This is a genomic window from Micromonospora sp. KC606 (assembly GCF_004348675.1).
Classification (GTDB): domain Bacteria; phylum Actinomycetota; class Actinomycetes; order Mycobacteriales; family Micromonosporaceae; genus Micromonospora.
Genome location: NZ_SMKN01000012.1, coordinates 1 through 57,671, shown reverse-complemented (window position 1 = coordinate 57,671; position 57,671 = coordinate 1). Strand labels below are relative to the sequence as shown.

Genomic DNA, 57,671 nt, shown 5'->3' with positions numbered 1-57,671 from the left:
AAAGTCGCCAACGGGTGTTACCGCAGGAGCGCGGTGGGCACCGTGAGGTCCGCCGAGGCGTAGAGGTTCGTGATGGCGTCCGGATCATCGGTGGCGCAGACTGCGGCGATCGCGTCGATGAGTTCGTCGTACTCGGGGCCCGTGTCGCCCTTGTAGGAGGCCGCCATCCGTCCCCACTCGTCCCACGGCAGCATCTCGACCTTGTTCAGCGCGGCAAGATCCCTGATCGCGTTTCCCCGGATCTCGGCCGGCCCCCAGTTCTCGGTGCCGTACACGCCGAAGGTCGCCGCGTCGATGTGCCCCTGCCGGAAGGCCGCCCACGCCTCACCTCCGGTGAGGAACTCGTCGGCGGCGAGGTCTTCGGGTTTCGCAACGAGGGAGCCGCCCAGGATCTCGGAATCGATCCGCACCCAGCGGCCGTCCCGGCGGTACTCGGTGATCCAGTGGTCCACGCCCTGGCCCGGCTGGAAGTACGTGGCGAAGCCGCAGCGGGCTCGGGCCGCGATCCCGCGGTAACGCAGCAAGGCACAGCTGAGCACGGCGAAGTGCCGGCAGGTGCCGATCACCCGCCGGGCGGGGTCGCGCGCGACGGTCAGCGGAGCCGCCTCGAGGGCCAGCAGGGCGCTGATCAGAGCGTTGACGGGACGGAGCTGGTTCTCGGCGAACCGCTCGTCGGGCACGCTCAGGCCCTTCGCGTCAGCCGGCTGAACGACGAGATCGTGAACAAGTCGGCAGATCTCCACGGCCTCACGCGGGAGAGTCGCCAGCGCAGGCTCATGGACCGCGTCGATCCTCGTCAGTGGACCTGCCACCGCGAAATCGATCCTCCTTGTCATGCCAGGCATCGTAGGCGCCGCCACCCCGACCAGCTGCCCCTCCACGACCAGCAGAAGAGCTGTTCCGCGGTGACCGAACCGGCCCGCACGACATCCCGCATTTGCCGCTACCAAAGGCACGGCGCTCCAAGCAGGGCTGACCGCCCGGCTGGTCCTGCCGGCTGGGCCTGCCAGACTTCCGACCTTCTAGTCTACGAGGCTGCTTGGTAACAGCGCTCGCGTTCCTGCTCCCACAGTTCGTCGTCGCTCAGCGAGGCATACTCGGGCCGCATCCTTCGGGCCAAGCCGTAAAAGCCCGAACTCGGTCGGCCGTTGCTGCGGGAGACGACCAGTGCACTCCACAGCGGCTCACCCTTGTCGAACGCCCGACAGGAGACCTTGTCGAGCGGCTGGCTCAGGAAGTCCGGCCTGGTGTCCACCCGCTTCGCGAGAGGGCCATAGCCGATCAGTCCCTTCGCTGTAGCGACGCCGAAAAGGATGTCCGCGATACGGTCGACCCGGTCGACCTCGAACGTCTCAGGCATCCGGTCACGGTAGAGCAGGTCTGGCCCGTGATGCTTCAGCTTATCCGTCACATTTGTGGCCATCCAGGTTCTTCAAAAGCGTCCTCATCTGCTGCGGTCCTCGCTGCCAGCGCCGCGGTGACATGCCGTAGTCGCGGGGCGAGTCGTCCGGTGGGGCCAGTTCAGACCGTCATGCTGCTACTCCGGCGATCTCTGGTGGGGCCAGCTCGCGCTGTCCGGGTGGGGCCCACGAGACCGTCAGAACCGCCTCGTCGAAGCTTGCTCTGCCGCCTCAGCCGCAGGTGGCTAGGGCCACGGCCGCGAGCGTGGTGGTGCGCTGACACCGGTAAACCCGTTTTTGTGTGCTCTGGCGAACGCCTGCCCGACTCACCGCCACTCACAGGGGCTCACAGGGCCGCCCGTCCGACCGCTCGCCCGGGTGTCCTTCTCATCGTCTTCAAGCTGCGCCGGCCGTCTGTGAGCGGGGCGGCCGTGAGATCGCCGGCAGGTCTCTCAGTCAAGGGGCTTTACCCTGGTGGGCGTCGCTCGCGCGCCCAGCCGACCACAGCATCGGAGCCACCGGGTTCGCCGAGCCCGCGACCGAGCTGCCTCACAGGGCCAGCCGCGGCGGCGTCGCCGACAGGATCTACGGTCGGGCCGCCGCGCAGGAGGACTGCAAAAGGCCTGGACCCTGGGCGTCGACGCTCAGCAGATCAGGAAGAACCGCCGACCTACCGCCCTTGTCCACCGCCCTGATCCGCTGCGCCGTACGCCTCCGACCAGAGCAGACCGCCTGGGGCACCGAGCGCGGCCACCCGACTGTCACCGTGTCATCGGCTGTCGTCTATGACATGGGTGATGTCATCGTGTCCGTGGCGCAGGGACGCGCTGGTGTCATGGCGCTCACCCTGACCGTCCTCCAGCGGCTGAGCGCAAGAGTGACTCACGGCGTGACCGACATGGCCTACCCATGACCGACGTCCCGCCGCCGCCACCGCTGTCGGCGCTCCCACCCCCGCCTGGTCGGGCCGCGCGCGACGCGTCCCGACCCGTGTCAAAGCGCTGGTCAGTGACCCGCACGGACAGGATGTCAACGAGATGAATCGATGTCACAATGACGCGGCACAGCTGGCGCATTGCCATGCGCGACGACCCCGGCCCGGAGACCGCGGCGACGCGGTCATCGTGACCGGCGGGCGGCGTCGCCATGACCAAATTACATCGATAGATGCCACTGACATTGTCATTGCGACGCGGCGCCGCCGGACACGTTGACACGGCCGTCGACGCCCGGCCGATGACGCGACCACCGTGACCGCCGGCAGTGACACCGTGTCCGGATGCATCGACAGGCGTCGTTGGTATTGACATCACTCGTGGCACCGCCGGCCACGGTGAGAGATCCTTCAACGCCGCCTCGACGCCACCGCCAGACGACTGCCCGGTCATTACCGGCGCCCCGTTACGGGCCGCCGAGCGTTGCCGGCCAGGTCGTCTGGTCGCCGGTCGGGATCTGCCGGTAGGCCGGGCGATGGGGCCAGCCGCGCCACCACTGTTGCATCGTTCCGGCTCCCGGCCTGTCCCGTGCTGGCCGAACTGATTCGATGGCGGAGCGCTGGACAGGCCAGGTCAGTCACACCAGGCACGATCCAGCCGTCGCAGTGCCAGGGAACTGATCCGAGAGGCTCCCTGCGGCAGCAACGGAGCGACGACGTGCACTGGCAATCGGATCACTTTCGTTGGCGTGAGATCCCGTTGGCTGGCATGGGACACGGCCGCCGTGAGCGGCTGTGTGTCGGTGTGAGCGGCTGTGAGTCGGTGTGAGCGGCCCGACGACTCCCGGAGGAGTCTCCAAAGTGCAGGCCGTCGGCTGCCGCGACAGGGTGGAACTTCGCCTGGCCTGCCGCTCACAGTCCTGCTCAGGGCGCATTCGCCGTCACCGGGTGACCGGTTGACGCGGCGGTTCGAGCGCGACAGCGCCTGCCGCGATGACGGGGCACCTGGCGGTGGCATTCCGGCGTTGACCTGCGCTGTGAGCGGGTTGTGAGCCGGTCGTGGCGTAATCGGCATTCCCAGCGTCGCCGCGACACGGCGGCGACGCTCGATGGCCTCCATGACCTAGGAGTGTTGATCATGAGTGTGTCCGACACGATCTGGCCCGCCTCGCCCCTGGACGCCGTCGAGGTCGCGTTCACGGCTCTGAGCGGCGACCCGGTGCCCCTGTCCCTCGACCTCGACATGTTCGGTCCGGATGACGGCCTGCCGACGGGTGTCCTGGCGCTGCCGGCGCTACGGGAGTGGCTGCTGGCTAACCCACGCGCCTACACCGCCCGCGACGCGGTGTGGCGGGAGCTGATCCGTCGCGCCCGCCTGGACGGTCCGCGGTGGGTCATCGCCGCGGTCGGCATGGCGATGCCGGCGCTGCGCCGCTACGCCAGGCAGTTGTCCGACGGCTACCGCGGCGAACCCGACGACATCAGCGCGGAGGTCCTCGCAGGATTCCTGGCGGCACTGCGTGACCACGTGGACGTGGGCCGCCGCGCGCCGTACGCGTCGTTGTGCCGGGCCGGGTGGCGCGCCGGTCACGCGTTGCGTCAGCAGGCCGGCGAGTTCATCCCGGTCGAGGACGTGGAGCACGTCACGGGACCGCGGACACCGCAGGTGCCCTACGGGCATCCGGACGTACTGGTACGCCGCGCGGTGCGCCTAGGGATCCTCGACGCCGACGACGAGCAGCCCTACATCGACGTGCGGCTGGGCCGGCGGGCCATGGAACCCATCGCCGCCCGGATGGGCATCAGCACTGACGCCCTGCGCATGCGGCTGGGCCGCATCGACACCCGCCTCGCCGAAGCCCTCGCCAACGGCATGCTGACCGACGCGGCATCCCCACAGGCCGCCTCGGCGTTGGCGGCGCGAGCCGCACGCCGCGCCAGCCTGCGCGCCGCCAGCCGCCATCGCAGCCCCACCACCACCACGTCGACGGCAGCGGCGTAGGTCCGCTGTCCCCGGAGCCACGTCTCGCGGGGCCGTCACCCCTCCTCAGCTAAAGCTGCTGGGCTGGATCACCTCGACTGAGAAAACCGCCCGCTGTGAGTGGTTGTGAGCGGTTGTGAGTTGGGCAGGCGTTCGCCAGAGCACACAAACGGCGGTTTCCTGATGACGGCGCCAGAGCGGGGCTGCGCTCCGATTCAGGCCGTGCCGCATGCCTCAGCCGTCGATCCGGCCGCGCGGACCGGCCGGTGCCGCCCCCTGGCGGCGAGCTCGGGCACGGAATCGGCGAGCCGGCGCCGCCCTGTCATCCGCCGCGACGCACTGGCCGCGGCGGCGTGGTCCGCCCGTGTGTGCCGCACCGACGCGGCCCGCACGGCAGTCATCCACCCCAGCCATCCCCCCGAGGGATGGCGCCATCTTGGAGGTACCGGTCATGGCGACCATCTACCATCCCCAGTTCACTGTCCCGTCCACCCGCCCGATCCCGGTGGAGCTGCTCCTGGCCGAGAGCGGCCGCATGCGCCTGCCCGACTGGTGGGCCGTCGAGATGCTCGCCGAGCACCGCGTCCTGACCACCGCGCAGCTCACCGCACTCGGCTTCGCCACCACCACGGCGTCGGCCACCCGACGTCTGACGATCCTCGCCCGCCGCGGCTGGATCGACCGCCTCTGGAACACCGGCACGGCGGCCACCGCCGACACCTCGTGGTGCCTCGGCCCGATCGGCGCCCAACTCACCCCACTCGACGAAGACCACGATGTCACACCGGCGCAGGTGTACCGAACCCGCGACCGGCTCCGCGAACATGCAGAGCTGCCCGGCCTGCTGCAGGCCAATGACTTCTTCGTCGACCTGGCCACCCAAGCGCTCACCGAGCCCGGCAGTGACCTACGTACCTGGTGGTCACCGCGCACCTGTCGGTACGTCACCGGAGCGCGGCATGCCGCCTGGCACGGCGAGTACATCCACGACCGTAACCGCCACGCGTTCTGGTACCAGCCCGACCTCGGCGAGATCCGTCCCGCCGACCTCGCCGACCGCGTCCACGCCTACCGACCGCTGGCCGAACAAACCGGCCTGGCGACCCTGCTGTTCCACGCCGCCGACCCGCAGCGAGAGCAGGAACTGCGCCGCTACCTCGAGCGCCGCAACACGCGGCACCTCACCGTCGTCACCAGCAACCCCGAGCACGGCCACCCGGCCGACCCGGTCTGGCAGCCGATCGGCGAGACACACCGCCTCGCCCTGACCGACCTTCCCCACACCCCCGAGCAGTGGCCGCCCGACACCGTGACCTTCAAGGAGGTACGGCCCCGAGCGCCACACCCCATCTCCGACCCGGAACGCCCCTACGAGGAATCCGTCGCCAACGGCGAGTACCACTACCCGCCGCGCCCCTGACCAACCGAGCGCTGCTCCTCGACCAGCCCACCCGGGCCGGTCGAGGAGCAGACCGGGGCGACCCAACGAAGCGCTTACCCGGTCACTGTCAGAGGGCCAATCGGAGGTTGCCGTTCGCTTCGAACCCGAACGGCAACCCCTACGGCTCTCACACCGCAGGTCGCAGCCGCTGTAACCAACTTCGATCGCGGCGACTGACACCGCCCGTGTCACCGGACGTTCGCCACACGCGCGAGACCAGGCAGGTTGGCATGTCCAACCAGGCCTCCGCACAGCGACCGCGGACCTCCGGTCCTCACACCCAGTCGCACCTCTGACCCTGGAGCAACAACAATGATCACCCCGCATCGCGAACCTCACCAGCCCGACTCACACCCAGCCTCACCGCAGCGTCACGCCGAACCCGTTGTGCCCGGCGCTTCAGCGGTCAGTGCCGATCTCCGTTCTACCGTCCGTCTTGATCCTGACCCCCAACCTGACCCCTCACGGCCGCTCACAGCCCAGGTCAGCCCCGCTGTCAGCAATCCGGGAACGCTCCAGACAGACCCTCCAGTCTGGGGTCTCTCCCCCAGGGCTGGTGCCCATGGGTAAACACCTACCCGCCGCGGACCCGCTGCTGCGCCTGCAGGCCAGCATCACCGCCCGCGATGACCGGCTCCTGGGCTGGCTCTACGACCACGGCGTGCTCACCACCGACCAGATCGCCGCCGCCCTGTTCCCATCCCTGGACTTCACCCAACGCCGCCTACGCCGCCTCACCGCCCTGCGAGCGGTCGACCGGTTCCGACCCAACAAAGCCGACGGAGGCTCCCACCCCTACCACTACGTCCTGGACCAACTCGGCTACGACCACGTCCACGCCCAACGCGGACTCCCACGAGGCCGCCGCGACCAAGCCCGCCGCCGCAAACACTCCCTCACCCGCCGGCCGGACCTGCCACACCTGCTCGGCGGCAACCAGGTCTTCATCGACCTCGCCGCCCACGCCCGCACCCACCCCGACACCGACCTCGTCCGCTGGCAGCCCGCGTCCGCCTACCACGAACCCGGCACCCTCTACCGCGAAGGCGGCGACCCGAACATCATCATCGCCGGAGCGACCGGCTTCCCCCGCCCCGACGGCGCCGGAATATGGACCGAGGACGGACGGTCCGTGCCGTTCTTCCTTGAGTACGACACCAGCGGGGAGAACCTGCAGGTCCTCATCGACAAAATCATCAAATACGAGCGGCTCTACCTCCTGAGCACTTGGGCGTGGCCGGTGCTGTTGCACCTTCCCTCCGCCCGCCGCGAGGCGAACCTGCACCACCGGATCGCCGGCACCGGCCCGGAGGCGGCCATCGCCACCACCACCGCCGAACTACGCACCGCCCTCGCCGCCAGCCCCGCCCACCAGATCTGGCAACTACCCGGCTGTTCCGGCCGTCACCGCCTCATCGACCTGCCCTACACCGACACCCACCACGACGACCACTACCCCACCGACCAGCCCACCCCGGGCGAGCCGGCCGCCTAATGAGGAGCAGCGGACACTGGCGCGTGCGGCGGCCTCCAGGCCGCACACGCCGCCGAACCCACCCCCCACCCGCCACTCGCCGGGCCGGTAACCGTCACCCGCCGTGCGGGCGCGCACGGGGTACCAGAGCGGACTACGCCTCGATCGGAGACGTTGATCGGCCTGAGTCGCGGTGCCAGGATTGCTCCTGGTCCTTATCCTCAGGCCGCTCGGGCCACGCCCGCCGCCGAATAGACCCACCGCCGCCAACCCTTGACCGGCAGCCTCGGCGCATCACACTGCGCCTGCTCCTCGCACCTCAAGGCCACGAGCGGACGAACGACTTGACCTTCAGGCGAAGGTGAGCGCCGATCGTGTCTGCCGCCCGCCACTCGTCCCGGCGACCGGCGAACACGACCGACAGAAGGAAACCCGCCGTGTCCCGTGAACGCCTCAGCCTGCTCGCCGCGATACCCGACGACGTGACCGACCCGCTCATGTGGCGGCTCGCCCTCGACGTCACCGCCGCCCACCATCCCGACCACAACGGCAACTGCCGCAACCTGCCGCCGGAGCGGGTCGAGCACCGCCCGGGCATCCGGTGCCTCGAGCACCTGGCGGGCCGCGACCACGTTCGCCGCGGCCCACCGGTGCCCGTCCATCTCCAACGTGCACACCTGCGCCAACCGACGTGCCAACGTGCTGGGCACGACTACCCGTACCGGATCTGCGAACAACAAGACGACCTCTTTCCCCGAGCCGCTGCTCCGGCCCCGGTGGTGGTTGGTGCATCCATCACCGCCCATCGCCACCGCCCGCCGGTAGCTGCTGTGCAGGGACCGCAACGCGTTTGCATAACCCGCACAACGCGACCCACCACCTCGCCATGACAGTCGGTTACCGTGACGAAGGTGGGTGCCAGCGAGCGCAGACCAGCACCAACCCACCCGATATGGCAGTCCCCGGAACTTCGCGCTGCCGTCGCCCGCGACGACGCCGGAGCCGTTATCCGGCTTGTGCGTCAAGCCGCCGGTCTGACCCAGAGCGAGCTCGGCACCTGTGCGGATACTCCGACTCGACGATCTCGCGCCTCGAACGCGCCCCACTGCACGACATCGACGTCCGCCGCCGACTGGCCCACGCCCTGTCCATCCCTGCGGTGATGCTCGGGCTCTCGGATGACGTCCGGCGACACGACGGTCGTGCCGCCCACACCTCGGCCGCGAGCAACTCCGAGGCCGATAGGCTCCGCCGTTCAGGCGACGGCGAAGGCGGCTGCTTCATGCGACGACGGATCTTTCGGGCAGGCGCAGCAGTGACTGCGGTCGCCGGCCTGACCGCTGGCTCCGGGCCGGCCCAGGCGACTAGTCTCGAAGCGCTGCTGCTCACCGGCGGCTCCATAGCTCCGCCGATGGCACCTGACGCGCTCACCACCGGACTCGCTGCGGCGAGCCGTGCCTACGCCGACAGCCGCTTTGCAGAACTCACCCGCGGGCTTCCCAGCCTGCTGTCCGGTCTACACATTGCCCGCGACCAAGCGGCCGGCCGCCAGCGCGAAGCGCTCGCCGGCCACCTCGCCCGGGCGTACGTGCTCGCCTCGTCGGTCAGCACGAAGCTCGGCGACGACGCCATCGCCTGGGTACTCGCCGACCGCGCCCTGACCGCCTCCCGGGAACCGGCAACGGGGTGGTGATGGCCGCCGCCACCCACACCGTCGCGATCGCCATGCGCCGCGAGGGCCACCACGACGGCGCCCTGCATCTGCTCACCACCACCGCCGAGGGCCTGGGCGCCGACTCCGGCGGAGCCGACGCGGCCCTCATCGCGGCGTACGGGAACCTGTTGTGCACCGCCGCGTACAGCAGCGCCCAAGCGGGCAACGCCCCGGCCGCCGCCGCATTCATCGACGAAGCCGCCGCAGCCGCCGGCCGGCTCGGCGGGACCACCGTGCCCGGCACCGTCGTGCCGCTGAGTCCGGCCACCGTTGCCAGTTACAAGATCGGCGTCTACACCGCACTCGGCGATACCGGCACCGTACTGCGTAGCGCCCAAACCGTACGACCGGCAGAGTTGCCCAGCACCGAACGGTACGGCCGCTTCTGCGTGGACACCGCCCGCGCTTGGACCCACCACGGCAAACCCGACCGCGTCGTTCAGGCCCTACTCTCCGCGGAACGGCACGCCCCCGAAGAGGTCAACCGCCCCTCGGTCCGCGACCTCGTGTCATCGCTGCTGTACGCCCCGACAGCAACCCCGGCAGGGCTTCGCGATCTCGCAACCCGCGTCGGCGCCACCACCTGACGGTCAGAACCTGCCTTAGCTCTTGAGCGCCACTGACAGGCCGAATCGACGGCAAGCCTTGCTGCTATCCCTCCCGACCGTCGGGAAGCAACTCGGCCGCCCTATGAGCCATGGTGGCAAAGATCCCGTCGACATCGGTCTCGCCTGGTGTCAGAAGGGGTAGCTCGACCGGCTTCGGCCCGCAACGAAATAACACCATCTCATGGAGGTTGCGGATACAAACCCACGAAAGGCGCATGGGTAGAATCCAGTCGAACAGTCCCCCGAAGTCGCCGCACAATTTCTTATCGCCTAGGTTACGTCTGTAGGTCTCAGTCGCCTCCATAGTCCCGTGAACTGGCTGCGAGAGTTTGCGATAGTACTGGTAGAAGGAGCCGATGCCTATTTCGACCATCATGTCCCGCATGCTTGGAAGCCGGCGCAAGGACGAATAACCAACTGGCAGGCGCGCCTCAACCCCTGTCCTAAAATCCTTAATAGCGCGGGCCTTTTGCAGGTGCTTATCGCGAATCGCGGTATCGCCGATCTCCTTAGTGGCCGACTCCTCAAACCGCTCCCATTCGTGCAAAAGTGCTAGCCAGCGCACCTCGCCCATGAAGCGATCTGCTGGATGGAGCAGCCAGATCGCGCGCACGGTGTGCTCCAGCGCCGCGCGGGCGCATTGCGTTGCCGCAGTAGCCAAACCCATATCGGTTCGCGCTATGAGGCACACGCCTTCAACTGATCGAACCGCAAGGCTTGCTAGATTCCACGCCTCTATCGGAGCCTCCCACTCCCCTGATGGGGTAGCGGAGATTCGCTTGCTAACGAAGGCCGAAGCACCCGCTTGGACAACTTCTGCGACGTCTAGCAGGGTGGGGTCGGGCATCTGAATCGGGGTCACGGCATTACTTTGAATGGTTGGGAACCCCGGGCGCAACCGAGAAATGCGGGCGTGAGAACGCGCCGCACGTCGGCGTGAGAGGCTGGCCCGCCGGCTGACGGACCATCACGGGCGCTGATGTCACCGACAAAGACCAGGTGAACGTCAGGGTTGTGGTGCGACCTGGCTCACCGCGCCACTGTACTGAGCCGTCCTACGGTCCGGCGGCCGTCAGCTGGTCAACGCGTGGTAGTTCAAAGGACAGGTACCACCGGTGATGCCTGCTACTGGCGTAGGGGCACTGGGGTCGACGCTCCGCCTAAGCGCAGTGATCGGTGGGCACCGTCGAGGAGTTCGGAGTAAGTGACCACCCTGATCCGGCTCAGGTGCGAATTGTAGGTGCGGATGGCCTCAGCAATCTCCTCGGCCGTGAGCTGCTCTCGGACAAACGCTGGGTCGCCGATGACCACGGTCATCGAGGCGCGGCGGCAGTCCACGCCGTACTCGTTGAGCAGCGCATGGCGTTGCTCATCCAGGCCGCGCAGGTAGTTCATTGCCTGCACGACAGCCTCGTGTACCGGTGCTCCGACGACGGGCCGGCCGCGGTGAACGACCACGAGTTTCGGGATGTTCGCCTGTTTGATCTCGACGCCGTGCAGGGTTCCGTCGCCGCGGATGAGCGGGATGTCCAGCTGGTCACTAAGCGACAGCGCTCGCCGGGCTGCGGCACCCATGTACTCGCCGCCGAAGACCCAGGTGTGTTGCTCGAGCAGTCGCTGGATGGCCGGTTCTCGGGTGTCCGGGTCGCGGATGAGACGGCGAAGGTCGCCCAGCGCAGCGGTCCGATGTCGGCGGATTACCAGATCGGCGAGTTCTGCGGCTTCGGCCAGCTCCGGCATCGCGCCGTCGGGCACCGCGCGCAGCCGGTCGGTGGCATGCTGGATCGCCTCGGCGTCTGACAGTTGAGCGGCCGGCGGCTGGGTGGACGGCCCGGCGTCGTTGACGGAGCGGGTTACAGCGAGCCGTAACGTCTGGCGCCGGCGCCGGGGTTGCTCTTCCGGCGCCAAGAATGGAGCGAGTTCGGTAGCTGGATGCACACGCAACAGCGGTGCCCGGAAACGCCGCTGCTCGTGGGCGGGTTGCCAGGTGCGGCGGCGTGGAGTCATTATCGGCGGAGGCGTCGCGACGTCGATCCAGCCTTCGACCGGGCGCTCCTGGTCAACAACCGCCTCGCCGAGATAGATGACCGGCTTCCTGCCGCTGCTGTGAAAGATCCGCAATGGGATTCCGGAGCGCAGGTGTCCCAGAACGAGCCGGTTCTCAGAGCTAACCGGCTCGGCGGTGGGGGCGGTGTTGGTAATCTCCTCCGGCTTTCCGACGAAGGTCAGCGCACCGTCATCGGCCCACCGAAAGGTGAACGGTGCACCATTGGAGCCTGCCCCGAGGAATACGAAGGTATTGGGTGTCGTGCCGCAGCGCACGATCGCGCCCTGACGCTGGCCGCCGTAGGTGTCGTGCACGTCCCTGCGGCTGACCACTGCGCCGGGCTCGAGATTCCAGGCGACCGGCCATTCGAGGCGACCAGGCGTTTCAACCGCTCGCATCAGCGTCTGCCATGCCTCGTCAGAGATCTCGAGTAGCGGCACCGGCCGGGACTGAGCCCTGCGTGCGTACCGAGCCTTCGCGCTGGCGGCGATGCCCGATAGCAACCGCAGCGGGGCGGGTGCGCTCAGGTAGGTCTCGTCGAACCGGACGGCGATTCTTCGCGGGTCGCACCGCAAATAGAAGCGCCCCTCATTGAAGGTGTGGTCGGCGACTACAGCCGTGGTGTGACCGTGCGCGACGACGCCGCCATGGCGGCCCACGCGGATCAGGGCGACGGCGTCGCCCTCTGCGACCTCGGCCACATGGTGGTCATCTCGGCCGGTGCAATGCGATGTCTCCCAATCGCCCGGGATCGGCCGTGGCGGTGCCTCGTAGGCCCTCGAACCATGGTCCACCGCCATCAACCAGTACGCCACCGATTCTCCTCGCCGTGTCGGCGCCAGAAGCCATCATCATCACCGCCGCGGTTGAAGCCGGCTGACGACAAGGCGTCACGATATCGGCAGGCTCTGACACTCTCGAGGGGCGGATGTAGCCAGCGTCGGTGAGCACTTCGGTCGCGGCGGCCTCTTCGCCAACCTGCACCCAATCTGCTCTCAGTTGCAAGGTCAGGCCAACCAACGGCTCCTTACCGCCTTGACCTGCGCACTTCGCTGCCAGACAACATGGGCTTATCGACTGCTCCGCAGAACCGCGGAGCATTCCGCGGGAAACAGGACGCCGAACTGACTCTGACCTGCGGAAACGTGGAGCCGCAGGTAGGAGTGGGTGCAGTTGAGGGTTTGGTGCCGTTGGACGCAGGTCAAGGCCGTTCAGGGCAACTCGCTGCTCCCGAACCGCTCCCCCTCCCCGGGTTCCGAACCGATCCGCTCGGCCGCCGCCAGACAGTCGGCACGGCGGAGCCACGCCGCGTATCGCTACAGCTCGAACCAATCTCCCGCGCAAGCAGGATCACCGGTGCGAACAAACTCCTCGACCACCTGCCAGGCGCGATCGATATCAAGCACGAAGTCGGTGGTTCCGTCCGCGGTCCGCCACCGCACGCCGACCCGCCGCCGACTCCGGCGGGTGGAAGCCGGCAATCAATCTTCAGCGAGTTCCTACCACCGACGACGAGCAACACCATCAGGTCGCCACGCTCGACAGGCGGCTGGCCGCCATCCGCGCTCACACGTACGCCGCAGGCGAGGCCCCACCGTCTGGGCCACGCCCTGCCGCCGAATAGGCCACACCGCTACGAACGCGTCGCCGGCAGCCTGAGCGCCATCACACTGCGCCGCATCCCCACACCTCACGGCCACGAGCGGACGGAGGACTTGACCTTCAGGCAAAGGTGAGCGTCGATCAGGTCCGCCGCCCGCCACTCGTTCCGGCGGACGGCGAACACGACCGACAGAAGGAGTCCCGCTATGTCCCGTGAACGCCTCAGCCTGACCGCCGCGATACCCGACGAAGTGATCAACCCACTCTTGTGGCGGCTCGCCCTCGACGTCACCGCCGCCCACCAACCCGATCGCGACGGCAACTGCCGCAACCTACAGTGCGTCAACTACCGCGGCATGTGTCCCGCCGCGCGCACCGCCCGCCACGCCATAAACCTCGCCCAACAGGCACGCCCGACCGCCACCCCACCCGCGCCGCAAGGCGCGCGGGGACGCGCCGCCGTGACCACCCACCGACCGGCAAGATTTCGCGGTGGTTCGCGACCACTGCACCCACACAGCCGGTAGCAGATCTCCCGCCACGGCAGGTGCCCCGACGACCCGGCCCGGCTGCCTACGCTGCGTAGAACCGACGACTGCCTCCGAACGGAGCGCCGCAGTGGCGCGCTGCACCAGCGACATGGATACGGGCTTGGACCATTCGCCATGGATGGCGGCCTCTCAAGGCTTGGCTTCAGGTCGCCGCCACGCACCTCTTCGTCCCGCTTCAGACTCGATGGCCATCGACTCGGCCCTGCCGCTGTCTACGCCGCACAGCTAGCAGCAGCCAGTCGTGATCAGGTCGGGTGGGCCATCACAGGCTGATTCTCGCCTAACAGGTGGTAGCGCCAGCGTCGCGGCGGACTACCACCGCCGCCGTCGTCTCGACGTCGCCAGCCGGCCACAAGCCCGAGCTGGTACCTCGAGTGGTGCGGTGCGGAGGGCGTGTTCGACAATCTCGGGTGGCGGAGGGCCCGCGACGGAACGTTGGGAGGCGTGGAGATCCAGAGTTCAGGTTCGATACCTGCCAGAGGTACATCGGTCAGCGTTGAGGACCGCGGCGCCCGACCCGGAGTAGGCCGCGGGTCAATCGACTGCTTTCAGTACTCAGAACACGAGGGCTGCCTGGCAGAAAAGGCGAACGGTGGCCGCCGGTGAGTGCCCCCCGTCGAGGTGTGCGATGACGAATTCCAGCGGTGGCAGCTCCCCGCCGAACGACGGCTCCCATACATGGGTGGCCACAGCCCAGGGATCTCACCTGCGAGGACGGCGCACACGCAACACAGTGCCCGAGATGGCGCTGCGCCGTGCCGTGCACGCCCTCGGTCTCCGATTCCGCCTCGGACGAACCCTGTTCAACCGCAGCCGACCGGACCTGGTGTTTCCCGGTCCACGCGTCGCGGTATTCGTCAACGGATGCTTCTGGCACGGGTGCCCGCAGCACGGACCGTCGCGATTCCGTGGCCCCAACGCGGACAGATGGGCAACGAAGATCGCGACGAACCAGGCTCGTGATCAACGGATTGACAACGAGCTGAGCGAGGCCGGTTGGCGCGTTGTCAGAGTGTGGGAATGTGAGGTGCGTCGAGAGGTCGGGGAGGCGGCAAGCCGGGTTGCCGTCGAGGTACGCGGCCCGTTGACCGCGGACATCACCCCCGCGCCCGGTTCGCCGGGCAGCCGCCGACGAGATCCCTGACTTCCGGGTGGTCTTGGCGTCGCCCCTCTTCGAACGTTGCGCAGCGTTGCCGTCAAGCGACGACCGGTCGTGAATGAGCGGGCTTCGTCGTACCTATGTTCTAGTGTCGCTGGCGTGTCGGGCGGAACGATACCTAGGCGTCTGGAACGCTAGACGCTCCTGTCGTCGGAGTGGGTGAGCCTCGGCGCCTCATCCAGATCCGCCCACCTGACGCGTGTGTCGGCGGTTCTTGAGGCAGAAGACTGATCGCTGGCCCACACGTGTGCGTCCCGCAGGATGGGGTGCGCAGGAGTATGACATCCTGGTCCCCGTCGTCGTTTTCGAACGGAGGAGTCGTCGTGAGCGCTCGGAACCTGTACAGCGTGGCGCCATCGGCCGCGCGGTTGACCGACTCGCTGCGCGACATCGGTTACGACTTCCCGACCGCAGTAGCCGACGTCGTGGACAACAGCGTCGCCGCCGGCGCGAGTCGGGTCGAGATCGAAGTTGTGTTCGACGGTTCCGACTCGTGGGTGATGATCGCGGACGACGGCGAGGGAATGAGCGCCAATGGTCTCTTGGAGGCACTGCGCTACGGCAGTCGGCGCGACTACGGCCGTGGAGACCTGGGTCGGTACGGGCTGGGGCTGAAAACCGCATCCTTGTCGCAGTGCCGGTCCCTGACGGTGGTCAGTCGCAGGAGGGCGGCCACGGCCCGCACCGTGTCGCGGATGATCGATCTCGATCTCATCGCCGAGATGGATGACTGGGTCGTCGCCGAACCGGCGAACGACGAGCAGGTCGTCAAGGCCTGCGAGACGGTGGCGGACACAGGGGGGACTGTGGTGCTCTGGCGCGGACTTGACCGGGTCCTGCCGGAGCGTAGGCCGGAGGGCGGTTGGGCGCGTCGCCGGTTGGAGGCGTTGGCGAGCAAGACTGCCGATCACCTGGGTACGGTTTTCCACCGCTTCCTCGAGGGCGAGGTCGGTGATGGCCTCGTGATCACCGTCAACGGCGAGAAGGTTCGGCCGTGGAATCCGTTCGCCCCGGACGAGCCGGCACGGGAGGTACTCCCTCCGCTGCGCTTCGAGGTCACCGTTGGTGAGGCTACCGGTACGGTAGGGCTGCAGCGGTACGTTCTGCCGTCTCGCGATCAGTTCACGTCGCAGGCGGAGTTCGAGCGGCTGTCGGGCCCGCTGAACTGGAACCGTCAGCAGGGTTTGTATGTCTATCGCGCCCAGCGGTTGGTCCAGTGGGGCGGCTGGAACGGGATGCGGGGCATTGACGAGCACACCAAGCTCGCGCGGGTGGCACTGGACTTCGACACGGACCTCGACGTGGTGTTCAACATCAACGTGGCGAAGATCAGGGTGGCGATGCCACCGCAGCTGCGTCAGCTGATCGAACGCCCGGTGCACGAGCTGTGTATGCGTGCGGACGACGCCTACCGCAAGAACTCGCGCAGTGCCTCTGAGGGCCCGAATGTGACCTCTGAGCAGTTGGCCGCCCTGTCTCGCGGCGAGGCGTCGGGGGCGACGCCGCCCATGCCGGTTGTCGGCTTGGCGTTGCGCGCCGCTGCTATGCGTGCCGGGGAGTACGCGGCCCTGCAGCGCATCGGTGAGACGTTGCGGGCAGAGGCCCCTGACGTCGCCGCCGCGCTCGGCTTCAGGGACTGACCGCCGTTTGTCGTCCGAGCCGACTGCCCCTTTTGGCTGCGTCGCTGCATGCCTCGTTCAGCGGGCAGCGGGGACAGGCGGGGGCGGTGGGGCGGCAGACGGAGGTGGCCAGCTCGATCAGGCCCATGTGCGCTCGCCGCGCGTCGGTGTCATCGCCGATCATCCGGGCGACGGCCAGACGCCCGGCGGTCATCCTGTGGCTGCGTTCGACGTGCTCCCCGGTGAACCGGGCGGCGACGCGGTGGGTGCCCTTGGTGATGAGCACGGGTTCCTCCGCGTCGTCCTCGTCTCGGGTCGGGATCGCGAGGACGGCAAGGTCGATGATCGAGGCATCGACCCCGCGGAGGGTGTGGATCTTGTCATCGTCGAGCAGGTCCGGTTGCGACGTCAGGGTGCGCGCCAGTTCGAGCAGCCGCTCGGCGCGGTGCTCGCGGTTGATCCACCGCCCGATCTCGAGAAGTTCGTCGCCGGCGTCAACGGTGTCCTGCGGCTGCGCCCACCGTTCGAGCAGTGACCAGAGGATTCGGACCTGCTCCGGTGCTGCCCGGTCGAGGAGCATCTCGGCGGAGATGACCTGCCACCGTGTCCGAGCGTGTAGCCACGGGAGGGCCGGCTCACCGAGGTCGTCGAACCAGGTGGCAAGGGCCCGGGCTATGTCGCGGCTACGGTAGGGAACTGGCCTTCGGGTATCCAGCGCCGTCATCACGGCGCGCCCGAGCTGGGTGCCGAGCGCCGGGGGTACGGCGTTGCCGATCTGGCGGAACGCCGCCGAGGGTGGGCCGGCGAAGCGGAACCAGTCGGGGAAGGTCTGCAGCCGCGCGGCCTCACGCACAGTCAGTGTGCGGTCCTGTCGGGGATGGATATACCAGTAGCCGTCCTTGGCGATGTGCGCGGTGATGGTGCGGGAGTAGGTGTCCTCGCTCAGGCGCTTGTACTTGTCATCGAAGATGTCGTCGCGGTAGCGCTTGACGTCCTCCGGTAGGTCCGAGTATCGGGTGCCGGCGTCCATCATGTCGAAGGCGCGCAGGTCATCCTCACGTACCGGTCGGGTGATGTGGTCGAAGACCTTGCCCGTGTCCGCCGGTGCAACACCCTGACGCATCTGCTTCTGGAAGGCGAATCTGGGACCGGCGTAGTCGGACCAGCCGTCCGCGCCGCCCTCCGGCCTCCAGCCGCCCTCGACCTCGGGTAGGTCGCTGATCGCGTTCCACACCGAGACCCGGTCGGGTACCTCCTGCGGCCAGTCGAAGGCGATCCCGTCCCGTAGCGCGACCAGGATCAACCGTTGGCGGAACTGGGGTACGCCGTAGCGCAGGGTGTCGACGACCCGTTCCTCGACCGCGTAACCGATCGACTCCAACTCGTGCACCATAGTGCGGAGGATGAACATCTCCCGGTCGAGCGCCATGTCGGGAACGTTTTCCATGATCACGGCGGCGGGTCGTGCCAGCTGGATGACCTCCAGGAACGAGCGCCAAAGGTCCCGGCGTTCGTCGTGCGCCGGGCGAAGGCCGTGGCGGACCTGGTGACGGATCAGTGAGCGGCCCGCCCGGGAGAAGGGTTGGCACGGCGGGCCGCCGGCCAGCAGCTCGATCCCCGCCTCCTTGACCAGGGCGGCGATCCGCCTGACGTTGGCGGACTCTCCGAGGTCGCAGTCGAGGGTGAGGCCCGGGTAGTGGTGTCGGTGCGTCTCGACGGACTCGGGGTCGCGGTCGGCCGACAGGACCACACGAAACCCTGCCTGGGTGAGGCCCAGGCTCAGGCCGCCAGCACCGCTGAACAGGTCCGCCGCCAGCCGCTCGCCCCGCTCACGGCACGCCGCCGCGAAGCGGAGGAACTCGGCGTCGTCCTTGCACGCCTCAGGGTGTGGCGCCAGGCGTACGAACGGGCCACGCACGAGCTTGACGCCGTAACCCGCCCGACGCCGTTCGACGGCATCGTCCGTCACCCGCGTCACCTCCCCGATCAGTCAGAACGCACTGCGCAGGTTACCTCTGCGGTCCGACGCCGCGCGTCGGCCGCCCCCGCGTCGTCACGACGGATCGTCCGCCTGACGGGAGCGCACGAGACTCCTCGGGCTCCGGTCGCGCCACAGGTGGTTCGACCGACCCGGAACAGGGCCGATGCGGTGATGAACAGGACCGATGTGGTGATCAAGACTCAGCCCGGTGGGTCTTGTCGGTCCTGTCCTCATCAGGGAGAGTTGGTGCCATCAGCGACCGAGTCGGCGCGTACCGTCACCCGACATGCCGAACGATCCCCCGGAGAACTGCATGCCCCTCACAAGTCCGCCCGGGATGTGCGGCCCGCTGTGCCGTACCCGTGTCCTGCGGCACAGGGGTGCGCGTGGCTGAGTCGGACGTCAGCGACTACGCGCACGGTCTCATCGAGGACGTCAGGACCCAGGCTGAGATCGAGGGTTGCGACCTTCAGGAAGCCTTCACCCAGCTGATGCTCGACCAGCTGGCCGCCGACGGACACACCGAGGATGCCGTGGCGGTGCACTTCAAGGACCACGGTGTCGAGGTCAGCGGCTACGGTGCCGCATCTGACGACCGGTCGCTGGACCTGTTTCTTACCCACTACAGCCCCCGCGCCGACGACGACCACAAGATCGGCCGTGTCGAGGTCGATGCGGCGTTCAGGCGCTTGGAGAACTTCCTGTCCCGCTGTGTCGGCGGCACCCTGACCAGACGTGACCGTTCCTCAGACGTGGCGGGTATGTGTGCCACCGTCAGCGAGAGATTCGGTCGGGTCGAGTCGGTGCGTCTGGTGCTGGTCACCAACGCTCGCAGCGTGGTCCGCGACAGCATCGCGCCGATGCTGTTCGAGGGCCGGCACGTCAGCCGCGAGTTGTGGGACCTGCGACGCCTGGCCAACTGGTCAACCTCCGGAAGCAAAGCCGAGCCGATCGTCGCGGAGTTCCCGGAAGGGCTGCCCTGCCTGGCCACTCCGCGGACCGACGAGGACTACTCGGTTCTGTTGGCCATCGTGCCTGCCAGCGGACTGGCCGAGCTGTACTCCGCCCACGGGGCTCGGTTGCTGGAGCTGAACGTGCGCTCCTTCCTGCAGGTCCGCGGCGCGGTCAATCGAGGGATCCTGGACACCCTGAAGAGCAATCCCGAGCGGTTCCTCGCCTACAACAACGGGATCGCAGCCACCGCTTCGAAAGTCGAGTTCGACGACACGGCGTCCGGCCAGCGGGTGATCCGCCGCCTCCACAACCTCCAGATCGTCAACGGAGGCCAGACCACCGCGACCATCCACCACGCCCACCGCAACAAGGTCGACGTCGGTGCCGCGCACGTGCAGATGAAGCTGACGGTTGTCTCACCGGACCGGCTCGACGACATCGTCCCGCAGATCTCCGCCTACTCCAACACCCAGAACCGCGTCACCGCCTCGGACCTGAAGGCGAACAGTGCCTTCCACGTCGATGTCGAGCGGATCATGCGGACCCTGTGGGCGCCGCCCAGCCCCGCCCATCCGCACGACACCCACTGGTTCTACGAACGAGCCCGCGGCCAGTACGCCAACGCTCTCACCCGTGAGGGGACACCGGCCCGGCAGAAGGTGTTCAAGGCCGCCAACCCGTCAGCCCAGAAGTTCACCAAGTCCGACCTGGCCAAGTTCGAGCACTCCTGGAGTATGGAACCGCATCTGGTCAGCCTCGGGGCGGAGAAGAACTTCACTCTGTTCTCGCAGCGGCTGGACGAGCAGCAACCGGTGGTCGACAAGCAGTACTGCCGACACCTGGTGGCCAAGGCCATCCTGTTCAGGAAGGTCGACAAACTCGTCGCCAGACAGAACTTCGGCGGGTACAAGGCCAACATTGTCACCTACACCATCGCGAAACTCGCCCACGCGACCAGCCAAAGGGTCGACCTCGACCGCATCTGGCGCAACCAGGACCTCACCCCCGCGCTGCAGGACGCAATAACCGACCTGTGCCCGCTTGTGCAGAAGGTCATCACGTCGCCGCCCGAGGGCCGTACCAACGTGGGCGAGTGGACCAAGCGACCGGAGTGCTGGACTGCGGTACGCGAACTGGACTGGGTTATCCCGCCACAGCTGGAGACGGAACTCGCCGACGTCGACACCTACGGCGACGACCTGCAACTGGTCCGGGGCACCACCGGTGCTGACTGGAGCGACCTGACCGCCTGGGGCGCTGCCACAGGGATCCTCAGCCCCGAGCAACGGCAGTCGGCGACCGAGGTCGCCCAAGCCCTGCACCAGGGTTGGGACCCCGCAGGCAAGCACCTACGCGGCGCGCTGGAGGCCATGCGCAACGCCCGACGCCACGGATTCCGTCCCGTCAACGGCTTCTGACAGTTCCGCCCGTCACACCGGCCACACCCACTGGAGCGTAAATGTCCGTCTGGTCTCAGGAGGTCCCCACCGAGGGAGCGGTGCAGCTACCGCCGGACCCGCGGGCAATGGACGCCCTGGGCCGCAACCACTCCCTGGAGACCGCCCTCGCCGACCTGGTGGACAACTCCATCGACGCCGGCGCCACCGACATCCTCGTCCGATTCGTCCAACGCGGCACCCGCCTGGTTGGGCTCTACGTCGTCGACAACGGCCGAGGCATCAAGCCCGACCACATCGACGCGGCGATGACCGTCGGTGGTAACCGCCACTACACCGGCGAGGACCTCGGGCACTTCGGCCTCGGACTCAAGGCAGCCTCGTTCAGCCAGGCCGCCAGCCTCACCGTGCTGTCCCGCGCACCCGGACACGCAGCCGTGGGAAGACGCTGGAAACTCGCCTCCGGCAAGCGCGACTACACCTGCGACATCGTGGCCGGTACGTTCGCCGCCGCCGAACTCGACCGCAACTGGCAACTCCCCACCAGCGGGTCAGGCACCATCGTCCGTTGGGACCAGGTACACGGCCTACCCTCGTCCGACGACCCCGAGCAGGTCGACGAGTTCCTCAGCCGCACCATCTCACACCTGCAGGGACACCTGGGCCTGACCTTCCACCGCATCCTCACCGAACGCGACATCCGAATCGTCATAGACGTCGAGGACATCCAGCTCGGCGTCGGCGTCCGTCACCCGGTGGCACCCACCGACCCCTTCGCCTACCCCGACACACTGCCCGGCTGGCCCAAGGACCTGAGGGTACGGACCAGCGGAACCGATCTGCTGATGCGCTGTCACATCTGGCCGCGCCGTTCCAACTCCCCCGAGTACCGACTGCCCGGCGGGGCGGAGGCCCGACAGGGCCTCTACTTCTACCGCCGTGGACGACTCCTGCACGCCGGCGGCTGGGAGGGCATCCACGCCTCCGACCCCCGACTCCAGCTTGCTCGGGTCTGTATCGACATCGACGGGGACACCACCGGACTCTTCGTCATGAACCCCGAGAAGTCTCGCGTGTCGGCCGGGCCCCGCTTCGCCCAAGCCGTCGCCACGGCACGCGCCCACGACGGCACCACGATCACCGACTACCTCCAGGCCGCCGAGGCGGCATGGATCAACGCCAACCGACGGACCACCGCACGCCGTAAGGCTGTGCTACCACCCGGCAAGGGTTTCCACCCCAAGGTGTCCCGTGAGGTCCGCAACGAGTTGCCGCTACTCCCCGAGGAACCCCTCAACATCCAGTGGAAGCGCTTCACCACCGACGCGTTCCTCGAATTCGACCGCGGAACCAGGACGCTGTGGCTCAACCAGGCGTACCGGCGAGCCCTGCTCGGCGGACGACGCGGCGGCGCCAACGACGCCCCAGTTCTCAAGGCCCTGCTGTTCCTGCTCGCCGGCAACGTCTTCGAGGGTGCGCACTTCGGCGCCCGCGACAAGGACAACATCGACCTCTGGCAGGAGGTCCTCACCACCGCGGCCAAGGCAGAGAGGTCCACCTTCGAGGCCCGCTCATGATGACACCGGCAGACCGTCACCTCAGCACCGACAGCTTCAGCGACTACCTGAGAAGCAGTGTCCCGATCGACCACCCGATCACCGGGTCACCCCGACTTGTGCTCTTCGTCGACCCCCACGCCAGGCGAGTCGGGCTACGCGGACCCGCAACCTCCCACGAGGTTGTACCAGCCGGGCTGGAGCACCTCAGCGTCCGCGTCGTGCACCACGACGGGCAACGGATGATCGAGGTTGCCGTCACCGATCCCCGGCTCTTCGTCGATGCTTATCCCTTGCTGTGCGCCGTCGCCGACCGGGTCCAACTCGACCAACAGACAATGACCGCCGCGCTGACCGAGACCCTGCGCCGCCTCGGACACCTCCTGCAGACCGAGGACGTCCTCTCCCAGGAGAAGGAGACAGGGCTCGTCGGGGAACTGCTTCTGTTCGCTGGCCTCACCCAGACGGTCGGTCCTGACACCGCCCTCGCATCCTGGCGCGGCGGACAGGCCGAGGAGCACGACTTCGGGCTCCCGGACCTCGACGTCGAGGTCAAGACCACCGTGTCCGAACGCCGCGCCCACTGGATCTCCTCGCTGACACAAATGGTAGAGACCGGCGAACGGCAACTCTGGCTCGTCTCCCTCCAGATCACCGCAGCAGGCAGCGGGGGTCGAACCCTGCCGGACCTCATCACCGGTGTGCGTGCTCACCTGTCGTCCACCGCCCACCGCGCCGCAATCGACGATCTGCTCCGCGGCTCCGGCTGGCGGGACCGCTACTCCGCCACCTGCCAACGCCGGTGGCGTCTACGAACCCCACCCGAGGCATTCCAGGTGACCAGCACGTTCCCCCGTCTCACCCCCCGTCTCCTGACCGAGGCCGGCGTCGACGCCACGCACGTGACCGACGTCCGCTACCGCCTTGACCTCACTGGACGCAGCGGTGACCCGACGCCGCAGATCCTCACCGACGCACTCACGAGGGGACAACGGGAGCTGCCATGAGCGACACCGTGACCACCGCCTACAGCGCAGCCCTTGACGCCATGCAGCGTCCCGGGCCAAAGCCGTTGCATGCCCTGGCAGTCATGCTGGGTGGCGACGTCCTCGGTATCGCCGACGGGTCCGCCCTCCAAGCGCATCTGCGTGACGCCGGCCCCGAGGACGCCCTGCGCCAACAGTTCGCCCACACCCTTGCCGCGTGGGACCACGAACAAAGCAGCGCCCCTTGGACCGGTGGCACCAGCCACAACACCGCCGAACGCCGCGCAGCGGTGATCACCGCACTCGGCGTCGACGAGCCAACCGCGAACCTTTTCGCTGACCTGTTTCCTCACGCGTCCGCCGACGGTCTCATAGTCATCGCCGACGACTGGGAGGAGTGGCGCACCCCCCAACGGCGTACCGAACGCAACTTCTACTGGGCGCACTATCACCGCTACCTTCTCGACAAATGGCGCAACCCCAAGGCCGTTGCCGACTTGGACAGGGCCACCGAGGAGGTTGTTCGTAGGCTGTCCGACCCGACCCGCCCCGTGGCGTACCAGGCCAAAGGGCTCGTGGTTGGTTACGTCCAGAGCGGAAAAACCGCCAACTTCACCGGCGTCGTGGCGAAGGCCATCGATGCCGGATACCGGCTCGTCATCGTGCTTACCGGCACCACCAACATGCTGCGCGCCCAGACCCAGCGGCGCCTCGACATCGAGCTGTGCGGCCGAGAAAACATCGAGCGGGAAATTTCCCCCCACGATCAGAAGGCTCACGAGTACCACGACGACCCCGACTGGAAACGCGACCGCTTCGTCCGCCACGGTGGTAGACCGTCCGACTCCGGTTACCCCGACATCCACCGCCTGAGCAAGCATGCCAGGGATTACAGCGGGCTGCAGATGGGATTCTCTGCCCTCGAGTTCAAGGGGCGCGAGCGGAACCGTAAGTTCTACGACGCGGTGAACCTCCACACCAGCGACGCCCGTCTCGTCGTCGCCAAGAAGAACGCGCGCGTCCTTCAGGACTTGGTGGCGGACCTAGGCCGCATCAGCGACCGCCTCGGCGAGGTGCCGGTCCTCATCATCGACGACGAGTCGGACCAAGCCTCGGTCAACACCGTCAGCCCGAAGAAGTGGAAGGAGGACAGCAAGAAGCGCACCGCGATAAACCGGCTTATCGGCCAGCTGCTGCGGATGATGCCCCGCGCGCAGTACGTCGGCTACACCGCCACCCCGTACGCCAACGTGTTCATCGACCCCTCCGATGTCGAGGACATCTTCCCGCGCGACTTCCTCATCTCCCTGCCGCGACCTAACGGCTACATGGGTGCGGAGGACTTCCACGACTTCGACTCCGAACTGCCGGTCAAGCAGCGTCCTCTCGAAACTTCCAAGGAACGGGCACACGTGCGGCACCTCGGCGACGAGCCCGACGACGGCGAGCTACGCCGCGCAATGGACATGTTCGTCCTCACCGGCGCCGTCAAGCTCTACCGCCAACGACACGGAACCACCTACCGGCACCACACCATGCTCGTCCATGAAGCCATGGGCAAGGACTCCCACCGGCAGACAGCCGAGCTGATCAGCCACCTGTGGAACACCGCCGGCTACTACCGAGCCAGCGGCTTGGCCCGGTTGCGGGAGCTGTACCTCACCGACGTCCTGCCCGTGTCCCGCGCACAGGCACCAGCACTGCTTACACCCGCCGACTTCGACGACCTGCGCGACGACATTGGCGCAGCGCTTGGGCTCATCAGCCCCGCTGACCGTGACGGCAGCCCGGTCATCGTCGTGAACAGCGACACCGACCTTGAGCGGCAGCAGGAGAGTCTCGACTTCGACAAGCGAGAGATCTGGCGCATCCTGGTCGGTGGTAACAAGCTCGCCCGCGGCTTCACCGTGGAGGGGCTGACGGTGACCTACTACCGACGCGCGACGTCACAGGTCGACACCCTCATGCAGATGGGCCGCTGGTTCGGCTTCCGGCACGGCTTCCGAGACCTGGTTCGTCTTTACACGACCGAAGACCTGCACGACATGTTCGAGGCTGCCTGCCGCGACGAGGACTTTCTACGTCGCGAACTACGCCAGTACGCGGCCCCGGCCGACGGCAGGCCCCAGCTGACCCCCCGGCAGATCCCACCTCTGATCGCCCAGCACCGCCCGGACCTGCGACCCACCGGCCGCAACAAGATGTGGAACGCCAAGCTCGTCCTGAAGAGCTCACCCGGCCAGCCCATGGAACCCGTGGCCTTCCCCTCCGTCGGAACCAAGATTAAGCACAACCTCGAACAGTGGAAACCGCTACTCGCTGCCGCAGCCCAACGGTCCGTCAGGTTCGTGGTGCCGGGAGCCAAGACCACCTACGAGGCGGGGGCGGCAATCGTCAGTCACGCAGTGCTTCTGGCTGTGCTCGGCAACCTTAAGTGGCTGGCCGACGACACCTTCCAACCCGAACTCGCCTGGCTGCGCCGCCTGACCGACGACCAACTCGCACGGTGGGTCGTGCTCCTGCCCCAGCAGACGAGGTCCACCACACGACGCCTCGTCGCCGGACACGGGCCCTTCAGCATCTTCGAACGCCAACGCACCTCGTCCAGCGCCTCGTTCCGAGTGTTCAGCGAGGAACGACACCGGAACGCAGCAATGAGGATTGCCGGTTTAGACACAGCGACCCCGGATCTCGTCGCCGACGCCCTCAGGGGCGCCTCCACCGGAGCGATCATCCTCTACCCGACCGTTGAGAAGGGCAACCTCTCCGGACGTGAGGGCGAAGCCGTCGAAGACGAAGAGGTCACAATCGGGTTCCACCTGGTCACCCCAACTTCCACGGTGCCAGCCGGCGGCAAGATATTGCATTGGGTGACAGTGGACAAGACGAACCCCTACGCCCTGGTCGTCGATACGCCGTGAGAACCGCTGATACGCCGAGTAGGGATGTCCCGAGAAGTGCCGACGGAAGCCGCTGCCCGGAATGGCGGTTACGGCATGATGGGTTCCGGATCAATCAACCTCTGGTGAATCGAGGAGACCTGCGATATCGAGCACGGCTGGATATGGCTTAGGCAAGCCGCGCACATAGGCGAGGTGCGTAGCCGCGAGTGCCGTGAATCTCGCCGCTTGGATCAGAAGTGCACGCCTCATGCCGTCATTGGCGCTACCTCGCTCAAGCACCGTTGAGGCAAGACGCGCCAGATTCTCGGCACGGCGGGCAAGGCGAGCGTCGGGATGGCTGCGCTCCTGCCTAATGCTTTCGTCGAGTAGAGCGAAACGCCGGGACGGGGGAAGAGTCGCCGGATTCATGTCGGCCGGAGTTACCTCGTTCAGCGGGGGTCCGAATTGGTTCTCGGCCACCGCCCGGCGGTAAATGGCGCTCTCAATTCCTGGCAGCTCGTTCTGCACTCGTAACCGATCACTCCGGCCTACCTCTTCCAATGCCCAAATCGGCCATAGCTCCAATTCGGCCACTTCGTGCACATCAAGAATGCGAGTGGCAACTGCATCCGTCCGATGTCCGGTGAGATGTCGGCGAACACGGGTACGCAGCCCTTCGCTCGCGGAGCCGACATAGAGGACCTCGCCGTCGAGGTCGTAAAACGCGTAGCACCCAAAACGGGCGTTTCCCCAGACGCGTCCGTCGGTGTCCTTTTCGCTGAGGGCTTGGTCCAGCAGGACGTGAAAAGCTCGGACCTGCGGTGTCAACAGCTCTAGGCGACGCGGCCTGGGAGCAGGGATGACCAACGGCCCCCGCTCGTCGAACTGATCTGATGGCCCTGAATCCCGGACCTCTTCGGTCGGCTCAACAGCTGCACGACTCTGGCGCTCGCGAGCTACGACTGACGGGGCGGTCATGTGTCGCCCTAGCGGCCCGGCGCTCCCCGAGCGTTTGTCAGTGGCAGGTCCGAGACTGGCCGTCACCCACTTCCGCTTCCACTCTCGGACCTCCTCATCATGGTCGCTTCCTAACGATGTGTCGGCATCGCGGATCTGGAGCAGGGTCCGGACGAAGGTCTGAACGAGGGGCCAGCCAGGGAGGCGCTTGCCGTTGAGCATCGTGCTCATGGTCGAAGGCGCGAGGGAGGAGTTATTCCTCTTGGCTAGCCTGTTGACCTCATGCAAGCTCGGGCGGCCACAGCTGAGGCGGAAGGCTCTCAGCTCAGCGGCGAACCGTTGCATGGGATCTTGATCAGGGTGCGCCGTCATGTACGCCCAGCCTGCCTTCCCTGAACGAACATGAACGTCGTCGAACACCAGAGAACGCTGCCCAGATGAGCTTCGACCTCTTCAGATGTTCGCGTTCGTTCGAAGATGTTCGAGGCGTGGAGAACTTCGATAGCTCATGTTCTAGTACGTCTATGGTCAGAGTCAAGCCGTCCACGGACGCCGCTCAGCACCCCAGCCGAAGCCACAGTCGTCCCCGTCGCACCTCGGAACTTGTCATTGAGCTCACAGCGCTGTTGGGGCTGCTTGGGCTGGCAGCCGCCGTCTACATGACGGCCGGAGAAACGGGTCTCGTCGCGGTCACGGGCACGGTCGTCACTCTTTACACGCTCTGGCGACGAGGGCAGCGGTGAACAGAGGTCTCAACAGCTGTTGGCGCCGCGTGAAGTTCAGTCGCGCGAACCTCGACCTCCTACGCAACGCGTTCTCGCCGCGCCGGTCGGCGGTGCTCGGTGCCGACCGATGGTTGTTCCCCATGTCCTACGCTGACGAGCACTGCCCGCTCTAGATTATCGTGGATTCCCTCCACACGAGGACGGGCCTTCTCTTCGTGACGGTGGTGGCCTCGTGACAACAGTGGAGCGTTCCGATACACCGCGTTTGACGGTGGTGGGCGCGGGCGAGCAGCCCGTCGGTGCGCAGGGCTTGCGTGCGTTGGTGGCCGATGGATCGGCTGTCATCGCGGTGGGGGGCCTGGTCGCCGGAACGTTTCTGACGGAGGCGGGCAAGTCGCTGATGACCGGTGAGAAGCCGGGCCGGCTGGGGTTCGTGGTGGCCGTCGTCGTGGGTCTGATCGTCATGGCGGTCGGCTTCTGGCTGCGACACCGGGCTCGGATGGGGCTGCGGGTGGGGATCATCGTGAATGCAGTGGATGTCCATCGCGGTCGGGCCCGTGCCGAGCAGCGGAATCAACAGGCGGAGCGGTGCAGCCAGGGTTCAGCGGCGGTGACGCTGAAGGCGGAGATCGAGTTGTCGGGTGATCCCGTTCGTGATCGTGAACTGGTTGATCTGCTGGCGGAGGAGACGCTACGGGCCACGACGATCGCGGAGCGGCTCGCTCCGGACGCAGCCCACGTCAATGTGATTCCCACGATGCCGCTGCACGTGGCGTTCTGGTTGGGCGCGCGGCTGGGGTACACGCACGCCCAGCATGTCGCCGTGCATGAGCTTCGGCAGGACACGGGGTCTCCGGCGTTCTTCGCGGCGACGTCGCTGCGGGCGGTGGACGTGAAAGCCGCCCCGCTCACGGTGGAGCGGCTGGAGGCGGTCGATGGCGGCGACATGACGAAGGTGGCGCTGGCGCTCGATCTGCAGAATCGCGGGGATCAGTTCCGGGACGCGGTGGTGAAGGCGTGTGGTGAGCGCGGCATCGGGTGGCTGCTGCTGCTTCGCAACGAGAACCGGCTGCTGAAGCAAAACATGAAGACGTTCAACGGGGTCATCTCGCAGACGTGCAACGCGTGGGACACCGCGCCGCTGCCGGCCGAGGCGCGGACGGGTCACCACGCGATCTTTCTGAGCGGGCCGGTAGCGATCGCTGTGGCGCTCGGCGCCCGGCTGGCTGCGCCGACCCCCGGGCAGTGGACGGCGTACACCTTCAACCCTGTGGCGAACGTCTACGAGCCGTTCCCTGCTCCCCCGAACGGCTGACGTGGCGTTCCGTCGGTACGCCCAAGGCTGGCGGTCGGTCCTGCTGGCGGGGCGAGGTTGTCGCACCCGCGCCGTAACGTCTCGTCGGTGCTCGGCGCTTTCGGGAATGCGGGTGCCGCCCACAGCGTCGTAGAACTGGCCGTGATCTCACCCCCTCGGCGGCCGTACCAGGCGCACCTGCCAGCCTAGGGAACGGAGAGCGCATGGCCACGCTGGCCACCCACTTCAAGACGGCACTGAGCAACATCGAGCCGACCGAGGACGCCAAGAACGCCCAGTCGGCGCATGCCGAGGTCACGGCGGCGCTGGAGGCGGACGACCTTCTGGTGAAACTCGGGGTCGATCCGTTGCTGATCGGCTCCTACGGCCGGCACGTGTCGATCCGTCGGGTCAAGGACGTCGACGTGTTCGCCCGGCTGAGCAAGGCCGGTAAAGACCTGCGTCCCGGCAAGATCCTCGACCACGTCGAGGCTGTTCTGGAGGCGGCGTTCCCCGGCCGGATCACGCGCCAGCACCGGTCCGTGATGGTGGACTTCCCGGACTACGATCTGTCCGTCGATGTGGTCATCGCCCGGCCGTGCGGGGATCACTGGGAGATCCCGGAGAAGATCGAGGACGACGGGAATGCCCGGTGGGTCGAGACCAACCCCACCAAGATGGCCGAGCTGACGACACAGTCGAACAAGGACTACCTGCTTTACGACGACGATCCCGGCAGCGGGGTCTACGTTCCCGTGGTCAAGCTCGTCCGTCAGATCCGCCGGGTCTGGGTCGACGACCAGCCCGGCGGCTACTTCTTCGAGGTTCTCACGTATCACGCGTTCAGCAACGTCAATCCGAACGAGACGACGTACGCCGGGTACTTGACCGTCGTGCTTCGCGAGATCGCCGACCTGCTCGCGGACGTCGCCGACGAGGGCCTCGACGACCCGACGCTGGAAGGCAAGAAGATCAAAACCAAGGCCACAGCGGAGCAGCTGGTTGCCGCGGCCGACCGGATCGCCGAGGCGGCGACGCTGGCCGAAGACGCCCTGGACGCGGAGGACTGCCCGGCCGCGGTGAAGTGGCGTGAGCTGCTCGGCACAACCAAGAACACCACGACCGAGGACTACGTCTTCCCACTACCGGAGTACTGCAACGCCGATGGCACCAGGAAGCAGGCATCGGCGGTGACCCGGGGCGCGTCCACCGTTCCGGCCGGGAGCGGCCGCTACGCATGAGCAGCTCCTGGCAGAGCGACCTCGTCGCCGAAGCCGACTCCTGGCGTGCGCGCCTCGGGGAACTCGGCTTCGGCGACGACGGGCATCGGCTACGCGGCGACCTGGCGTGGCAGCACCCGGTCCACGGCCTCGTCCGTGCGCGCATCGAGGTGGAGCTGACCGATCGGTTTCCGTTCGCCGCGCCAGCGGTTCGGGTGCTCGATCCCGGAACAACGATGGAGCTGACCTTCCACGTCGATCGGCCTGCCCTGCCGGGGCTTCACGGCAACCTTTGCCTCTGGGACGGCAGTGCCCATTCGGTCGACGCCGCGCCATGGCGCGAACCCCAGATTCTACTGAATAGGGTGCGAGACTGGCTGAAGCAGACGGCCGCCGGCTGGCCGGACGACGATGTCTGCGACCTCGAGCGGTACCTGGTGCAGGACGCCGACACTTTCGTGCTTTACGACGCCGACGTGCTCACCGGGGAAGTCGGGCTCTACAAGACGGCACCGGGGCCCACACCGCGCACCATCGAGGTGACCGGCAACCGGCGGCCGGGGGTCATCGCGCTGCGAGGACCTCAGCAGCTACATCCAAAGGACCGTGGACTCGCGTGGATCGATGACCTGGGGGAGGTCAGCTCCCCACCTCGAGAATGGGCCGATTTCGCGCAGGCTCTTGGACGTGCCGATGAAGTCACTCGTCTGATCGCGCTCGGCGCCGTCGGCTATCTCCTGCTGCGGTACTCCCGCAACGGCCACCGCGCGGCACTGGCTGTTGCCGTACAGCGCGGCGGCCCCGTTCCGTCGATCACAGCCTGCGAAAGCGCCGACACCAGCCTGGCCACCCGGTCGATGCGCGCGGGTAACACCGCTGTGGAACTGGCTGATGTCCGGATCGCCGTGGTCGGCGCCGGCGCGCTCGGGTCTTTCGCCGCCGACATCCTGTTCCGCTCCGGCGTCCGCCGTCTCACTCTGATCGACGGTGAGCGTCTGCGTCCCGGCAACGTCGTGCGGCACCTCGCCGGCAGTAGCGACGTCGGGAAGTACAAGGTCACCGCTGTTATGGACCGGCTGGCGGCCACGGGGTTCGACGTTGGCAAGGTGGAGTGGCGGAACCAGGATGTCATCCGGCTGGGCGACGCCGTCGAACTGGTCAAGGCCCACAACGTGGTGCTCGACGCCACCGCCCATGCCGGTGCCAGCAGCCTGCTCGCGACGGCCGCTGACATCGTCGGCGCGTGGACCGGTCACACGGTCATCTCCGCCTGTGTACAGCGCAAGGGCGACATCATCAGGGCTGACCGTTTCCCCCTGCGTCGCGCAGAACAACACCTACCGGCCCTGGCCAGCGAACCAGTCCGCGCAGGAGTACGGGAGGCCGGGTGCGGTGAACCTGTCTCGCGGACGCCACCAGCGGCGGTCATCGCCGCCGCCGAGCTCGCCTGCCGGATGATCATCGACGAGGCAACCCACCAATGCGCCCTGCCGGCGACTATGGCCGACGTTCGCCGGCCCCAGCCTGATCCGCCCTTCGACCGGCTCGGTCTGCTCACACCAGATGCCGTTTCCGTCCCGGTGGCGTTGTGACCGGCCCAGTTCCAGTGATGATTCACTCTGACGCTCGTCAGACCATCAACCAAGCGGCCGGACGTGCCGCACCGCTGGAGGCCGGCGGTCTGCTTCTTGGGTGGTGGGACAGCGACAGGGTGATCGTCCGTTCTGCCGTCGAGGTAGTGGATCCGGCCGCCTCCGGCACCTCGTGGATCCGGCGCGAGAACCTTGCCCAGGAGGCCCTCGACCGGGCGATCGCCACTGCCGGGCACCCCTGGATGGGTTATGTCGGCGACTGGCACAGCCATCCGGCACCCTGTGAGGCAAGCGCGCAGGACCTCAAATCCATTCGCAGCGCCTCCCGCGCCTACCCCCAGCCGCTGCTGCTCATCGTGCACCGCTCCGGCGGCGTCCTCGACATACGAGCGGCTCGTCGTGGCAGGTCACAGACGGTCCTCGAGGTCAGTGCCTGAGCTTTCCCCATCGCCAGAACCACCACCCCGCCGCACCCCGCAACGAATACGACCAGCTCCGCGCCATCCTCCACAACGCCACCCGCACCGGCCTCGCCGGCGGAACCGGGCCGGCCACCCCGACTTGCTCAATACCTCATCGGCCGAGTTCTCTGGGTCGGTCGTCACCACCCGGCACCCCGCAGCCAAACTCGCCACGCTGCTGGCCCACGCTCTCGCAGCACCGTAGACTGACGCGGCGCGGCAACTTTGCCGGATCTGATAAGGACGCGTCCAACCGACCGAAGCGCGGCCTGAGCAGGACTTACGCCCGTTCTGCTGATCTTCGGCAAGCGAGCACAGCAACGCGCGTGTGCGACCCACTAACACGAAGACAACATAGGAACCCGCAGGTAGTCAGCCTTCGGGTACAGATAGAGCGTCGTCTTAGGAAACCGATGCTCTATCCCCTGAGCTACGAGGGCGCGAGTGCCTAGTCTAGCGACCTTGGGGTTCACCTGGGGTGGCAGGGAGTGGCCCAGGTTGACCCGCGTCACCCGCACCCCTGTTCTCCCAGCCCAGGACCACACCCCGAGCACACGAACCCCCGTTTGCGACCGGCGGCGGGCCACGGTGACCCGCGCTGGCACCGGTTGACCCACGGTGGCACCGGCCGGAGAGCACACACCGCGCACATCAGCCCAAGATCAAGTGCTCGCTCGGCGGCATACACTCGACTCGGCAAGCCGCGCGGGGGTGGCCGTCGCCTTGCGGCAGGCACCGCGACGCGCGGATCGTGGCAGCTCCGTGCGCCGTCGGGTTGCCCGGAGCCCTTCGCCCGCTGCTGGAGAAGCGTCGTAGCCCGCATTTAGGCTGGCGCCGTGAGCATGAACGGCAACTGGCTGCGCGTTTCCCCGGACGAACTGGAGCAGGCCAGGACCGATTTCGCCTGGGCCCACCACCTTGCCACGGAGCGGGACGACAACTCCGAACGCTGGACCGCCACCGACAAAGCATGGAACGGGCTCGAATTTTGACCCCTCGGCGTCGGCAGGTCTGGCGGTGTTGCTCGACCTACATCGGGCGAAGGTCACGGCCGCCGAGATCCGTGAAGACGGTCGGCTGACGCTGACCTTCGCCGATGAAGCAGTCCTGGCCGTCGCGCCGGACCATCAGTACGAGGCGTTCACTGTCACTGGCACGCCGCCGCCGGTGTCACGGGAGTTCCGCCTCGTGGCCGTACCCGGCGGCGGCGTCACCCGCTGGTAGTGAGACGCCGACGGCGGGGCACACCCGGTCCAGGGACGGCGGCTTGTCCGGGCGATGGTGATCGAGCCAGTTGCGTCTCGGCGTGACTGGGCGAGGCGTCCGCGTAGTAGCGTCGCAGCCGTGGTGCCGGACCTCGACGCATGGGAGCCGTGGCATCCGAGGGTGCTCGGGGAGCGCCTAGCCGGCGTGCCGGCGCCCTGGTGCATCGCGGCCGGCTGGGCGCTCGACCTGTTCCGGGGCCGGCAGACCCGTGACCACAATGACGTGGAGATCGCGGTTCCCCGGGCGCAGTTCGCCGAGATCGCGCAGCGGTTCCCTGAGGTCGACTTCTACGTGCCCGTCGCGGGGGCGCTGGTACCGGCGTCCGCTGACACGCTCGCCGCAGGCCACCAGACGTGGGCTCTGGACCGGGCTGCCGGTCGCTGGCGCTTCGACGTGTTCCGCGAACCACACGACGGCGACGTGTGGATCTGCCGCCGCGACGCCCAGATCCGCCGCCGATACGCCGACCTGATACGGCACGACGCGAGCGGACTGCCGTTCCTGGCACCGGAGGTGGCGCTCCTGTTCAAGGCAAAGGCTTCCCGGGACAAGGACTGCGTTGACTTCGCCGGCACGCTGCCGCTCCTCGACGCCGACCAGCGCCGGTGGCTCGTCGACGCACTGGCTCTCGTGCACCCGAACCACCCGTGGCGAGCCACCGCCGCACGGGTCATCTGATGGGCCCCACGATCGCCGAACCGTGAAGCCCAGGCCCATTCGCTCTGTGCGCCCGACGGCTGCGCTGATCGCGGCAGGAGAGCAGTCGATCTTGGCTCGGGTCCGGGAAGGCCGAATCGACAAGATGAAGCAAGCGTCAGCCTCTCCAGATCAGACGGACGGGTTCGACGTCGTCCGGGAACTCTGTCGCCATTTCATGCCGGTCCCGCGACAATGCTCGCCGGAGGCGAGACGACGACTGGTCGAGGGGTGCTGCTGGAGTGGGTCAGCGGTTGGGCGGACGCAGATGGCCGGTGATGGTCAGTACGGTCCAGCTCGGGTGCCATCAGTACCGAGTCGTGCGGCCGGCGGAAACGCCGAGGTTTGCCGGTCTCTGTGAGGGCCGTCTCGGCGCCCAGTTCTGCCTCGACAAGGAAACAGCGGTGATGTTCGCCCAGGCGTGGGGCCTGGCTGCCCGGTCGCCGCACACGATCGTCTACCTCCCCCTGCGCCGCGCGAAACTCCCCGACCATCACGGTTGGGGGCGCCTGCTCGACCTGGTGCTGTTGCACCACCGTCTCGCATTTCCGCCGTCACGGTGGAAGCAGGTCCGTTCCCGGTTGGGGACCGGCAGGCCCCACACCATCGTCCTACCCAGTCACGCATGGCCGTCGCGGTCGATCGCCGACCACCGACGAACCTGGCACCAGGAGTTCCGCGACCATCTTCGATGGGACATCGCCGCCGACACGTTGGTGCTCACCGGCAGCCGCGAGGCGTTCGAACTGGAGGCCGACCAGGTCCGCGCCCTGGCCGAGGAGTGCCCGGCTCATCGCGCCCGCACGCCGGGCACGCACTGCTGCGCCGAGATCGGCATGGGCAGAACCAGGCGCCATCCTGAACAGCGTCGGCCGTACGCCGAACTGCACGCCGAATACTCACAGTAGTGCCCCACCCCAGGCGGAGGCAGTCGGGGCAGACGACGGCGAGCGCCTCGCGCAGATCCGGGTGCAGCCACGGGCGCCGACAGGGTGCGGAATCTCGGTGGAGCAATCGAGTCCCGATCGGTGAAGATCGGGTGTGTCCGTTCCCGCCCGTCAGATCCGTGCCCGCTACTCGGCGGACACCATCACCGTGTACCAGGCGTATCCCCCGCAGATTGCGTTGCCGGCGGTGGCAGCCGGCCGATTCGTGGCCCCCTTCAAGCGGGACCGGATGACGTGGATCAAGCCGTCTTTCCTGTGGATGATGTACCGCTGCGGCTGGGCTATGAAGCCGGGGCAGGAGCGCGTGCTGTCCGTCGACATCACGCGGGAGGGATTTGAGTGGGCGCTGGCGCGAGCCTGCCTGAGTCACTACGAGCGAGACCTGCACGGCGACAAGACGACCTGGGCACGGCAACTGAAGACCAGCCCCGTACGAGTGCAGTGGGATCCTGAACGGTCGCTGCAGTTGAAGGCGTTGCCGTACCGGTCGCTGCAGGTTGGGTTGTCCGGCGAGGCTGTCGACCGGTACGTCGACGATTGGATGGTTGCCGTCACGGATATCACCCCCATGGTGCACCGGGTCCGCGAGCTTCTGCACAGCGGCGACGAACAGGCGGCCGAAGCTCAACTGCCTGTCGAGGATGTCTACCCGCTGCCGGATCAGATCGCCGCCGGCCTCAATGCCCGCCCGGACGTCACCCATCGGCAAAGTGCCCGAGCAACCGCACGGACGTGACGGCCGCTCTGCAGGCCGACGCGGCCCCGGTTGTGGCATGAGCGGATGCCCGGGAGCCGCGTCGTTGGAATGCTCGTGAAGAGCCGGGACTGTCTATTCTGATGCTGGTGAACGTCCGACAGCGCAAGAAGCTCACCGCCCGTCTGATGGAGTCGCTGCTGCGTGACGATCTCCCGACCGTGCTTGCGCTGTTGCGTGCGGGGGCAGACCCGAATGCGGCAGACCGTGACGGCACCACGCCCCTCTATCTGGCAGCGGTGCAGAACGGGCGTGCGGCGGTGCGGATCCTCTTGGATGCCGGCGCGGACCCGAATGTCGAAAGCGGGCGCGGCGAGGAAGGGACACCCTTGACGGGAGCCGCAGCGTGGGGGCACGACGGCGCCGTCGCGAACTCCTCGAACAGGGCGCAGATCCGAACCTCCGCGAAGACCGCGGCAGCGGACTGTCGCCCCTCGAATGGGCCGTCCGAGGCGGCTACTCCGAGACGGAAGCGCTGCTCAAAGCCGCAGGTGCGACGCCACCACAGGCACGATGTGAGTAACGAGGACGGTGCGAGCCCACGCGACCGCAGCGCCCTGGCGCCAGATGCTCTGGCTACTGGGTTGTAGCCCGCTACCCGCGCACCATCCGCGGCATGAGAGTGCGCGGTAATCCAGCGCTCGGTAGCGACGCGGCAAACCGAAACGGGCTCGACGGCAGATTGCGCCGATGGGAGCATCACCGCGTGGTACCGCTGCGGATCATCAGAGGCGATGCAACCAGTCCTCAGGCAAAGGGACCAAAGATCATCGCCCATGTATGCAACGACCTCGGTGGATGGGGCAAGGGCTTCGTTTTGGCGGTCTCCCGCCGGTGGCCGGAACCCGAACGTGCCTACCGGCAGTGGCACCGTGAGCGCTCCGGCAACGACTTCGGCCTTGGCGCTACCCAGTTGGTTCAGGTCCGTCCCGACACCTGGGTGGCCAACATGGTCGCCCAGCGCGGCATCCGCACTGGCAGCAGCGGGCTGCCGATCCGATTCGACGCCGTCGAGCGGTGCCTGAGGGTCCTCGCCGAGCACGCCGTGCGGCTGTCCGCTACCGTCCATATGCCGCGCATTGGTTGTGGCCTGGCTGGCGGCCGGTGGGAGCGTATCGAACCGCTCGTCACCGCGACCTTGTGTGGCCGCGACATCGATACCACCGTCTACGACCACGATTGACCGATCGAAACAATGCTCGGTAACACACTCATCGCGGCTACCTCGACGATCCGCGGTGATCTGACCGGTCCGAACGCGTCGCCGGGCGGCCGCCACAGTCGGACGGCGGCAGGCACGCACCCTGCTGTGGACTTGCCGCCACGTCACCATGAAGGAGTGGCCCGTGCGCTCGACGCTGACCCTCGCGGCGATCACGCTCGACTGCGCCGACCCCCTGGAGTTGGCCGCGTTCTACCAGCGGGCCACCGGACTCGCACTGCACCCCAAGTCCGACGATGAGTTCGCCGGGCTCACCCGGGATGACGGGCTGTTCATCGGCTTTCAGCGGGTCAACGACCACCAGCCGCCACGCTGGCCTGACCAGAGCGTGCCCCAGCAACTACACCTCGACTTCGCAGTCGAAGACATCGGCGCAGCGGAGGCCGTTCTGCTGGAGCTGGGTGCGGCCAAGCCTGAGCACCAGCCGGGTGGAGACCGGTTCCGGGTGCTCACCGACCCGGCCGGGCACCCCTTCTGCATAGTCCCAAGCCGGCACTGACAGCGTCCGAGCGCTTCGCGGCAGATCCGCGTACTACTCCGACAACGACTTGCCGAGAATGATCTCCAGTGGTTCGCCCGGGACCAGCAGGCATCCGCGATCGACGTAGCCAAGACGGCGGTAGAGATGCTGGGCCGTTTCGCTCGCCAGCGTTGACGTCATCACGGAACGGTGGCCTGCCGCTCGCTGCTGGTGCTCCCAGTGCTGGATCATCTGAGTACCAAGGCCTTTGCCACGATGTGGCTCCATGACGAACAACAGATTCATGAAAGGAATCTCGTCCCAGAAGAGGCCCCATCTGAGCCATCCGACGACGGAGTCGTCCATCACGCACACCGTTACTCGGCCCGACTTGATGATTCTCCGGAGTTCGTGGCTCTCCACGTGACTGTCGGCCCCGACAAGGATCGGTACGTCACGGCTGTCCGCTGCGCGCAAGATGATCGACATGTAACGACCCTGGCACAGGACCACAACGATCTGCATCCGCTTATCGGCATGTCCGCATGTTCAGCGCTGGCAGACCAAGCACGCATCGTGACGGGCGGATCGCGGCAGATCCGCGCACCCCGACCTTGGCCAACCGGTGCCGCATGACGCGCGATTAGGGTCTGCGCATGCGGGATGACATCGTTCTGCGGCTCGACCGCGCAACCGCCGAAGACCTGTACGTCGCGCTGTACGAGGGCGGAGAGCACATCGCGGCTGGCGCAGCCATCCCTCCGCCAACCGCCGAGGAGGCCGAGCGGCTGGCCACTCTCCTGCGAGACCTGGGCCACGCCCTTGGCCGTCGTTGCTCTCCGTACTGCGACCATCTTTAGTTGGTAGGGGGTCACGTGCGCTCAGCGGCAAATCCGGTCGTCCGGCGGGCGGCTTACCTGTCCTGCTGCTCTTCTTGCCCGGAAGACTGGAAGTGCTGAGCGGCCTGGCGCATGAGGCCGCGATGGTGGTGGAGGACGTCGATCGAGGTGGACAGGATGACGGACGAAGCGTGGCACCGCTCCAGGGATCCGCTCGTGGTCTGCTCGCGTGGTTCCCTGGTGGAGTTGGCTGCGGTGCTACCGGCGTCCGGCAGATTCGTGGTCGCCCGCCTTGACGGCACGAGGATGACCGATGCTGACCGGGTCTTCTACGACTTCTCGGATGCCTTGCTCTTTCCCAGCTACTTCGGCTGGAACTGGAATGCCCTGTCCGACTGCCTCAGAGATCTGCACTGGCTGCCAGCGGACGGCTACCTGGTGACCGTCGACAACGCGCCCCGGCTGCTGCCGGACAGCACCCAGGACCAGCACACACTCTTCCGCATCCTCGCCCAGGTAGTTCACCACTGGGCCGACCCGCTCGGCCAACCGGAGGGTAGGGCCATCCCGTTCAAGGTCCTGCTGCTCTGTGACCACGAAGAGGAGGCAGTACATCTACGGCAGGACATCACCCGAGCACTCCACAACGTGCGCTGAAACCCAAACCGCTCGCGACCGCTGCCCTCCACTCATCGGCGTAGCCCCAAGCCATTCGGTGGCAACCGTCCGAGAAGCTGCGTGCTGCTTGCGGCAGATGAGTGCGGCCATGAGGGCTCCGACCGTCGATGCGGACAGACGTGGCCGGAGTGCGCTGCTAGCGTTGGCGCCTTCAACGGGGGAGACAAAATGACATCGACGGTGTTCCGTATCGGAGGAGACCTGGAGGTACGCCGGCTCGGGTTCGGTGCCATGCACCTGCCGACCGAGGCCGGTGCTGCCCGCGAGTCCGCTCTGGCGGTGGTCCGGCGGGCCGTCGATCTTGGTGTCACGCTGATCGATACCGCCTACCTGTATGGCGGGGGAGCCAACGAGGAGCTTCTCGCTGAGGCCTTGTACCCCTATCCGGACGGGCTGCTCGTCACGACCAAGGTCGGCGTCGCACGGTCGGGTCCTCAGGCAGCGTGGAAACTGGACGGGCGGCCATCTGTGCTGCGCGCGCAGGTTGAGCAGGCGCTGCGCCGACTGCGCGTCGAGCGGATCGAGCTGCTCCAGCTGCATCGGATCGATCCGGAGACGCCGCTGGCTGACCAGGTCGGCACGCTGCGGGACCTGAGGGATGAAGGCAAGATTGCCCGGATCGGATTGTCAGAGGTCACCGTCGCCGAACTCGAGCAAGCGCGTCAGACCGTTGATGTGGCGAGCGTGCAGAACCGGTACAACGTGCTCGACCGCGAGCACGAGCCCGTTCTCACGGCCTGCGAGCGGGCAGGGATCGCGTTTCTGCCGTGGCGACCTGTTGCCGCAGGCACATCGGGGGCAAAGGCGGGAATCGCCGCCGTGGCGTCTGACGTCGGTGCCACTGCCACCCAGATTGCGCTCGCCTGGCTCCTTGGCCGCTCACCGGTCATACTTCCGATCCCCGGCACCGCCCGGGTAGACCATCTGGAGGAAAACCTCGCTGCAGAAGGACTCCACCTGACCCCAACCCAACGCGCCAGCCTGGACCGGCTGCACGAGTTGGCATAGGGCATGGCCCGCGCGCAAGGCGACGCACTGTTCTCGGCAGATGTGCGCACTGGATCACCATCTGTGGCCGCGGGCCTCTCTGCCCAAGTCGTTCTGGCAGGGTGTCGGCTGCCAGTCGAGCCGAGGCACTGCCAATGATCTGAGGCATCGAGCCAGGCCAGCACCGAGCCCCACCACGACATGCGGGAGCCCGGTGCGGAGGGCGACGGTTTGCCTCAACTCCACTGGGAGAAGCCGAGCGACCGGTCTGCCAGTCAGGATGAGGCACCGCAGGTCAGAGCGCGTGCCTCAGCTCGACGGCAGACGACACCGGGCATCCGAGCCAGGGGTCGGCTAATTTCGGCTGCCTCCGGCTCTAATCAGGAACAGGTGCAGTCGACCCCATCCAGGACGGGGGGCAGCCACAACAGTGGAACGGATACTCCTACGCCAACAACACGCCCATGACTTTGAGTGACCCAAGTGGACTCATTCCCGCCGACTGCGCGGAGATTCCGGGAGGGTGCCCCGACTACGAACCCGGCAACGAAAAGGGCAATAGGGAAAAAAGAAGAAGCGGAAGAAAAATGGCCAGAAGGACTGCTGGCCCGTCAAGTGCGGCGGTGGCGGCGGCAAGGGAGGTAAAGGGGGCAAGCCAAAGCCGCCTCCTGAAACTTGTGCAGCTGGGACTATGGAGTATTGTCATGCCGAAGGATCCCGCCGCGAAGGCCCCTACGATATTCTTCGCACGTGGCTCGAGGTGGTGAAAAAGAGCCCAGATTCCGCGAAACTTATCTGCGACAGGTCGGCCGGATTCCTAGCGGTGGCTTGTACTCATGCTCACTACGAGTACTTCCGTTGGGGGGATCGAATGACGCAAGAAATGTGGATGAGCAACGAGTTTTCAAACATATACCTTGAAATCGATCGGCGAACGGCTTCAGGGGAGATGGGTGGCCGGCAAGACTTCCACCTCTCCGATCTGCCAGGACTTGGAAACTACAAGCATTACGGACTGGACATGCTTTCTCATGCAACAAAAAACAGATCTGGGAACAGCGCATGGACCGCGATCACGTTCATTTGACGTCGAGTGGAAAGTTGTCGGATACGAGAAAGACAACCCAGTGGTCGAGTATCACGTCAGAAATGCGACAACTCTATACTCTGGCACCAGGATTCCCGGGATCACCCCGAAACGGGGTGACGGAAACGCAGGAAGTGGTGCAGACGCATACCCATTCGAGAACCACATGATGCAAAGCTACCGCTTCAGGATCACGACTTGCGTCAATTCGGGTTGCCCGCGATGAACCAACCCCGACGGCTACTCATCGCGGCACTTGTCTCGACTTCTTTGCTGGCGGTTCTTGCCATCGCTGGGGTCTTCTTCGTCAAAAGAATCCTGACCGACGACCGTCCAAACCTCTCAGCCGCTGCCGTGATTGGAGTTTGGAAAGGGGGCGACGGGTGCACGCTGATCCTCAGTGAGGACCGTACATTCCAGATGAGCAACATCCCCGTGTCGTTTCTGGGCCCGGCCACCTCACCCAACACCTCCATTATTGCAGTAGGATCCGGAGAGTGGTCGCTCCGGGCTGCGGCAAACGACCCGACCGATAGGAAAACGCAAGTCTCGCTACTGTTTAGGGAACTGGATGGTTACCCGACACCCTACTCAAGCAACCTTCGATCATCATTCGCGGAAGATGGCATAGCGCTATTCTGGTTCGTTGGCGATCCTGACCTTGGGCGCCGATTCGACCTCGAAAAGATATAGCGGCGATTACTGCCACAACACTCAGATTTGTGGGGGTCGCCAACGGAAAATGGCACCCACCGTAATCGGACGGGGCCCGTCCGCGCGCTGCGCGGACGGGCCCCGCGTTGCGTGTAGCGAACGGAGGAGCCTGCTCCCCAGGGCCTCCTGCCGGCTGACTACATAGCCGACGAACCAATTATTGCGTAGTTGCGCTGTGGTGGATCCGGTCGAGCACTTGACGGAGGTCGTCGGATAGCGGGTTGGCGGCGGCGATGGTGTGGGCGCCGGCTTGGATCTTGATGGTGCGGTAATGGCGGGCGGTGTGGACGAACTTGCGCACCGACCAGCCTGCGGTCTGCTCGATCCAGCGGCTGACGGCCAAGGCGGCGAACACGATCGTCAGCCGGGCGTCGACCGACGCGCGCTTGTGGTGGTAGATCGGCCGCGATGCAGGTCATGTTTGGACATTCGAAACGACTTTTCAGTATCGATTAGCCGGTGGTAGGCATCGATGACGATCGGCGGTGACGGGGTGCCGTCAGGGCAGGTGGCCAAGTTTTCACGTAGCTTTTCAACCCGGCTCGGGAGGGGAGCGGGCCGAGCAGTTCGCGGACGAGGCTGGGGGTTTCGAGTGAGGACAAAATGCTCTGCGGCCGATACCACCCGGTCACCCGGGCGGAACCCCGGCCGGTGGAGTCTCTACGGGAGTTCGCACAGCGCCAACTGTGCTGATCTTGATGGATTGGGCTGGTAGGGGGTCTTGTTGCGGATGAAGGCCCAAAGGACGTTGAGGCGTTGTCTGGACAGGGCGGTGAAGCTGGACATGCTGAACACCCGGCGCAGGCCGCGGTGGTAGCGGTGCGGGCGGACCTGGTGGCCTTGGCGGCGGCCGGAGTCTCGGGAGATCGGCGCGAGCCCCGCGTGCGCGGCGAGCGCCGCGGGGCTGGAGTAGGTGGTGAGGGTGCCGGCGTGGGCGAGGAACTCGGCGGCGAGGGTGATGCCGATGCCGGGCAGGTTGGTGACGATCTCTCCCAGCTCGTGCTCGGCCACGACGCTGGCGATGGTTTCCTCGATGGCGGTGATGCGGTCGTTGACCGCTTCCAAGTCAATGGCCATCTGGCCCACGATCACGGCTGCGGTGGCCTCCCCCGCGACGGCGACGGTCTGCGTCCGCGCGGCGGTGGGGACTTTGGCGGTGAGGGCCTTGGCGGCCCAGACACGATGCTGGCGTAGGTAGGCCAGGATGCGGGCGTCGCCCGGCTCGGCGCAGTCCAGCGGGGGTCTGCCACTGTGCGAGGAGCCGGAGCGCACCTCTGCTGCGCAGGCTCAGCGCCTTCTCCAGGGCGGGGCTGATCATGGTCAGTAGGTCCTGGATGCGGGCGGTGATGCGGACGCGGTCGGCGACCAGGTCGAGGCGGCGGGAGAGGAGCAGCTTCAGTTGCTGCTGTACGCCGTCGGCCGCGGTGAGGGTCGGCAGGCCGCCGCGCATGCGCAGGGTCTGGGCGATGACGTAGGCGTCGTGGGCGTCGGTCTTGCGTTCGCCGTGGAACGCCTCCGCCATCCGCGAGGTGACCGTGCCGCTGACGTAGCGCACGTCCGCGCCCCGGTCGAACAGGACCGCCAAGAGCAGCGACGCCGGTCCGCCGCGTAGATCGACTGCCCAGCGGATCGGCTTGCGGCGTTTGCCGAGCCGCCCGGCAATGCCGGAGAAGGCGTGCTGGTCGTTGGGGATCTTCTCGGACAAGACCACGGTGCCGCCGTCGTCGACGACGCACACGTGGTGGTAGGTCTTGCCGACATCGACGCCGGCCCACAGGAAACCCACCGGGCATCACCTTTCCGGTCGTGCTGGTCAAGGGGCGTGGACCCGCCGCGGTTCAGTAGCCACAAGTTCGGAAAGGGCGATCGGTCGCAAGTCTCGATCCAGTGCTGATACAGCGGTCATCAGCGAGGGCCGGGGCGTCCTACTCCTAGCTGGCCATGACATCGGCAGCACACACCCAGACAGTCACCCGACCCTCCGGGTCCAACCTTGGAACGACATAATTCGATTTCTGGTTGCGGGTCCGGACGGACACCTGGAGCCTGCTGCGGTTGGCGTCGGCTGTCCGGGGCGTCACGCCGGCACGCCGGTCGGCCACCACGATCCTGTCCGCACTTTGGCGACGGTCACCCGGGCGGCGAGCCATGCGTCAGGTGTCGAGGCCTGCGAGGTTGAGGCGTTCGAGCAGGCTGGGCTTGCGGACGTGCGCCGCCCGTAGGTCGGCCAGCCGCTGTTGGAACAGCCCGCTGTCTCCGTCGCGTTCGCCGAGGTCGCGCAGGTCGACGAGGAGTTGAACGGCGGTGTCGTACTCGCGCGGCTTCTTTGTGGCAATCAAGGTGTCCACCCGCTGCCACGCGGCGGGTTGGTCGACCGCGAGGGTGTCGAGGTGCCGTTGCCGGGCGGCTGCTGCGGACCGTTCCCGGCGAGCCCGGTCGCGTTGGCGCTGCTCGGCGTCCCGTCGTTCCCGTTCGGCGCGCAGGTCCGCGGCGGTGGCGAGCAGATCCCCGGCGGTGCGGGCGGCCGCTGGGGTGGGGGTGTCGGTGCGGTGTGCGTCGCGGTACCTGCGCAGCAGTTGGCTGCGCAGGTGGCTGTCGCCGCCGGTGATCAGGTCGGTCAGGATGGCGTCCTTGTCCCGGGCGGGCAGCCCGACGACCCAGCTGCGTAGTTGCGCGGCGGTCGGTTCACCGACGGTGGCCGGCGACGACCCGGCCGCCGCAGCCGCGATCAGGTCGGGGTCGATGCGCAGGAACTCGGCGACCGCCGTGAGGGGCGCGTCGAGGGTGCCCAGTCCGGCTGGGACGGGCGGTTCGGGCTCGTCGTCGGCGATCTCCTCGGACTGTACGCAGCGGAGCCAGGCCAGGTAGAGCAGGCGCAGGTCGCCGGCGGCGAGGCGGGCCCGGACTGGGATGATCGAGGCGAGCAGACCGTGGCCGTCGAGGTCCCACTCGTCGGTGCCGTCCTCGTCCTCGTCGTGGAGGTCGATGATGACGTGCTTGCCGGCGGTCCAGGCGGATGCGCTGTCGCCCTGGCAGTAGGGGGCGACCGTGGCGGGGTCGAGCACGTGTTTCGGTAGCCGCAGCATGACCTGGCGGGTGCCCCAGTTCGCCAGGTAGAGGTGCGCGTCGAAGAACCGTCCCATCAGCTTGCGCGGGTCGCCCTTGAAGTCGCCCCACTCGTAGGTGTTGACGAAGCTGGTGGCGGTGATGTCGGCCCGAGTGGACAGCGACCGCAGCTCGGCCTGCTCCCGGCTGGTGAGGGGCCGGTCGACGGCGGTGAATTCGTAGTACTGGTACTCGCTCACCGCTGACCTACCTCCCGGCCCAGTGCCGGTAGGCGTCGATCCACGCGGTGCCGTCCGGCGCGGGGGTGGGTAGCGGCAGGTCGAGCAGGTCGATCTCCTGCCGGTGGCGGCCTCGGGCGCAGACCGCGACGATGCTGTCGGCGGTCAGGTCGGTCTTCCGTACGGTGACTTCGACGCCGAGGACGGTGGTGGTGAACGGCACTGCCAGATGCTCCTCGAGCATGGTGAACAGGCCGGTGAGCTGTTCGTCGTCGCCGTACGCGTCGACGGTGGCTTCCTCGATCATCGCCTCCAGCGCGGCGTTTCCCTTCGATGCCATCGGCGGAGAATATCGGACCGGTGTCGGGGGTGCTCGAGCCCGATGCGCGAGGATGGTCGGCATGGGTTCGGTGGCCGAGTTCGTCGATCTTCGCCGGGAGGTGGAGCGGTTACGGGCGGAGAACGCCCGCCTGGCGCGTCTGCTGGAGCTGCGCGGCCAGGACACGACTGCGGCGCCGGAGCAGTTGTCCGCGCCGGTTGAGCCGCCAGGTCTGGTCACCATGGCTTCGCCGACCCGGGACAAGCTGGCGTTGTTCGCCGACCGGTTCTGGGCCCGGGCCGACGTGTACGCCATGCGGTGGGAGAACGCCCGTACCGGCGCTGCCGGGTGGATGCCCGCGGTCGCCGGTGGTTGGCGTCAGGGTATGGACCGGCGCGATGCCACCTACCTGCCCCGCACGGCAGAGGTCGTCGCGGCGCATCTCGTCGGCGACGTGTTCATGGGCCTGTATCCGCTGATTCCCGGCAACACCTGCCACTTCCTCGTGGCCGACTTCGACGGGCCCACGACGATGCTCGACGCCCTCGCGTACGTGAAGGCGGCACGAGCCAGCGCGGTGCCGGCCGCGCTGGAGATCTCCCAGTCAGGCCGCGGCGCCCACGTGTGGGTCTTCTTCACCGGCGCTGTTTTCGCGGCCACCGCGCGCGCCGTCGGCACCGTTCCGCTCCACGAGGCGATGGTGCTGCGTGGCTCCATGGACCTGCGTTCGTACGACCGGCTGTTCCCCAACCAGGATGTCCTGCCCGACGGCGGCTTCGGCACGTCACCTGGCAACTCGGACCCGTCCGGCACACCCTGACCGACGAGGAACAATGCACCCTCAGCCGCGATGCACGCCGACGCCGGACCGCGACGAACGCTGATCCTCCACGAGACCACATTCCAGCCCGGCGATGTCGACCTGGACGCGCCGGGCGCGCTCGCCGAGGTGCACCGGCGACTGGCCCTCGACGAGCCCCGCAACACCCAGATCGCCGATGATGTCGCCGTAGCCCTGACACGCGGTCGCAACTGTCTCGTCCTGACCCGCCGGGTCGCCCAGGTCGAGGCTCTCACCGCTCTGCTCGCCGCACGCGGATATCAGGCGCTCGTGCTCCAAGGCGCGATGAGCACCAGCGAACGGCGGACCGTCGTTGACCGACTCGACGGTGCCAAGGCCGGCGACGGCCTCCTCGTCATCGACACCACACCATTCATCGGCGAAGGTTTCGACGTTCCCGCCCTCGACACCCTCTTCCTCGCCGGCCCGATCTCCTACGACGGCCTACTCGTCCAATGCGCCGGCCGCGTCATCCGCGCCGCCCCCGGCAAGGACGTCGCCGAGGTCCACGACTACCACGACCCGGCCACACCCATCCTCGCCGCCTCACTCCAACGCCGCATGCCCGGATACAGGGCACTCGGCTTCACCCGGACCTGAACGCACCGCACGGGGGCCGTTTGTCGTGACCCCGGGAAGAGTCAGCGCGTGGGAGACTGGCGCCTCGGACACGATGTGCGAGAACCCGGAGCAAGATCGTGCGCAGCGTGTCGGCGAAGCCTTCGGCCATGGCGAGTTGGTCGCCTAGCGTGGTGCCGGCGTGCCGGATTGCGGCCGGGGTTTGCCAGCACGCGAGGATCCCGTCCTCGGCACCCCCGCAAATCGAACACCGATGAGCCGCAATTCGAACACGGCTTGAGCCGCAAATCAAACACATCCGCCCACGCAGATCGAAACCGTGTCAGTTATCATGACGCCGTGCCCACACCGCACCTGATCCCCCGCCGCGCCGCCGCGCAGGTCAACGACGCCCTGGCCGACACCCGCGTCGTGCTGATCAGCGGAGCACGTCAAGCAGGCAAGAGCACACTGGTTCGCATCGTCGCCGGTGATCGTCTCGCCGAGCGCCGTGATCTCGACCGGGCGCAGGACCGGGCCGCGGCGCTCGCCGACCCGGTCGGCTTCGTGGACTCGCCCGAACTCCTGGTCATCGACGAGATTCAACGCGCTCCAGAACTGTTGCTGGCCATCAAGGCAGCCGTCGACGAGGATCCCCGTCCCGGTCGGTACCTGCTCACCGGCTCTTCTCGCCTGTTCGGCATGGTGGCCGCCCCGGACGCCCTGCCCGGCCGGATGGAAACCGTCGAGCTCTGGCCCTTCTCCCAAGGCGAACTCGAGGGAACACCGGACGGATTCGTCGACGCCGTCTTCGCGCTCGGTCCGGACCTGCGACACGAGTCGAAGGTGACCCGCGCCGACTACGCGGCTCGAATCGTGTGCGGCGGCCTACCCGAGGCCACGACCCGCACCGACCCACGCCGCCGCCAACGGTTCCTCGACGCCTACGTCCAGGCGCTCATCGAGCGCGATGTGCGGCAGCTGTCCGACATCCAGCACAAGGGCGAGCTACGCAAGCTGGTACGCCTCCTCGCGGCCAGGTCCGCGACCATCATCGCCGCCAACTCCCTCGAATCCGCCCTCGGACTGAGCCGGCCAACGATCGCCCGCTACCTCCAAGCCCTGGAAGAGATCTTCCTGATCAAGCGAATCCCCGGCTGGTCCCGCAACCTCGGCACCCGCGCCACCGCCGCGCCCAAAATGATCTTCGTCGACTCTGGCATCGCCGCCAACGAGACCGCGACCGACGCCCGGGCGCTGCTCCGGCCGGGCGCACCGTTCGGGCCACTACTCGAATCATTCGTCCTGTCCGAGCTGTCCCGCCAGCTCACCTGGTCCGAGCAGTCCGTCGACCTGTCCCACTACCGCGACCAGAGCAGGTACGAAGTCGACGCGGTGCTCGAGAACAGATCCGGGCACGTCGTCGGGATCGAAGTCAAAGCAGCCACCACCGTCGGACCCGATGACTTCCGCGGGCTCCGCCGACTCGCCGACCGCCTCGGCGACGACTTCATCGCCGGCATCGTCCTCTACACCGGCACCTCGACGCTGCCGTTCGGCGACAAACTCCGCGCCCTACCAGTCAGTGCCTTATGGCAGATTCCCGCCCCGCCAGCAGACTGACCTCGCTCCCTCCGCAGGTCGCTCCCAGTTGGTGAGGGCCCACCAATGACCGAACAGACTGGTCTGCTGATCTTCAGCAAGCGAGCACAGCAATCCGTTACTGCGACCGGCGGACAAAAGGGGAAGCGAGAAATCCGCAGGCAAACGCCTGCATCGGCAGATAGAGCGTCGCCTTAGGAACCGATGCTCTATCCCCTGAGCTACGAGGGCGCGAGTGCCTAGTCTAGCGACCTGGGGGTTCACCTGGGGCGGCAGGGAGTGGCCCACGTTCACCCACGTCACCCGCGGCCCTGTTCTCCCAGCCCAGGACCACACCCGGAGCACACGAACCCCGTTTGTGACCGCCGTCGGCCACGGTGACCCGCGCTGGCACCGGTTGACCCACGGTGGCACCGGCTGGAGAGCACACACCGCGCACATCAGGTCAAGATCAAGCGCACGCTCGTAGGCATGAACTCAACTCGGCAACACCGCGTGCGGGGGCGTGGTCGCGCTTGCACCAGGTACCACGACGCGCGGATCGCGGGATGTGCGGATGTCGCTGGTCAGTTGACGGTCACGATGACTTTTCCGAGTGCGTGTCCCTCTCCGACGTGGGCCAACGCCTCGGGCACCTGATCGAGGGTGAATGACCGGTCGATGTGGACGGCGAGGTTGCCCGTGGCGCAGAGGTCGGCCACCGGTGCGAAGTGCGTCGGCCCTTCCTTGACGGCGAGCACGCCCAGGCGGCGGTGGGTGAGCCGGCCGGCCGCGGCACCGATCGTCAGTACGCGCAGCAGCGCCGAGACCGATCCGCCGACGCACCGGTAACGGCCGCCGGGGGTCAGTGCCCGGCGGTAGGCGAACACCGACCGGTACGCGACCAGGTCGAGGATGAGATCGTACGGGCCGCTGCGGGTGAAGTCCTGGCTGCGGTAGTCGATCACCGTGTCCGCGCCGACCGATCGCATGAAGTCGAGCTTGCCGGCGTTGTCGACGCCGGTCACCTCGGCACCGAGCTGCTTGGCGAGCTGGATGGCGAATGAGCCCGATCCTCCGCCGGCACCGTTGATCAGGACCCGTTTCCCCGCTGCGGCGCCTTTGGTCCCCTGCCACGCGATGACACCCGCCTGCGGGATCGCTGAGGCCTCGGCGAAGGTGAGGGCGGCGGGCTTGTGGGTCAGCACCGACTCGGGAGCGATCGCGTACTCGGCGAAGCCGCCCTTGAGCATGAGGTTGTCGCCATACACCTCGTCACCGGGCCGGAACCGGGTGACGGCAGGGCCGACCGCGTCGACCCAGCCGGCGATGTCCGAGCCGAGTGTCCGGCGTGCCGGTGAGCGTAGCCCACCGATACGTGAATACAGCGGTGAGCCTTGCAGGGTCTCCCAATCGCTCAGGTTGACCGAGGTCGCCGCAATCTTGACGAGCACCTGCCGGGCAGCAGGAGACGGCTTGGGAACGTTGTCGATCCGCAACACATCCGGGGGCCCGTACCGGTCGTACACGATCGCTCTCATCCACGCACTCCTAGCCCATCAAGGCAGCCCGGCCGCAGTACGTCCAAGGCCTGCAGGCAACGGCTTCTTGGTAGCACACAGAGACGAGAGACCGACCGCCCTCAAGGCTGAGCCGACACTGCCGTCGCTGCGGCGACGTCCCCAACTCGACACGTCCAGACACCAACAACCCGCCAACATCACCCTCGGTTACGAACGCTTCGCGGCAGTTGCGGACGTTGACCGTTGCTTGATCGGGTGGGCGGGCCGGCTGTCAGCAGACCGTTCGGCGCTACCGGCCTGCCGCTGGCTGCCGTTCGTGCGTGACAGCGGCCAATACGATGGAGGGGTGACCGAGTCGGACCTGCGCCCTGCCAAGAAGCCGTGGTTGCCGCCCCGTTGGTTCATTCGGCTGTTCTGGTCGGCTCATCGGGGCGTGTTGCGGCGTTCCGGCGGCCGGGTCGGACTGTCGCGTCCGCGCGGCAACCGGTACGGAATGCTGCGCCTGACCACCGTCGGGCGTCGCACCGGCCAGCAGCGCAGCGTGATCCTCGGGTACTTCGAGGACGGCGCGAATCTGGTCTCGCTGGCCATGAACGGGTGGGGGGAGCCCGAGCCGGCCTGGTGGCTCAATCTGCAGGCGCACCCGGACGCGACCGTTGACCTGGTCGACGGGCCGCGGCCGGTGCGTGGTCATGCTGCGACAGGCGACGAACGGTCGCGGCTGTGGGCCCGCTGGCGTGAGATCGACAAGAACCTGGATGGCTACGCTGCGCGGCGGACGTCCGAAACTGCGGTGGTGGTCCTGGTGCCCCGGCCCGGCACGTCTGAGGCGTCGCGGGGCACCTGATCGACTGGCTTTGCTGGATGGGCTGATCAATCACGTGTTCATGGACTGCGACTGTCGAGCCGAGGTCGACCGTAACGCCAGGTAACGAGCTGGTTGCGGCATGAGCGGGCATCGTCAACAGTTCGAGCACCCGACCGCTTGGCCCGCGCCCCGCCCCGCGCAGCCCGCGCAAGGTCACGCTCGATCCAGGATTGAGTGGCCATTCTGGCGACTGGATGCCACTCGATCCTGGATCGAGCGCAATCTTGTGCCCAGCCCGTCGACGCAGCTGTCCACCGGCGTCGGCGCAGCACCAGACACCGGCCCGGAGCGCCAATCCGGGACCGCGTGCACGAGCACTGCACAGCATGGAGGCTGAATTGATCCTGCCGATCGACGTGTCCCTCGGATCACTCGCGCGACCACGGCCACTCCACCGGGACACGCACGTTTACCCAGGTCACGGCCTACATTTCCAAGACGGTTCGCTTGGCGCCCATCCCCCAGCTCACCGGGCCGGAGGTGACCCTCACTGAGACCACGCCGGAGGTGCTGGCCGAGGCCGACCTAGTCTTCCTCGCCCTGCCGCACGGGGAGTCCGCCGGCGCGCCGGCGTATGGGCCGCCGTAGTAGCGGGCCCAGGCAACGTAATACCTCATACCCCCGGCATAGAACGACCGTAATCGACGTTCACGCCGACACGCCACGTGACCAACCAGACCCGAACCGACCACAGACCCCAGCAATTCAACCGCTGCATGATCATTAGTCGACAATCCGTGTAATTCGGAGTCCACAGCACGGGTTTTCAACTAATGATCATGGGGCGGGATCCGCGCTCGGGGTGCGGCGGGTCGACCTCCGCTGCGGGCAGCGGGGCTGCCCGCAGCCCGGTGAACCCGGCGGTGGCCGATCGGACCGAAACTTGATCAGTCGACGCACATCGCTTCGTGGGTGGTCTCGTAGACCCATGTGCCGCCCGGAGAGGCATAGACCAAGCGGGTGCGATAGATCCCAGGGGTGCAGGCGGTGCCGACCGCGAGGATTGCCTCTCGGGCCTTCTGTATGGACTGGTCAATCGCGCCGTTGACGCTTTTGTCCACTCCAAAGCCAATGGCGCTGCGGGGAGTGTCGTAGTCGTTGGCGTGCGCAGCCACGGGCGTGACTACCAGGCCGAACGCCGCCACCGCCGAGACGAGCCCGAGCCGGCGGAGCCAAGATTCTCTCAGCATGCTTCTCCTTACGAGACGAGCCCTTAGGACGATTAATTTACGTCTTTGGATCTGTCATTGCAAGGGGAAGTGTCGACACCATGCTCGTCGAGTAGTCGACGGGCACCTTCCCTGATCAGGTCAAACAGCCGATTTCTCCGCATGACGACAACACTAGTTGTCGCTGTTTCTGCCGCGCCGGAGTGCTGAAGGGCAGCTGAGCTGGGGAGACACCAGCTTCTTGACTTTCGGAAAGATCGTAAACCGCAATTTCATGTGACGAAGTGCGCCCAAAAATTGTGGAGCCGTCTGGTTATTGCCTTTTGTCGCCCCGCAACGCCCAGGGGTGGGTTCGCCCGGAGGGATCGCACCTCCGGGCTCCACGGAACGGAGCGTGACAGTCTCCCGTCACTCCGCTCTTACCACCCTGGCCGTCATCAGGGGATTACGGGACCAGGCCCAGTGTCGAAGTAGCGTGGGTGTTGCGTGATAAGGCGTTCCGACACGATTCGGGCCTTGCGGCGTGGCCGTAGCCGTCGGTACTTCTTGTCCGGGTGCAGGCGCAGCCCGACCTTTGACCGTCCTGTCCTCGATCGCCTGGCGCACGGAGCGTGCCTGGTGTTCGCTGGTGCAGTGCACCACGGCATCGTCGGCGTATCGCTCGAACGGCACGGACGGAAATGTCCGGGCCATCCACATGTCGAACGCGTAGTGCAGGGAACAGGTTCGCCAGCATGGGTCAGACCGCGGACCCTTGCGGGGTTCCCCGGTCTCGGGGTTGCAGGCTGCCGTCGGGCTGCTGGGTCGGAGCGGCAAGTCACCGCTTTGATCATGAGTCGTAGTCGACGCTGTCGAAGAACGCCTGGACATCCAGACCGACGACCCAGTCGTAGCGCCAGCACCGTTGCCGGCACGCCGCCACCGCGTCCAACGCCGACCGTCGCGGCCGGTAACCGTAGGAGTTCGGGTGGACGTTTACTTCGACCTTCTCCTCGATCCTGCGGGCCGGAACTCGCGGTAGTCGGTCACCACCGGCCGGGCCTCGTACGGAAATGGCGGCGGTGGCAAACGGTCGGCATAGGAGCGCACAGGTGACGGATGCTCTCGCGTTGCCCGATCACCAGGGGATAGCGCGGACCGCCCTCGCCGGTCAGGCCGGACAGCGGCATCCGCGGCACACTCGCCGACCGACTCGACGATGTCCTGCGGCCACTGATCTGTTTACGGTCTGCGGGCACCTCGTCGCAGAGCAGGACGATCTGGCCGCCCGCCACCAGATCGCGTACGGTGCACAGCTCTGCTCCGGCGAACTCGGTCGCCTCGACGCCCGTCGAGCCCAGCATTATGGGCCGATCCTAGAATGGACGCCGTGGCCGGGAACGGACAGAATGTGGCGCTGGTGACGCAGACGCTGATGGCCAACGCCAGCGGTGTCCTGTCCCGGCCGGAGGCGCTGGCCCTCCCCAGGTTCCTCGATCTCTGCTCGCTCTGCGAAGCCGTGGTTCTCCTCGACCGCATGGAGGCATTGGGCGCCTCGGGTGAGTACGTCAGTGGCCTCAGCAGCTTGCTAGCTCGCGAGGGACTGTACCGAACGTTTGCTCCGGCGCTGTCGCGCGACGAAGTCCGCCGGGTCGCGCTGCGACTGCCGGACGAGCTCGCGAAACGGGTCACCGACGGCAGCGGCAACGACCCGTCCGCGGCCGGTGAGACCGGCGCGGTGGCCGGCCTGGACTACACGACCGGGCTGAACGATCTCCTCGCCCAGGTCGACGGCCTCGGCGGATACGCCAGCGCAGGTGACGCTTCGGTCAAGGACCGGATGTACCGGGGCAACAGCTACCTGGTCGTGGCCGCCGCGCACGGCCTCGACTACTTCCCCGACTTCGACCGCGTGCCGTTCGTCGCCGGCACCCTCCAGAAGACTTACCGGTCGCTGCCGCGCCAGCTGTACGACAAAATCGCCGAATCGCTCGAGGAACCGCTCACCGGAGGCGACGTCGTCGCCGAGTGGACGGCCATGTCGACGATCCCGATCCCGCCGGTCGCCGCGCTCGTACTGTCCCGCGCGTCCAGTCTCGAGAACATTCCCGAGCAGTTGCTCCGGGTCCGCGATGAGTTCAGCGGATACCGCCGCTACTTCGGTGACTTCAAGGCCGAGTTGCAGGCCGCCGACACGATCCGCGAGCGCCGCAAACTGCTGGCCCGCTACCGAACCCTGCTGGAGGAGGCGAGCGGCCCACGACGCGAGGCGGTCTCCGTGACCGAGATGCTCAACCTGACGGAAAAGGCGGTCAAGGTGGCCGCCGCCCCGACCTTGCCAACAAGTTACAGCGCACTGTTGGTGACGCAACCGGTCGACTGGATTCGCCGCTGGTGGTGCCGCCGCCCGCTGGCCATCCTGTTCCGCCTGGACACCAAGATGCCCAAGCTTCCGGAGTACCAGCAGTTGGCCGCCCGCCTGTGGGGCCCCGGGCCCGCCGCCCGCCTGCACGACCAAGCCGCTGCCCACGGCGCCAATATGCAGAAGCTCCTGTCCGAGGCCGAGGTCACCTTCCATTGAGCGCGCGACCGCCACGCCCAGGCTGCCGCGAGTGCTGCCACGTCGGGGTATCGGTCGGCGGGTGTCGTGGCGGTGGCGCGTACGGCTACCTGCTGTTGGTGGTGGGAGCCGCGCCAGCCGGGTGGGGAGTCGAGGAGATTGGCCGCCTGGACCGGCTGGCCTCGGCGCTGCGCTTCACCGCCGAGGCCGCCGAGCAGGCCTGGCCGCACCGGCTGGGCGGCACCGAGACGTTCCTGGCCCGGTTCTACCGCGGCGACACGACCAGCCTGGGCTACGAGATGGTGGACGGGCACTGGCCAGCAGGCCCGGGCGAGGTGGTCGTCTCCGAGAGGTTCCTGCGCCAGCGCGGTTTCACCGTGGGCGAAACGTTAACCGTGGACGCGGACGGCCGACAGCAGACTGTCCGCATCGTCGGAAAGGTCCTGATGAATTCCGCCAACATGGTGCTGTCCAACTGGGAGACGCTGGCGCTGGTGGCGCCAGGTACCCGGGCCACCAGCTACGAGGTGGGACTTGGGCGCGGTACCGACACGTCAGCTTTCTTGACCGCGGTCAAGGCAGGCGACCCGGGGCTGGACGCCGTCCCCGCGAACGACGCCGACTCGTTCATCGCCGTCATGTTCGGCATCGTCACCGTGCTTACGCTGATGCTGGGCACGGTCGCGGCGCTCGGCGTCTTCAACACGGTCGTCCTCAACACCCGGGAACGGCGCCGGGACCTGGGCATGCTCAAGTCGATCGGGATGACGCCCCGCCAGGTGGTGCTGATGATGGTGCTTTCGATGGCGGCGCTCGGCGCTGCCGGCAGCCTGCTCGGCATCCCCCTCGGGGTCGTCATGCACCGTCTCGCCCTGCCGGCCATAGCGCACGCGGCCCAGCTCGTCATCCCGGACCGGATGCTGCACATCTACCACCCGCCGGTGCTGGCCCTGCTGGCCCTGGCCGGCATCGGCATCGCGGCGTTCGGCGCGTTCCTCCCGGCCCGGTCGGTGGCACGCCTCACCATCGCCGAGGCGCTGCACAACGAGTAACGATCAGGCCGGGAGCAGGCCCGGTGGGCAGGGCGGCCAGCACGGGCCGGTCGCCCGTCGGGCCGGCTCGTACTCCGTGAAGCCGCGCCCCGCCAGCAGGAACCGCGATTCTGGGGTGATGGATAACTACGGTTCCCTGCCACTTTATCGACGTGGCTCGACGGAATGGACAGCTTCGCGGTCGACCGGACACGAATCACCCCGAGGTAGGCCGCGATGACACCGGGACAAGATCGCTGGTCGTCCGCCGCCGAGCACAACAATCGCCCATGCGACCGGAAGGCGGGAGAAAAACAGAGAGCCACAGGCAGTCGGCCTGCGGAGATCAATAGAGCACCGTCTCAGGAGACCGCTGGTCAAAGATCAGAGCCGGCTGCTCCCAATGCAGGTCGAGTCACCCGGGGGTGTCAGCATCTTGCCGGACGACCGGCTTCGACAGGCCCTATGGCCGCCGGATCGCTACGCCAGACGCGGTCTGTGGCCGGACACCGTGGCGCGATCGGTGCGTCGTCCCGCTTCCCGGTCTTGGCTCTAGATTGAGCTCGTTTTGCTGCTGATCCCACAACAGGTCGTCAGCTGGATCCTCATCGGGGCCGTGGCAGTTGGCTCAGCGCGGACGGTCCCCACCCGGTCGGGTCGTCGCCAGGTGGCACCATCGCCAGGGCCTGCCAGAGCAGCAGGATGTCCAACCAGCCCACCTCGGCTGGAGTCAGCGGACGTACGGCCTGGTAGCCGGCAAGGAACTCCGTGCGGACCTCGGCCGACACCGGCCCCCAACTGTGGTAGCGGGTGCCGAGCACAATCGCCGCGCGGGCCAGCTCGACGAGCCGGTGTTCGTGCCGAGCTTCCTCGAAGTCGATGACCGCGCTGAGCTCGCCGCCCACACACAAGATGTTGGCGGACCGAAAGTCGAAATGAACGAGCTGTCGCGGCAGTCGGTCGGCAGGCGCGCCGGCGACCAACTCGCGCAGCGCGTCGCGAGCCGCCAACGGCAGATGCCCGGCGCACGCGTCAAGCCAGCCGGTGATCCGCTCCGTTAACGACTGGGACGCAACAGCAAGCGCGGGAATGCGATGGGCGTCCGGGTATGCCGCCAGCGCATTTTGCAACCCGGCCAACACCGCTCCGGCCGCCCGCACCTGACCGGGATCAGCGGTGTCAAGAAGATCGCCCTCGATCACCCGCTGCAGGCCCATCGAGACACCGTCGACCTCGACCTGAAGACGGCCATCGCGCGCGGGCACCGGCGCGGAAACCGGCCACCCTAGGCCGTCCAGCCATCTCGTGAGCCGCGACACCTCCGCCAGGCGCGAGAAACGCTCGGGCGCCACCGACCACTTCGCGAGCAGCCGACCGGACGGCGTTCCGATCCACGCCAGCGCGTTACCGCCGCTCATCACAATCCGCTGACAGGAGTCGATGCGAACGCCCCAATGCTCATCCAGCGTGTCCGCGACCCAACGGCCGGCCGCCTGCCCGTCGCCGAAACCGAACCGTCCGTCGAGCACATGGTGCGGGTCGTGCGCCTCCCACAGCATCTCCAACACCGGCGCATGCGATTCAATCACGCGGCATATCCCATCACAGGACCGGAAAAGCGCGCTCGCTCCAAACTGTCCAATCAGCGTTCATGACGGCAATTCCTGCTGGAGAAGTTACGGTCCCGGGGCCGACCCCTGCGCTGGATCAACCCCTCAGCGATGCGTGTGGGCTAGAAGGGAACCGACCGGCCGGAGGGGCCGCCGCACGGGT

Annotated in this window: 51 protein-coding genes and 1 pseudogene; 36 read left to right on the top strand and 16 right to left on the bottom strand. The window is 67.1% G+C overall.

Annotated features, from left to right (window positions below):
• Positions 1–17: 17 nt before the first annotated feature.
• Both E1193_RS05095 and E1193_RS05090 read right to left on the bottom strand, forming a co-directional pair.
• Positions 18–836 (bottom strand): transglutaminase domain-containing protein, encoded by an 819-nt coding sequence (locus E1193_RS05095; RefSeq protein WP_132180725.1) that lies wholly within the window; start codon positions 834–836, stop codon positions 18–20.
• A gap of 191 nt (positions 837–1,027) precedes the next feature.
• Complete coding sequence (locus E1193_RS05090) at positions 1,028–1,360, bottom strand: hypothetical protein (RefSeq protein WP_132180723.1); 333 nt, start codon at positions 1,358–1,360, stop codon at positions 1,028–1,030.
• 719 nt (positions 1,361–2,079) lie between these two features.
• On the opposite strand from E1193_RS05090, the gene E1193_RS05085 reads away from it, so the two are divergent.
• From E1193_RS05085 to E1193_RS05055, 6 genes are all read left to right on the top strand, one after another.
• The gene (locus E1193_RS05085) at positions 2,080–2,313 is read left to right on the top strand and encodes a hypothetical protein (protein ID WP_132180721.1); all 234 of its coding nucleotides are present in this window, start codon (positions 2,080–2,082) and stop codon (positions 2,311–2,313) included.
• A gap of 1,159 nt (positions 2,314–3,472) precedes the next feature.
• Positions 3,473–4,336: a hypothetical protein gene (locus E1193_RS05080; RefSeq protein WP_132180719.1), complete on the top strand. Its 864-nt coding sequence runs from the start codon at positions 3,473–3,475 to the stop codon at positions 4,334–4,336.
• A gap of 430 nt (positions 4,337–4,766) precedes the next feature.
• Positions 4,767–5,735, top strand: a complete 969-nt coding sequence (locus tag E1193_RS05075) for a replication-relaxation family protein (RefSeq protein WP_165945639.1) — start codon at positions 4,767–4,769, stop codon at positions 5,733–5,735.
• A gap of 583 nt (positions 5,736–6,318) precedes the next feature.
• Positions 6,319–7,251 carry a replication-relaxation family protein gene (locus E1193_RS05070; protein WP_132180715.1) on the top strand — a complete coding sequence of 311 codons (933 nt, stop codon included), beginning with the start codon at positions 6,319–6,321 and terminating at the stop codon, positions 7,249–7,251.
• A gap of 1,294 nt (positions 7,252–8,545) precedes the next feature.
• Positions 8,546–8,923, top strand: a complete 378-nt coding sequence (locus E1193_RS05060) for a hypothetical protein (protein WP_132180711.1) — start codon at positions 8,546–8,548, stop codon at positions 8,921–8,923.
• Positions 8,923–9,531 (top strand): hypothetical protein, encoded by a 609-nt coding sequence (locus E1193_RS05055; protein WP_132180709.1) that lies wholly within the window; start codon positions 8,923–8,925, stop codon positions 9,529–9,531. Before E1193_RS05060 ends, E1193_RS05055 begins: the two co-directional genes overlap by 1 nt.
• Before the next feature lie 64 nt (positions 9,532–9,595).
• On the opposite strand, the gene E1193_RS05050 is transcribed toward E1193_RS05055, so the two are convergent.
• Both E1193_RS05050 and E1193_RS05045 read right to left on the bottom strand, forming a co-directional pair.
• A complete protein-coding gene (locus tag E1193_RS05050) occupies positions 9,596–10,399 on the bottom strand; it encodes a DUF5677 domain-containing protein (protein WP_347877011.1) in 804 nt (267 codons plus the stop codon).
• 278 nt (positions 10,400–10,677) lie between these two features.
• Complete coding sequence (locus E1193_RS05045; protein ID WP_132180705.1) at positions 10,678–12,414, bottom strand: Shedu anti-phage system protein SduA domain-containing protein; 1,737 nt, start codon at positions 12,412–12,414, stop codon at positions 10,678–10,680.
• A 993-nt stretch (positions 12,415–13,407) separates the two neighbouring features.
• Here E1193_RS05045 and E1193_RS05040 point away from each other — a divergent pair.
• The 3 genes from E1193_RS05040 (at position 13,408) to E1193_RS05030 (ending at position 16,551) form a co-directional block, all read left to right on the top strand.
• Positions 13,408–13,728 carry a hypothetical protein gene (locus E1193_RS05040; protein WP_132180703.1) on the top strand — a complete coding sequence of 107 codons (321 nt, stop codon included), beginning with the start codon at positions 13,408–13,410 and terminating at the stop codon, positions 13,726–13,728.
• A gap of 652 nt (positions 13,729–14,380) precedes the next feature.
• Positions 14,381–14,896: a very short patch repair endonuclease gene (locus tag E1193_RS05035; RefSeq protein ID WP_132180701.1), complete on the top strand. Its 516-nt coding sequence runs from the start codon at positions 14,381–14,383 to the stop codon at positions 14,894–14,896.
• Positions 14,897–15,234: 338 nt separating this feature from the next.
• Positions 15,235–16,551 carry an ATP-binding protein gene (locus E1193_RS05030; RefSeq protein WP_132180699.1) on the top strand — a complete coding sequence of 439 codons (1,317 nt, stop codon included), beginning with the start codon at positions 15,235–15,237 and terminating at the stop codon, positions 16,549–16,551.
• Here the strand turns inward: E1193_RS05030 and dcm are convergent.
• Complete coding sequence (gene dcm, locus E1193_RS05025; protein WP_132180697.1) at positions 16,541–18,499, bottom strand: DNA cytosine methyltransferase; 1,959 nt, start codon at positions 18,497–18,499, stop codon at positions 16,541–16,543. The two genes, E1193_RS05030 and dcm, sit on opposite strands and share 11 nt — an antisense overlap.
• A 398-nt stretch (positions 18,500–18,897) precedes the next feature.
• Here dcm and E1193_RS05020 point away from each other — a divergent pair, with 398 nt between their 5' ends.
• From E1193_RS05020 to E1193_RS05005, 4 genes are read left to right on the top strand one after another with little or no spacing between them, the layout of a single operon-like run.
• On the top strand, positions 18,898–20,883 hold the full coding sequence (locus tag E1193_RS05020) for an AIPR family protein (protein WP_132180695.1): 1,986 nt from the start codon (positions 18,898–18,900) through the stop codon (positions 20,881–20,883).
• A 41-nt stretch (positions 20,884–20,924) separates the two neighbouring features.
• A complete protein-coding gene (locus E1193_RS05015; protein WP_132180693.1) occupies positions 20,925–22,439 on the top strand; it encodes an ATP-binding protein in 1,515 nt (504 codons plus the stop codon).
• Positions 22,436–23,425, top strand: a complete 990-nt coding sequence (locus tag E1193_RS05010; RefSeq protein WP_132180691.1) for a PD-(D/E)XK motif protein — start codon at positions 22,436–22,438, stop codon at positions 23,423–23,425. The genes E1193_RS05015 and E1193_RS05010 overlap by 4 nt, the downstream gene beginning before the upstream one ends.
• Entirely contained in the window at positions 23,422–26,325 is a 2,904-nt protein-coding gene (locus E1193_RS05005) for a Z1 domain-containing protein (RefSeq protein WP_132180689.1), read from the top strand. Before E1193_RS05010 ends, E1193_RS05005 begins: the two co-directional genes overlap by 4 nt.
• 90 nt (positions 26,326–26,415) lie before the next feature.
• Here the strand turns inward: E1193_RS05005 and E1193_RS05000 are convergent, their stop codons facing one another.
• The gene (locus E1193_RS05000) at positions 26,416–27,114 is read right to left on the bottom strand and encodes a GIY-YIG nuclease family protein (protein WP_243707293.1); all 699 of its coding nucleotides are present in this window, start codon (positions 27,112–27,114) and stop codon (positions 26,416–26,418) included.
• 1,086 nt (positions 27,115–28,200) lie between these two features.
• Here E1193_RS05000 and E1193_RS04995 point away from each other — a divergent pair.
• The 11 genes from E1193_RS04995 to E1193_RS04940 all read left to right on the top strand — a co-directional run bounded on the left by E1193_RS04995 (position 28,201) and on the right by E1193_RS04940 (position 37,919).
• Positions 28,201–29,283 carry an SAVED domain-containing protein gene (locus E1193_RS04995; protein WP_132180687.1) on the top strand — a complete coding sequence of 361 codons (1,083 nt, stop codon included), beginning with the start codon at positions 28,201–28,203 and terminating at the stop codon, positions 29,281–29,283.
• Between the two features lie 203 nt (positions 29,284–29,486).
• Complete coding sequence (locus E1193_RS04990) at positions 29,487–30,503, top strand: nucleotidyltransferase (RefSeq protein WP_132180685.1); 1,017 nt, start codon at positions 29,487–29,489, stop codon at positions 30,501–30,503.
• Positions 30,500–32,074, top strand: a complete 1,575-nt coding sequence (locus tag E1193_RS04985; RefSeq protein ID WP_132180683.1) for a ThiF family adenylyltransferase — start codon at positions 30,500–30,502, stop codon at positions 32,072–32,074. Before E1193_RS04990 ends, E1193_RS04985 begins: the two co-directional genes overlap by 4 nt.
• A gap of 17 nt (positions 32,075–32,091) precedes the next feature.
• Entirely contained in the window at positions 32,092–32,511 is a 420-nt protein-coding gene (locus E1193_RS04980; RefSeq protein ID WP_132180681.1) for a Mov34/MPN/PAD-1 family protein, read from the top strand.
• A gap of 866 nt (positions 32,512–33,377) precedes the next feature.
• Positions 33,378–33,527: a DUF1877 family protein gene (locus E1193_RS04975; protein ID WP_243707296.1), complete on the top strand. Its 150-nt coding sequence runs from the start codon at positions 33,378–33,380 to the stop codon at positions 33,525–33,527.
• A 25-nt stretch (positions 33,528–33,552) separates the two neighbouring features.
• Positions 33,553–33,759, top strand: coding sequence for a DUF6188 family protein (locus tag E1193_RS04970; RefSeq protein WP_132180679.1), 207 nt, complete (start codon positions 33,553–33,555; stop codon positions 33,757–33,759).
• A 120-nt stretch (positions 33,760–33,879) separates the two neighbouring features.
• Positions 33,880–34,479 (top strand): hypothetical protein, encoded by a 600-nt coding sequence (locus E1193_RS04965; protein ID WP_132180677.1) that lies wholly within the window; start codon positions 33,880–33,882, stop codon positions 34,477–34,479.
• Positions 34,480–34,901: 422 nt separating this feature from the next.
• The gene (locus E1193_RS04960) at positions 34,902–35,405 is read left to right on the top strand and encodes a hypothetical protein (protein ID WP_207922572.1); all 504 of its coding nucleotides are present in this window, start codon (positions 34,902–34,904) and stop codon (positions 35,403–35,405) included.
• Between the two features lie 133 nt (positions 35,406–35,538).
• A complete protein-coding gene (locus tag E1193_RS04955) occupies positions 35,539–36,180 on the top strand; it encodes a DUF4291 domain-containing protein (protein WP_132180673.1) in 642 nt (213 codons plus the stop codon).
• Between the two features lie 634 nt (positions 36,181–36,814).
• A complete protein-coding gene (locus E1193_RS04945) occupies positions 36,815–37,381 on the top strand; it encodes a macro domain-containing protein (protein ID WP_243707292.1) in 567 nt (188 codons plus the stop codon).
• A gap of 163 nt (positions 37,382–37,544) precedes the next feature.
• Entirely contained in the window at positions 37,545–37,919 is a 375-nt protein-coding gene (locus E1193_RS04940; protein ID WP_132180671.1) for a VOC family protein, read from the top strand.
• A gap of 33 nt (positions 37,920–37,952) precedes the next feature.
• On the opposite strand, the gene E1193_RS04935 is transcribed toward E1193_RS04940, so the two are convergent.
• Positions 37,953–38,369 (bottom strand): GNAT family N-acetyltransferase, encoded by a 417-nt coding sequence (locus E1193_RS04935; RefSeq protein WP_243707291.1) that lies wholly within the window; start codon positions 38,367–38,369, stop codon positions 37,953–37,955.
• Positions 38,370–38,536: 167 nt separating this feature from the next.
• Here E1193_RS04935 and E1193_RS04930 point away from each other — a divergent pair, with 167 nt between their 5' ends.
• The 5 genes from E1193_RS04930 to E1193_RS04910 all read left to right on the top strand — a co-directional run bounded on the left by E1193_RS04930 (position 38,537) and on the right by E1193_RS04910 (position 42,164).
• Positions 38,537–38,740: a hypothetical protein gene (locus tag E1193_RS04930; protein ID WP_132180667.1), complete on the top strand. Its 204-nt coding sequence runs from the start codon at positions 38,537–38,539 to the stop codon at positions 38,738–38,740.
• 156 nt (positions 38,741–38,896) lie between these two features.
• A complete protein-coding gene (locus E1193_RS04925; RefSeq protein ID WP_132180665.1) occupies positions 38,897–39,376 on the top strand; it encodes a barstar family protein in 480 nt (159 codons plus the stop codon).
• Between the two features lie 189 nt (positions 39,377–39,565).
• Entirely contained in the window at positions 39,566–40,405 is an 840-nt protein-coding gene (locus E1193_RS04920; protein ID WP_132180663.1) for an aldo/keto reductase, read from the top strand.
• An 868-nt stretch (positions 40,406–41,273) separates the two neighbouring features.
• Entirely contained in the window at positions 41,274–41,471 is a 198-nt protein-coding gene (locus tag E1193_RS04915; RefSeq protein WP_132180661.1) for a hypothetical protein, read from the top strand.
• A gap of 222 nt (positions 41,472–41,693) precedes the next feature.
• Positions 41,694–42,164, top strand: a complete 471-nt coding sequence (locus E1193_RS04910; protein ID WP_132180659.1) for a hypothetical protein — start codon at positions 41,694–41,696, stop codon at positions 42,162–42,164.
• Between the two features lie 178 nt (positions 42,165–42,342).
• On the opposite strand, the pseudogene E1193_RS32885 reads toward E1193_RS04910, so the two are convergent.
• The 5 genes and pseudogenes from E1193_RS32885 to E1193_RS04890 form a co-directional block, all read right to left on the bottom strand.
• Positions 42,343–42,662 (bottom strand): annotated as a pseudogene (locus tag E1193_RS32885) (IS1634 family transposase); the annotation flags it as partial.
• A 183-nt stretch (positions 42,663–42,845) separates the two neighbouring features.
• A complete protein-coding gene (locus E1193_RS32880) occupies positions 42,846–43,262 on the bottom strand; it encodes a transposase (protein ID WP_243707290.1) in 417 nt (138 codons plus the stop codon).
• The gene (locus E1193_RS32875; RefSeq protein WP_243707289.1) at positions 43,252–43,971 is read right to left on the bottom strand and encodes an IS110 family transposase; all 720 of its coding nucleotides are present in this window, start codon (positions 43,969–43,971) and stop codon (positions 43,252–43,254) included. The genes E1193_RS32880 and E1193_RS32875 overlap by 11 nt, the downstream gene beginning before the upstream one ends.
• A 367-nt stretch (positions 43,972–44,338) precedes the next feature.
• Entirely contained in the window at positions 44,339–45,490 is a 1,152-nt protein-coding gene (locus tag E1193_RS04895) for a hypothetical protein (protein ID WP_132180655.1), read from the bottom strand.
• A 7-nt stretch (positions 45,491–45,497) separates the two neighbouring features.
• A complete protein-coding gene (locus E1193_RS04890; protein ID WP_132180653.1) occupies positions 45,498–45,809 on the bottom strand; it encodes a hypothetical protein in 312 nt (103 codons plus the stop codon).
• A 61-nt stretch (positions 45,810–45,870) separates the two neighbouring features.
• On the opposite strand from E1193_RS04890, the gene E1193_RS32870 reads away from it, so the two are divergent.
• The 3 genes from E1193_RS32870 to E1193_RS04880 all read left to right on the top strand — a co-directional run bounded on the left by E1193_RS32870 (position 45,871) and on the right by E1193_RS04880 (position 48,810).
• Entirely contained in the window at positions 45,871–46,608 is a 738-nt protein-coding gene (locus tag E1193_RS32870; RefSeq protein ID WP_243707288.1) for a hypothetical protein, read from the top strand.
• A 30-nt stretch (positions 46,609–46,638) separates the two neighbouring features.
• Positions 46,639–47,229, top strand: a complete 591-nt coding sequence (locus E1193_RS32865) for a helicase-related protein (RefSeq protein WP_243707287.1) — start codon at positions 46,639–46,641, stop codon at positions 47,227–47,229.
• Positions 47,230–47,547: 318 nt separating this feature from the next.
• Positions 47,548–48,810: an ATP-binding protein gene (locus E1193_RS04880; RefSeq protein WP_132180651.1), complete on the top strand. Its 1,263-nt coding sequence runs from the start codon at positions 47,548–47,550 to the stop codon at positions 48,808–48,810.
• Between the two features lie 545 nt (positions 48,811–49,355).
• Here the strand turns inward: E1193_RS04880 and E1193_RS04875 are convergent.
• Entirely contained in the window at positions 49,356–50,309 is a 954-nt protein-coding gene (locus E1193_RS04875) for an NAD(P)-dependent alcohol dehydrogenase (protein WP_132180649.1), read from the bottom strand.
• 328 nt (positions 50,310–50,637) lie between these two features.
• On the opposite strand from E1193_RS04875, the gene E1193_RS04870 reads away from it, so the two are divergent.
• Both E1193_RS04870 and E1193_RS31725 read left to right on the top strand, forming a co-directional pair.
• Complete coding sequence (locus E1193_RS04870; RefSeq protein WP_243707286.1) at positions 50,638–51,138, top strand: nitroreductase/quinone reductase family protein; 501 nt, start codon at positions 50,638–50,640, stop codon at positions 51,136–51,138.
• 468 nt (positions 51,139–51,606) lie between these two features.
• Complete coding sequence (locus E1193_RS31725) at positions 51,607–51,747, top strand: hypothetical protein (protein WP_165945635.1); 141 nt, start codon at positions 51,607–51,609, stop codon at positions 51,745–51,747.
• Between the two features lie 299 nt (positions 51,748–52,046).
• Here E1193_RS31725 and E1193_RS04865 read toward each other — a convergent pair whose 3' ends face one another.
• Together E1193_RS04865 and E1193_RS04855 are read right to left on the bottom strand one after the other, a co-directional pair.
• Entirely contained in the window at positions 52,047–52,349 is a 303-nt protein-coding gene (locus E1193_RS04865) for a hypothetical protein (RefSeq protein WP_132180647.1), read from the bottom strand.
• 1,004 nt (positions 52,350–53,353) lie between these two features.
• Positions 53,354–53,671, bottom strand: coding sequence for a hypothetical protein (locus E1193_RS04855; RefSeq protein ID WP_132180645.1), 318 nt, complete (start codon positions 53,669–53,671; stop codon positions 53,354–53,356).
• A gap of 17 nt (positions 53,672–53,688) precedes the next feature.
• Here E1193_RS04855 and E1193_RS04850 point away from each other — a divergent pair, with 17 nt between their 5' ends.
• Together E1193_RS04850 and E1193_RS04840 are read left to right on the top strand one after the other, a co-directional pair.
• Positions 53,689–54,888, top strand: coding sequence for a hypothetical protein (locus E1193_RS04850; RefSeq protein ID WP_132180643.1), 1,200 nt, complete (start codon positions 53,689–53,691; stop codon positions 54,886–54,888).
• A 101-nt stretch (positions 54,889–54,989) separates the two neighbouring features.
• Complete coding sequence (locus tag E1193_RS04840) at positions 54,990–55,919, top strand: ABC transporter permease (protein ID WP_207922570.1); 930 nt, start codon at positions 54,990–54,992, stop codon at positions 55,917–55,919.
• A gap of 584 nt (positions 55,920–56,503) precedes the next feature.
• Here the strand turns inward: E1193_RS04840 and E1193_RS04835 are convergent.
• Entirely contained in the window at positions 56,504–57,487 is a 984-nt protein-coding gene (locus E1193_RS04835) for a phosphotransferase (RefSeq protein ID WP_132180641.1), read from the bottom strand.
• Positions 57,488–57,671 lie beyond the last annotated feature (184 nt).

Coding starts and splice junctions, on each gene's coding strand:
- E1193_RS05015 (WP_132180693.1), top strand. CDS start 20,925: ATGTCCGTCTGGTCTCAGGAGGTCCCCACCGAGGGAGCGGTGCAGCTA.
- E1193_RS32865 (WP_243707287.1), top strand. CDS start 46,639: ATGCACGCCGACGCCGGACCGCGACGAACGCTGATCCTCCACGAGACC.
- E1193_RS04865 (WP_132180647.1), bottom strand. CDS start 52,349: ATGCTGAGAGAATCTTGGCTCCGCCGGCTCGGGCTCGTCTCGGCGGTG.
- E1193_RS04875 (WP_132180649.1), bottom strand. CDS start 50,309: ATGAGAGCGATCGTGTACGACCGGTACGGGCCCCCGGATGTGTTGCGG.
- E1193_RS05075 (WP_165945639.1), top strand. CDS start 4,767: ATGGCGACCATCTACCATCCCCAGTTCACTGTCCCGTCCACCCGCCCG.
- E1193_RS04855 (WP_132180645.1), bottom strand. CDS start 53,671: ATGCTGGGCTCGACGGGCGTCGAGGCGACCGAGTTCGCCGGAGCAGAG.
- E1193_RS04930 (WP_132180667.1), top strand. CDS start 38,537: ATGCGGGATGACATCGTTCTGCGGCTCGACCGCGCAACCGCCGAAGAC.
- E1193_RS05070 (WP_132180715.1), top strand. CDS start 6,319: ATGGGTAAACACCTACCCGCCGCGGACCCGCTGCTGCGCCTGCAGGCC.
- E1193_RS05055 (WP_132180709.1), top strand. CDS start 8,923: ATGGCCGCCGCCACCCACACCGTCGCGATCGCCATGCGCCGCGAGGGC.
- E1193_RS05080 (WP_132180719.1), top strand. CDS start 3,473: ATGAGTGTGTCCGACACGATCTGGCCCGCCTCGCCCCTGGACGCCGTC.
- E1193_RS04945 (WP_243707292.1), top strand. CDS start 36,815: ATGAGAGTGCGCGGTAATCCAGCGCTCGGTAGCGACGCGGCAAACCGA.
- E1193_RS05090 (WP_132180723.1), bottom strand. CDS start 1,360: ATGCCTGAGACGTTCGAGGTCGACCGGGTCGACCGTATCGCGGACATC.
- E1193_RS32880 (WP_243707290.1), bottom strand. CDS start 43,262: ATGGCCATTGACTTGGAAGCGGTCAACGACCGCATCACCGCCATCGAG.
- E1193_RS05095 (WP_132180725.1), bottom strand. CDS start 836: ATGACAAGGAGGATCGATTTCGCGGTGGCAGGTCCACTGACGAGGATC.
- E1193_RS04920 (WP_132180663.1), top strand. CDS start 39,566: ATGACATCGACGGTGTTCCGTATCGGAGGAGACCTGGAGGTACGCCGG.
- E1193_RS04925 (WP_132180665.1), top strand. CDS start 38,897: ATGACGGACGAAGCGTGGCACCGCTCCAGGGATCCGCTCGTGGTCTGC.
- E1193_RS04915 (WP_132180661.1), top strand. CDS start 41,274: ATGAGCAACGAGTTTTCAAACATATACCTTGAAATCGATCGGCGAACG.
- E1193_RS05040 (WP_132180703.1), top strand. CDS start 13,408: ATGTCCCGTGAACGCCTCAGCCTGACCGCCGCGATACCCGACGAAGTG.
- E1193_RS04910 (WP_132180659.1), top strand. CDS start 41,694: ATGAACCAACCCCGACGGCTACTCATCGCGGCACTTGTCTCGACTTCT.
- E1193_RS05050 (WP_347877011.1), bottom strand. CDS start 10,399: ATGCCCGACCCCACCCTGCTAGACGTCGCAGAAGTTGTCCAAGCGGGT.
- E1193_RS04850 (WP_132180643.1), top strand. CDS start 53,689: ATGGACGCCGTGGCCGGGAACGGACAGAATGTGGCGCTGGTGACGCAG.
- E1193_RS04990 (WP_132180685.1), top strand. CDS start 29,487: ATGGCCACGCTGGCCACCCACTTCAAGACGGCACTGAGCAACATCGAG.
- E1193_RS04975 (WP_243707296.1), top strand. CDS start 33,378: ATGAACGGCAACTGGCTGCGCGTTTCCCCGGACGAACTGGAGCAGGCC.
- E1193_RS05010 (WP_132180691.1), top strand. CDS start 22,436: ATGATGACACCGGCAGACCGTCACCTCAGCACCGACAGCTTCAGCGAC.
- E1193_RS04980 (WP_132180681.1), top strand. CDS start 32,092: ATGATTCACTCTGACGCTCGTCAGACCATCAACCAAGCGGCCGGACGT.
- E1193_RS05035 (WP_132180701.1), top strand. CDS start 14,381: ATGACGAATTCCAGCGGTGGCAGCTCCCCGCCGAACGACGGCTCCCAT.
- E1193_RS04985 (WP_132180683.1), top strand. CDS start 30,500: ATGAGCAGCTCCTGGCAGAGCGACCTCGTCGCCGAAGCCGACTCCTGG.
- E1193_RS04935 (WP_243707291.1), bottom strand. CDS start 38,369: ATGTCGATCATCTTGCGCGCAGCGGACAGCCGTGACGTACCGATCCTT.
- E1193_RS04890 (WP_132180653.1), bottom strand. CDS start 45,809: ATGGCATCGAAGGGAAACGCCGCGCTGGAGGCGATGATCGAGGAAGCC.
- E1193_RS32870 (WP_243707288.1), top strand. CDS start 45,871: ATGGGTTCGGTGGCCGAGTTCGTCGATCTTCGCCGGGAGGTGGAGCGG.
- E1193_RS05005 (WP_132180689.1), top strand. CDS start 23,422: ATGAGCGACACCGTGACCACCGCCTACAGCGCAGCCCTTGACGCCATG.